The sequence below is a fragment of the Streptomyces sp. NPDC019224 genome (assembly GCF_040632605.1).
GTDB lineage: Bacteria > Actinomycetota > Actinomycetes > Streptomycetales > Streptomycetaceae > Streptomyces.
This window is the reverse complement of record NZ_JBEYCF010000014.1, coordinates 55355-112127: the sequence shown is the minus strand read 5'-3', so window position 1 is coordinate 112127 and position 56773 is coordinate 55355. Positions and strand designations below refer to the sequence as shown.

Genomic DNA, 56773 nt, shown 5'->3' with positions numbered 1-56773 from the left:
GACGGCGAACAGGGCTCCGGCGCGGACAAGCGGGGCGATTCGTCCGTCTCCGCAGACAGCGGCGGTACGGGAGGGGCAGGATGGGCCGTCGTTGCGGCCGCGGGCGCGGGGGCTGCCGCCATGGCCGTGGTCCTGGCCGTGTTCGTATATGTACGCGGCCGCCGCAGGGCAGCCGCACGGATGACGAGGGGAAGCGCGTGATGAGGCGGCGCAGCAGGATGCGGGGGGCGCTGGCAGCGGTGGCGGTGGTGTTCGCGGGGGCGGCGCTGTCCGGGCAGGCGTACGCGGCGGGTGGCGTCGGCACGTACACCTTCGATCCGGACGCGCAGTCGATCGCCGGTGAGGACATCAGCGCCGAGGCGGCGGAACTGAAGCCCGACGTGGTCTACAAGAGCGCGATCTCGGGCAAGCAGAAGCTCTACTACCGGCTGAACCTGGACGCGAAGGCGAACGCCTATGTCTCGGCCGTCGTCGTGCCGAAGGGCGGCGGCAAGGTGACGTACGGGGACGGCGTCACGGTCAGCATCCGGGACAGCTCGGACGACGAGTGCAGTTCGCAGAACGCCCTGTTCGGGTCCGCGCAGTACCCGCGTCCCATCGCCGCCTACGCCTCCCGGGTGGTGAGCGAGGACAGCCTCTGCCAGGAGGCCGGTACGTACTACCTGCTCGTCGAGCGGGAGAGCAAGGAGACGTCCGACCAGGGGGAGTGGGACCTGGAGCTGCGTTACGTCTCCGAGCCGGAGCTCGCGCACGCCTCCTCCGGGCCGACCGAGGCCCCGACGGTCTGGCCGTCCGCCTCGCCGCCGCCGCCCACCCGGGCCGAGGACAACACCAGGCACGGGGGCGCGGGTTACTACGACGCCACCAGCCTGGAGAGCGGCGAGTGGAAGGACCGGATCGAGCCCGGGCAGACTCTCTTCTACCGGATTCCGGTGGACTGGGGGCAGCAGATCTTCGCCACGGCCGGCCTGAGCAACAGCACCTCCGCGAAGAACCCGTACGTCAGCAGTGCGCTGGCGGTGTCACTGGACAATCCCGCGATGGGGCACGTCGACGAGGTGTCGCCGATGTCGTATGCGGGAAAGCCGTCCTCCGTCTCCTTCGATCCGCTGCCCCCGGTGGCGTACGAGAACCGGTACGACTCCAGCGACGACGTCAGCGCCATGAGGTTCGCCGGCTGGTACTACCTCTCCGTCTCGCTGAGCCCGGCGGTCGCGGAGGCGTACGGCGCGAAGCCGATCACGCTGACGCTCCAGATCAGCGTGAAGGGGGAGGCCGGCAAGACCCCGTACAAGGGTGACGCCGGGATCTTCGCCGTGACCCAGGGCGACAAGGACGCGGCGAGGGAAGGGCAGAGCGGCGCGCAGGCCGCGGCCGGTGCCGACAACGGCACGATGAAGCTGGTCGCGGCGGCCGGGATCGGCGCCGGCACCGTGCTGGTGCTCTGGATGGGCGTGTGGACGCTGACCGCGCGGCGTCGCGCGGCCGCCGTGCCCGCCGCGCCCACGGGCGGCGGGCAGTACCCGTACGGAGGCCCGCCCCAGGCCTGGTAGCCGGGCCGGCCGCCCTCAGACCTGGGTCAGCGCCCAGATGCCCACGGCGAAGCAGACCAGCGCCACCAGCAGGACCGGGACCGCCACCTTCGGGGGCGGTCCCGGACGCGTTCCCGGTGCGGACGCCGGTCCCTGGAAGGGGGCCCCTTGCTGCGGGGCGGTGTAGGGACGGGTGAACGCCTGGTCGTGCGTACCGGGAGCCGCCGGGGCGTGCGCCGGGTCCGGTACGGAGGCGGAGTAGGCCGCCTGCGCGGGGCCCGGGTACGGGGCGGCGCCGGGCGCGGCGGTTTGCGGAGCGTGGTGCGCGGGAACGGCCGGCTCGGGGGGCGGGAGGTGGAAGCTGCCCGTCTCCGACATGGGAGCGGGCGCGGAGGGGTACGCCTGCTGTCCGCCGGAGTGCGGGGCGAACGGCCCGCCGGGCTGCGGGCCGGTGACCTGGTGCGCCGGGACTTCCTGGGACGGGTGGGGTGCGGGCTGCTGCTCGGTCGTCCGAGGACCCGGTGGGGGCGGTGCGGTGCTCCGGCCGGACTGCAGGGGCCCGTCGGGGCCGAAGCCCTCGGGCAGCGGGCCGATCTGGTCGAAGACCTCCACCGGCTCCTCGCCGGCCGAGGGTTCGGGCAGCATCTCCACAGCGGCGTTCAGCGCCTTGCGCGCGCCCGTGGCGGTACGGAAACGGTCCTGCGGGTCCGGTTGCAACAGCCCCGCGATGACCTGCCACAACGGCTCCGGGACGCCGTCGGGGGCGCTCGGCGTGCCGTGCGCGGCGAAGTGCTCGATGAGCTCCTGGGAGTCGGGCTTGGTGCCCTGGAGCAGATACAGGGCCACCAGGCCGACCGCGAAGAGGTCCGCGGGGAAGTCCGGTTCCGCTCCCATCATCTGCTCGGGCGCGAAGTAACCCAGCGTCCCCACCACGTAGTTCGTCTCGGTGAGGCGGGGTTCGCCCTTGCGCATGGAGATGCCGAAGTCGGACAGCCGCAGATGCGGCCTGCCTCGACCGGTGGCCTCCATCAGGATGTTGGCCGGTTTGATGTCCCGGTGCACGACGCCTTCGGCGTGCACCGTCGAGAGGCCGGACAGCAGCTGGTCGAGCAGGGTGCAGACGAACCGAGGGGGCAACGGGCCGTAGTCGCCGATGACATGGGCCAGCGAGCCGCCGCTGACGAGGTCCATGGTGAACAGGACCTTGTCGTCGTCGGCGGCCCAACTGGCCGGCGCCAGAACATGGGGATGCTCGATACGCAGCGCCTGTTCGCGGACGAAGCGGAGCAACGTGTGCGCGTCGCTCTGCTGAAGGACCTTGGCCGCCACATAGCGGCGGCGGCGGTGGTCCCAGGCGCGCCAGACGGCGCCGACCCCACCACGGCCGATCGGATCGACCAGTTCGTACCGTCCGGCGAAGACCTCACCCATGGCGCTGCGCTCGCTCCCCGTTCCTGTTTCGGCCCGTTCCCCCGTACCGCGCGAGGGCCTAGCTCTGGTGGCTCTCGTAGTGCGCCACCGCTTCCGCGGTGCGCCCTGCGCCGTACACCCGGAGGAACTCTGCCAGTTCCGGGTGCGTCGGGGCGAGGGAGTCCGCCGCATCGATGATGTCACCGGCGGCCGCGACCGAGCGCAGCAGCGACTGGATCTCCCGGACCACCCGGCGCACCGTGGGCGCGCCGCCGCTCGACGTGGTCTGGCTGGTGCCCGAGAGCACCGAGCCGCCCTGGGACTTCTTGATCTCCTCCATGCGCTCCGTGGCCTCCCCGGCGCTGACGCTGCCGTCGGCGACCTGGCCGGCCAGTTCCTGGAGTGCCTGGACGCGCTGGACCACCGCCGGATTGCCGATCTTCGCGCGCTGACCGCTCATGAGCTGGGAGAGCATGGGAGCGGACAGTCCGAGCGCTGCGGCGAGCCGCGCCTGGTTGAGACCGAGATCGTCGATCAGACGGCGGAAGAGCGCCCCCAACGGCTCTCCGTACCAACTGCGCTGAAGGTCTCTGGCTCTGGCCGTCGCCTCTTGCTGCGCTGCATCCATTGCGTCTCCCCTTCGCATCGGCTTCGCTGCTGCGAACCTCGACCAGCATCTTACGGAGCGTGGTCGCCCACGGGGAGTCCCAGTATTTTTGCAGGATCACGGGGGTAAGCCGGTACTCTGTTCTGCGGTGGTGGCCGGAACGTCGAGGCGTTCGGGGCTGCTTACTGTCGGGGCCTTAGCTCAGTTGGTAGAGCGCTGCCTTTGCAAGGCAGATGTCAGGAGTTCGAATCTCCTAGGCTCCACACTTTTACGCCCCTCTGACCTGCGGAAACGCAGTCAGGGGGGCGTTTTTGTCCTGATTCTCCGTGCTGACGTGTCAGCACGGAGATGCTGACGTGAGGCTCGTGGGCCGACTGTTTCGGCGACGGCCGCCCCGGACGCGTACGAGGGGGCTGGGGTGCGGGTCTTCGACCTCAACCGCTGGCCGGGGTGGCGATGACGGTGCGCACCGAAGTCGAGCAGGTCTGCTGGGGCGGGTACGCGAGGCTTCAGGCGAGGGGGTAGCCCTGGGCGGCGGTGACCGCGCCCCGGGTGCGGGCGGCCTCTTCCAGGTGTGCGACTGCGGGTTCCGGTGATCTTTCAGCCGCGTGGCTGGGGCCATTTCTCCCGGAGCCAGGCCAGATCGGTTTCAGCTCGGGCGCGGGCCGTCCCCTCGCGGGTGAACACCGCGTCCGTCTTGGTCAGGACCAGGGTGTAGGGGCGTCCCTGGCGCCGGGTGGTGTGAGAAACGGGCAGGCCGGCCAGGTCGATACGGCTGTGGATGTGCCGGCGCTTGTCCTTCGCGAGCGGCCACTCCATGACCCGGCGGGTGCGGGAGGTGAGGAAGGCGTCCAGGTCGGGGCAGAGGTCGCAGCCGGAGCGGCAGGTACCGGCCGGGGCGAGGGACCAGTCGTCCGCAGCTCGTACGGGGAGGGCGACGGCTGCGGCCAGCCGGGCCTGACAGTGGTCGGCGAGCGACTGGAAGGCGCCGCCCGCGGGGGTGCCGCCGTGTACGGCGGCCGGGTGGCGCGCCGCGGCGCGCAGGGCCGGGAGCAGGCATTCAAGGGCGGTGTCCGGCAGCCCGCGCAGGGTGGTGGTGATCGTGTCGGCGGTCCGGGGGCCGGCCGCTTGCACGATGTGGGCGAGTGTGGTGCCGATTCGCTCCATGGCCGGGCGGCGTTCCGGCTCCCGGCCGACGTCCAGCCAGCCGGTGAGCTGCTGCTCGGTCGCTTGCCAGGCGCCTTCGGCCAGTGGTGTGGCCACCGCCTCCCCGTCACCGTCGGCGCTCCGCAGCGCGGCACAGAGATCGGGTAGGGATGCGAGCCATGCCGCGCGGTCGGCCCCGGTGTAGGCGCCGGTCGGGCCGAACAAGCTGGCGACGGTCTCGCGTGCCCACGTCGGTCCGTACCGTGCGGCCGCTTGTGCGAGGCCGGGGGCGTGGTCCTCGCTCAAGGTCTCCACCCCGAACGGCGCGAGGAGCATCACGGCGGTGTCCGCCTCCCCCACACCCGCCGCGACGCTCAGGGCGGCGGCGAAGAGCGGGGCGGCGGCCGGGCCCGAACCGTGGTGCTTCCAGATCGGGGCGAGCGACCGGGCAAGCGTACGTGCGAGCTCCAACTGGCCGGTGTCCAGGTGGCCCTGGAGCTCGCGCAGGGCTCCCTCGGAGCCCGCTTCGGCGCGTGCTTCGAACGAACGCTGCCGGGGCCAGAGCACCACTGCGGCCCGCCGGTACCAGCGGTCCAGGGTGTTGCCGTAGTTGCCCATGTAGCCCTCGTACTCGGACCGGTAGGGCGTGAGGTCCTTGTTCTCGGTGGTGGCGCACACCTCGGCGTACGGGACGGGCAGGGTGATCTGCTCGCCTCCGGTGCCGTCGGGGCGGGTCCACCAGCCGAGGGTGATCTCGTCGTCGATCAGGTCGTTCAGCTCGTAGTCGGAGAAGTCGCCGGTGCGGCGGCGCTCGGCTCCGGGCTCGCCGTCGGGGTCGAGGAGGCACTCGCCCTCGCACTCCTCGTCCTCGCAGTCGTCGTGGTGCTCGACCTCGCCGTAGTAGTCGTAGCGGTCGTGGGGCGGTACGGCGTCCCACGTCTCCTTCACCTCCGCCAGCGCGAGGACCGCCTCGCAGTCCGCCTGCCCGGCGGCCTGGCGGAGCAGGACGGCGCGGGTGGCGTCGGTGCCCTTGAGGCGGTCCCAGCCCAGGCCGCGCTGGGTGTACTCGTGGTCGAGGAGGTAGACGAGCCGGTTGGGCCGCGTGGCCTTGGTACGGCCGTAGCCGTAGCGGTCCTCGGCAGGCTGGGTGAAGTGCTCGCTCAGGCAGTGGGCCAGGTCGGCCACCGGCCCGCTGCCTGCCGCGTCGGCCGGCCGGACGGGCTCGGCGAGAAGGTTCATGGTGAGGGTGATGCGGTACCCGGAGGTGACGGGCTTGACCTCGTGACGGCAGTCCGCGTAGAAGGCGGCGAAGGCCAGCCGCTCCCGGGACGCCTGGTACGTGACGCTGCGGCCGGCGTGTTCGACAACGAGTTCGCCGCCCGTGTGGTGCGAGGGCAGCGAGACGACGAGGCTGCCCACCATGGAGTCGTCCTTCTCGGAGTCCTGGTGCGGCAGGAAGAACTGCCCCTTGCCGTAGACGAGCAGCGCGTGCGGTTCGGCGCGCAGGACGGTGGTGGGCGGCAGGCCGAGCGCGGTACGAACTCCATCGAGAACACCGCTCAGCGTGCGGTCCCAGTCGGGGCCGCTCAGGGTGAATTGGTCCGGGGTGATCTCCCAGGTGTCGCGCACGCCGGTGTCGGACAGGGTCTGCTCACCGCGGCCGAAGCGGGCTTGCCGGGCCTGGGCGATCAGCTTCTTGGTGACCGGGGCGCGCAACGGCAGGGGCAGCTCGCCGACACCGTCGACCTCGATGCGCAGCGCCCGAGCGGGCATCTCGATGCGAGTACTGAAGTCCCCGTGGCGCTCCGAGCCGTCGAGCAGCTCCGCGAGTTGCTTCCGCGCCCCTTGCCCCATGGTGCATCCGTCTCTCTGCTCGGCGGCGTGCCGGTCCGGCCGTCCCGAAAACCCTAGTGCTACAGGGCGGACCACACATGGTCGACAGGATGATCTCAACACTCGGGGAGTACGTGGGTAGGGGGAGAGACCGACGTCGTGGACCGCGTGACGGGGATGACGGCACCGCCTGTTCCCCCGGCACATTGCCTGCCCCCGGCAAGGTGTGGCGGCGGGCCGAGCGGCTTGACGGTCAGCGGACCCAGTTCTTGAGCGGTTCGGTGTCGAGGGCGAAGCCGAGCGGGGCGGGAAGTTCGACGGTGCGGCCGAAGGGGCGGCGCAGCAGGCTGGCGTAGGTGTCGCCGTCGGGTTCGCTGTAGACGAGGGTTTCGCAGGTGCCGCGGTCGATCAGCAGGTAGACGGGGATGCCGGTCTGGGCGTACGCGGCCGGCTTCTCCTCGCGGTCGCGTTTGTCGGTGTCGCTGTCGTACGAGGTGACCTCGACGACCATGACGACCTGCCCGGGGTCGGCCCACTCGCCTTCTCCGGCGAAGCTGCCTTCAGGGGCGAGAGCACCGTCCGGCTTGGCGTTGCCTTTGCGGTAGCGCTCGATGCGCAGGCCGCGTTCGGGGTAGAGCCACAGATCGGGCTGGTGCTGCATGCAGTGCTTCATCAGCCAGCGGATGATCTCGTCGTGGTCGCCGTCGGGTACCGCTTTGACTCCCAGCCTGCCGTGGATGAACTCCATCCGGACGCCTTCACGCTCGGCGGCGGCAGCGATGCGCTCGAACTCCTCGGTCAGCATCTGTGGCCGGTCCTCAGTGACGGTCACCACACACCTCCCGCGCCCAGTGCAGGCAGCGCGGGGGCGGCACGGGGCGGCGTCGGTGATCTGGCTTCGGCTCACCGTGTTCTTGGCGAGCCACACGGGCGGGTGGCTGTGGCGATTAAGAGGGCATGCAGAGCAAACTGCTCTTTGCTCTGCTTTGCACTGCCGTGAGCAGGTGCTTTCGTAGAAACCGTTCTCGAAATGCAAATCTCGTTGAGCCCGTGCTGGCATGTCAGCACGGCACCGGGATCGAGGGCGATCGAGCCGGACCGAGGAGGATGGAATCAGGCGTGTTTGTCGCGATTTCCCGGCGTTTTCGCAGGTCAGGGAGGTAACGCTTTCGGGTTCGAATCTCCTGGGCTCCACATCTTCAGAACTCCCCTGACCTGCAAAAACGCGGGTCGGGGGAGTTCTCTGCATGGGGCTGCGCCGGGCCGCGCGGCAGTCGGACACGCCCTCAAGGATTCTTCATCGCTCCGCTCCTGCGGTCGCCCTGCCCGCCGCGCTCGCGGCCGGGACCCACAGGGCGGGCGGAGGGCCGGGGCGGGAAGGCATCGCCCCGCTCGCGGCGGTACGGGGTGTGGCCGTCGTGCGTCCGGGTACGCGGACGGGCGCCGGGAGACCTCGGGGTCCTCCGGCGCCCGTCCCGGCACGCGTGCCGTCGAGCGGTGTCCGCCGCCGTGCCCGCCGGCCGCAGGGGCTCAGGGGCGGTCGTCCGGGTCCGTGCCGCCCACGGCGTCCGGGCCGTCCTCGCCCGCCGCCTCGGCGTCCGCCTGCTTGGCCTCGACCTCGGGGTCCAGGATCGCCGAGGCGTTCGGGCTGCCGTCGACGGAGGACAGCGGGGCGCGGTCGTCGACCTCGGTGGGGGCCGGGGGCTCCACCAGCCACTCGGGGTTGGCCTGCTTGTCCCACCAGCGCCACAGGGCGTATCCGACGCCTGCGAGGACACCGGTCACGAGCAGGCCCTTGAACGCCTTGCCGGCCCTGGCCCGCCGCTCGTGCTTCCGGGCCAGCTTGCGGATCTGCTTCGCCGTGACCTGCCCGCGCAGGGCGGCCACCGCGGCGGCGCTGCGGGCCGCGGCCTCCTCGGCCACCGGCTGGGCGGCGGCCCTGGCGCTCTCGATGCGCGGAACGGTGTAGTCCGCGGCGCTGCGGGCGGCCTGTCGGGTGCGGAGCGCGGCGCGCTGGGCGACCTCGTCGACCTTGGGGGGTACGTGTGTGCGGGCGAGTTCGATACGGGGGGCGACGTGCACGCCGTACTGGGCACGGGCCTGCTCGGCTGCCTTTGACACCTTCGGTGCGAGCAGCGTGCGGGCTTCGTGCGCATAGTGAACGGCTTGTTCCTTGGCCGAGTCGGCGTAGGGCGCCACCACGTCCGCGGCGTGCTGCACGCTGTCCCTCGCCGAGTCGGTTGCGGCACGCACGCTGTCGATGCGGGTCACGGGATCCTCCTCCTTGGTGGCGGGTTGGTACTCCGCCTTTCCACCCATTTCGAGATCATGCCCGCGCGGTGCCGGTGCGGCACGTGGGGCGGGCATCCGGGTCATGCGGTGCACAAAGGATGTCTCGGGTGATGTGGTGCAAGGGGAGCCTTCCGCCGACCATGCCACGCTTCGGCCCGCCGCGCGCCTGTTCGGCACGCACGTGGCGGCAGGTTCGGCACGCGCATGGCGGCATCGGTCGGACCGGGACGGCACGGGAAGGCGTCCGGCGCTCGCCTCGGACACTCTGTGTGCCGCCCGTGCGAGGATCGGAGCGTCGGGGCCGGACCGGTTGCCGGAAAGGGCCGATGCGCAGCGCGGCTGCGCAGAGCACACGTGCAGACTCACGGAAGGCAGATCGTGGCCGAGCAGCTTTACGCCACCTTGAAGACCAACCAGGGCGACATCGAGATCCGGCTCCTGCCGAACCATGCTCCCAAGACGGTCAAGAACTTCGTCGAGCTCGCCACCGGGGAGCGCGAGTGGACCCACCCGGCGACCGGGGCGAAGACCACGGACCGGCTGTACGACGGCACCGTATTCCACCGCGTGATCAGCGGTTTCATGATTCAGGGCGGCGACCCGCTGGGGAACGGCACCGGTGGTCCGGGCTACGAGTTCGCGGACGAGTTCCACCCCGACCTCGCCTTCACCAAGCCGTATCTGCTCGCCATGGCCAACGCGGGGCCGGCCACCAACGGCTCGCAGTTCTTCATCACGGTTTCGCCGACGGCCTGGCTGACCGGCAAGCACACCATCTTCGGTGAGGTGACGACCGACGCGGGCAAGAAGGTCGTCGACGCCATCGCGGGGACCGCGACCAACGCGCGGACCGACCGGCCGGTGCAGGACGTCGTCATCGAGTCGGTCGTCGTCGAGACACGCTGAGCGCTCTTCGTCATCGCTCGGTCACTCTCCGGTTTCACGTTCGGGAACCAACCGCCCCGCCCGTCCGTATCTCCTGACAGAACGGATGCGCGGGGCGGTGTCGTGCGCATCCCCGCGACACGAGGACCGAACGACGAGGACCGAGGGGACCGGGAAGCCATGGGACCGATGGACCAGCAGCCGCCGGGTGCGTCCGGACCGCCCCCGCCCGCGGAGGGCCCGGCCGTCTGCTACCGCCACCCGGACCGCGAGACGGCGGTCCGGTGCGTTCGCTGCGACCGCCCCATCTGCCCGGACTGCATGGTCAGCGCGTCGGTCGGCTTCCAGTGCCCGGACTGCGTCCGCCAGGGATCCGGTACGGGACACGGCGCGTCCGCGGCCCGGCCGCGCACGCTGGCCGGCGGTGTCGTCGCGGCCGACCCCCGGCTGATCACCAAGATCCTGCTGGGGATCAACATCGCGGTGTTCGTCGCGGTGGCGGTGAACACCGCGCTGATCGACGACCTGGAGCTCCTGGGCCGGGCCAGCTTCTCCTACGGCGGGCCGGTCGAGGGCGTCGCGGAGGGCCAGTGGTACCGGCTGGTGACGGCGATGTTCCTGCACCAGGCGGTGTTGCACATGGCCTTCAACATGCTGGGGCTGTGGTGGCTGGGCGGACCGCTCGAAGCGGTGCTGGGCCGGGTGCGCTACCTCGCGCTGTATCTGCTCTCCGGGCTGGCGGGCAGCGCCCTGACGTACTGGCTCGCGGAGCCGAACCAGCCCTCGCTGGGAGCCTCGGGCGCCGTCTTCGGTCTGCTGGGCGCGACCATCGTGCTGATGCGCCGGCTGAACTACGACATGCGCCCGGTCTTCATGATCCTCGCGCTCAACCTGGTCATCACGTTCAACCCGTGGGGCGGGATCGCCTGGCAGGCGCATGTCGGGGGACTGGTCGCCGGGATACTGATCGGGGTCGCCATGATGCACGCCCCGCGTGAGCGGCGTGATCTCGTGCAGTTCGGGACCTGCGCCGTGGTCCTGGTGGCCACCATCCTGATCGTGGTGGCCAGAACGGCCGCCCTGTCCTGAGGGTTGTCCCGTCATCCCCGGCGGGCGCGTTCCACAAGGCTGTTGCGGACCATTTGTGACCGAAGTTGTCCACAGGGTTCCGCAGAGTGATCCCGATCTTGTGCATAGTGCGGGCACAACTGTGCCCCTTGTCCCTGAGCTGGGTTTTTCCAGTCGGGACAAGGGGCTTCCTGCCCCCGAGAGGGATGGACGCAGTCACGCCGGCGTCAACGGCCGGTAAGTTATCCACAGATCTTCCGACCTTTTCCCCTGCCTGTGGATAACGCTGTGGGTAACTCAGGGCAGGGGTTGCGGGGCGGGGTCGACGTGTGGTCTACGCGGTCGCGCAGGCTACTTCCACTGGGTGGAGACGCCGAAGCCGCCGGCGATGAAGCCGAAGCCGACGACGATGTTCCAGTTCTGCAGTGACTCGACCGGCAGGTCGCCGTCGGTCACGTAGAAAACGACGATCCAGGCCAGACCGATCAGGAACAGCGCCAGCATCACGGGCGCGACCCAGCTGCGGTTGGTCAGCTTTATGTTGGTCGTCTGCTTCGCCGGGGGCGGCGTGAAGTCGGCCTTCTTGCGGATACGTGACTTCGGCACGAGGAACTCTCCTGTCGATGCGCTGCGTGACCGCGCAGGGAACTGTGGCTGGCGCCGGGGCGGGGCGCAAGGGGGAATGTGGCCTCCCCCGGGCGTCCGTTAGCGTAGTGCTTCCGTGGCACCGAAGGAGATAAGGGTACGTTGAGCAATTCTGCCGACTCTCCCCCCGGGCCGGTCCGGCGCACCTTCCGGCACCCGGTCAGAGTGCTCACGGCTGCCGTTTTCGCCCTTGCCGGCCTCATCTTCGTGACCAGCGCGAATACGGCGAAGGGCACCAATATCCGCACCGACGCCTCGCTGCTGAAACTCTCCGACCTCATCCAGCAGCGCAGCGAGAAGAACGCCGCCCTGGAGGAGTCCGCCGCCTCCGTGCGCGGGGACGTCGACAGCCTCGCCCAGCGCGACAACGGCAGCACCAAGGCGGAGGCCGCCAGGCTCAAGGCGCTGGAGCGGGCCGCCGGCACCACCCGGCTGTCCGGCCGGGCCGTGTCCGTCACGCTCGACGACGCCCCGCCGAACGCCACCGCGAGCCCCGGCTATCCCGATCCTCAGCCCAACGACCTGGTCATCCACCAGCAGGACCTCCAGGCGGTCGTCAACGCCCTGTGGCAGGGCGGCGCCCGGGGCATCAAGGTCATGGACCAGCGGCTGATCTCCACCAGCGCCGTGCGCTGCGTCGGCAACACCCTGATCCTCCAGGGCCGGGTCTACTCACCCCCGTACAAGATCACCGCCGTGGGCGACCCCGGTGCGCTGCGGCGGGCGCTGGACGCCTCGCCGGCGATCCAGAACTACCTGCTGTACGTGAAGGCGTACGGGCTCGGCTGGAAGGTCGACGAGGACGGGGCGGTGACGCTGCCCGGATACTCGGGCACGGTGGACCTGCACTACGCGGAGCCGGTGAAGTAGCTTCCCGCGCCGCGGGTGCACGGCTTTCCACAGCGGCCCCACGCCGGGGCCCCGGCCCTCTAGTCTGGTCCCGTACCGAATGGAGGGTCTGGATGTACAGCTGGCTCTGGCGGCATCTGCCGGGCAACGTGTGGGTGCGCGCGGCCCTTTCGCTCGTGCTCGCCCTGGCGGTCGTCTATGTGCTGTTCCAGTACGTCTTCCCCTGGGCGGAACCGCTGCTTCCGTTCGGTGACGTGACGGTCGACGGCGCGAGCGCGGCGACGGGGGCCGGTCGATGAGCGCCCGCATCCTGGTCGTCGACAACTACGACAGCTTCGTCTTCAACCTCGTCCAGTACCTCTACCAGCTGGGCGCCGAGTGCGAGGTACTGCGCAACGACGAGGTGACCACGGCGCACGCCCAGGACGGCTTCGACGGCGTCCTGCTCTCCCCCGGCCCCGGCACCCCGGAGCACGCGGGCGTCTGCATCGACATGGTGCGGCACTGCGCGGCGACCGGCGTCCCGGTCTTCGGGGTCTGCCTGGGCATGCAGTCCATGGCGGTGGCGTACGGCGGTGTCGTCGGCCGCGCCCCCGAGCTGCTGCACGGCAAGACCTCCCCGGTGCTCCACGAGGGCACGGGCGTGTTCGCCGGACTGCCCTCGCCGTTCACCGCGACCCGCTACCACTCGCTCGCCGCCGAGCCGGCCACGGTGCCCGACGAGCTGGAGGTCACCGCGCGGACCGCCGACGGCATCATCATGGGCCTGCGCCACCGGGAGCTGGCCGTCGAGGGCGTGCAGTTCCACCCGGAGTCGGTGCTCACCGAGCACGGCCATCTGATGCTGGCCAACTGGCTGGTGCGCTGCGGGGACACCGGAGCCGTCGAAAGGTCGGCGGGGCTCGCTCCGGTGGTGGGCAAGGCCGTCGCGTGACCCCACCCCGCCACGGAGCCGGGGCCGGGCAGGACGACCCGCACGATCCGCGGGCGTACGAGGACCCGGGCGCGTTCGAGGCGGCGGTCCACGGGCTGCCGGACCCGTTGAACGACCCGCTGCCGGGGCAGGGGCCCATGGCGCCGCAGCAGCACGCCCCGTACGTCCCCCAAGGCCCTCAGCAGGCCCCGCAGGAGTGGTACGACCCCGAGGGGTACCAACGCGACTGGTACGGCCGCCAGGGGCCCGTACAGCGGCCTTTCGCCGACCCGGTGCCTCTGGCCGCTCCCCCGCCCCCGGCCGGCCCGGCGCACCTGGCCGCTCCGCAGCCCCCGGCAGCCCCGTACCTCTCGACCGACCCGGAGCCCCCGGTCGCCCCGTACCTCTCGACCGACCCGGAGCCCCCGGTCGCTCCCCGCCCCCCGGGCGGCGAGGCCGTGGAGCCGGCCACCGAGGTCCTCGGGCGGATGGACCCGGCCGCGCCGGCGCCCCGCCCGGAGGCGGAGGGAGCCGCCGGGACCGGCCGGACCGACGACGTACACCACGTCGGCACGCCTGCGGAGGGTGTGCCCCCCACGCCGCCGCCCGGCGGCCGCGCCGAGCGCAGGCGCGCCGCCCAGGGCCGCGGACGGCGGCGCCAGGGGCCGCGGCCGGGCGCCGGGAACGCGGCGGACGGGACCCCGGCGAAGCCCATGACCCGCATGGAGGCGCGCCGGGCGGCCAAGGCCGCCAAGGACAGTCCTGCGGTCGTCATCAGCCGGGTCGTCGGCGAACTGTTCATCACGCTCGGCGTCCTGATGCTGTTGTTCGTCGCCTACCAGCTCTGGTGGACGAATGTGCGGGCCGACCAGATCGCCGGCCGGGAGACCCACAAGATCCAGGACGACTGGGCCAAGGGCAGCCCCGGACAAGAGGCGTTCGAACCGGGGCAGGGCTTCGCCATCATCCACATCCCCAAACTGGACGTGGTCACGCCGATCGCCGAGGGCATCAGCAAGGAGAAGGTCCTCGACCGGGGCATGGTCGGCCACTACAGCGAGGAACCGCTGCGCACCGCGATGCCCTCCGACAAGCAGGGCAACTTCGCGCTGGCCGGGCACCGCAACACGCACGGCGAGCCGTTCCGCTACATCAACCGGCTGCGCCCCGGCGACCCGATCGTGGTCGAGACCCGGGAGGCGTACTACACGTACGAGATGACGAGCGCCCTGCCGCAGACCTCGCCGTCCAACGTCTCCGTGATCGGGGCGGTGCCGCCGGAGTCCGGCTTCACCAAGCCCGGCCGGTACATCACGTTGACGACGTGTACACCCGAATTCACGAGTACGTACCGTTTGATCGTCTGGGGCAAGATGGTCGACGAACGGCCGCGCAGCAAGGGGAAGCCCGACGTGCTCGTGGACTGAACGGGCTGGACGTCATGACGACAGGGCGGTGCTATGACAGCGACGACCGAGGACCAGGAGCGGACCGACGAGTCCGCGCCCCCCGCGCGGAAGGGCGGCCGCCATCCCCTCGCGACCGCTGTCAGTGTCTTCGGTGAACTCCTCATCACCGCAGGTCTGGTGCTCGGGCTGTTCGTCGTCTACTCCCTGTGGTGGACGAACGTGCTCGCCGACCGCGAGGCGGACAAGCAGGGCGACACCGTCCGCGACCGCTGGGCCGACGGCCCCGGCGCGCTGGACACCAAGGACGGCATCGGCTTCCTCCACGTCCCGTCGATGAGGAACGGCGAGGTGCTCGTCAAGAAGGGCACCGACACCGAGACGCTCAACGACGGAGTCGCCGGCTACTACACCGATCCGGTGAAATCCGCGCTCCCCTCCGACAAGGAGGGCAACTTCACGCTGGCCGCCCACCGGGACGGACACGGGGCGAAGTTCCACAACATCGACAAGGTGCGCACCGGGGACGCGATCGTCTTCGAGACGAAGGACACCTGGTACGTCTACAAGGTCTTCAACGAGCTGCCGGAGACGTCCAAGTACAACGTCGAGGTGCTGAGCCCCGTCCCGAAGGGCTCCGGCGCGAAGAAGGCCGGCCGCTACATCACGCTCACGACCTGCACCCCGGTCTTCACGTCGAAGTACCGCTACATCGTGTGGGGCGAGCTGGTTCGTACGGAGAAGGTCGACCGCGACCGTACGAAGCCGGTGGAGCTGCGCTGAGACAGCGCTACGGCAGAGGGCCCCGGTCACCGCGAAGGTGACCGGGGCCCTCTGTGCGTACCTGGTACGGGTCAGTGACCCTGTCCGCCGTTCTGCCCGCCGAAGATGCCGCCGCCCTCGACGGTGGTCAGGGTGACCGTGCCGCCCTTGTCCACCGGCTGGTTGGGCAGCGGAGCGCTCATGACCACCTTGGCGTCCGGCTTGTCGACCGAACCGGGACCGAGTGCGACGACCAGGTCCATGGCTTCCAGCTGCGCCTTCGCCTCCTGGTACGTCTTGCCGACGATGTCACCCGGGACGTTCACCTTCTCGGGCTCGGCCGGGCCCTTGGAGACCTTGAGGATGATCGAGGTGTCCTTGCCGGCCTTCGTGTTCGGCTCGGGGTTCTGGCCGATCACCTCGTTCGCCGGCTTGTCGGAGTCCTCGTCGGACCTGCCGATGTTGGTGAAGCCGAGTCCCCTCAGCTGGTTCACCGCGTCGTCGTACGAGCGTCCTGTCAGCGGCGGCACGGTGAGCAGCTGCTCCGTGGCGACCGTGAGCTTGACCTCGGAGTTCTCCTCGGCCTTGGTGTTCCCCTTGGGGGACTGCTCCAGGACGGTGCCGGGCTCGGCCTGGTCGGACTCGACCGAGGTGACGGTGACCGTGAAGCCCTTCTTCTCCAGGGCCTCGCGGGCGCTGTCCTCGGACTTCTCGGTGACGTCCGGGACCTCGATCTTCGGGGGGCCGCTGGAGACGAAGACCGTGACGGTCTCCTGCTCCTGCATCTGCTCCTCAGCCGTCGGCGTCTGACGGCAGATCTTGTTCCTGGGCTGTTCCTTGCACTCTTCCTTCGGGCCGACCTTGAGCACGATGTTCGTGTTGTCGGCGAGTTTCTGAGCGTCCTTGAGGGTGCTGCCGACCATGTTGGGCACGTCGATCGCGCCCTTGTCGCCGCCGTCGCCGCCGAAGACAGCCTTGCCGATGAGGATCGCGCCGATCAGGACCAGGATGCCCGCGACGACCAGGAGGATCGTCGAGGTGTGGTTCTTCTTCTGCCTGCGGCGGTCGGGGCGGTCGTCGTAGCCGTAGCCGCCGTCGTCCGGGTTGACCGGCGGCAGCATCGACGTGCGCTCGCCGCTCTGGTCGGCGGCGCGCAGGGCGGTGGTGGGCTGGTCGTTGTCGTATCCGCCGCCGTAGCCCCCGTAACCAGCCGCGCCCATCGCGGCGGTCGCGGCGACCGGCTGGCCGTCGAGGCACGCCTCGATGTCGGCGCGCATCTCGTCGGCCGACTGGTAGCGGTAGTCGGGGTCCTTGGTGAGGGCCTTCAGCACGATCGCGTCCATGGCGGGCGTGATCTCGGGGTCGAAGTTGCTCGGCGGCTGCGGCTCTTCCCGTACATGCTGGTAGGCGACCGCGACGGGCGAGTCCCCGACGAACGGCGGCCGGACCGTCAGCAGCTCGTAGAGCAGGCAGCCGGTCGAGTACAGGTCGGACCGCGCGTCGACCTGCTCGCCCTTGGCCTGCTCGGGGGAGAGGTACTGGGCGGTGCCGATGACGGCCGCGGTCTGGGTCATCGTCATGCCGGAGTCGCCCATGGCGCGGGCGATGCCGAAGTCCATGACCTTGACCTGTCCGGTCCGGGTCAGCATGACGTTGGCCGGCTTGATGTCCCGGTGGACGATGCCCGCGCGGTGCGAGTACTCCAGCGCCTGCAGGATGCCCACGGTCATCTCGAGCGTGCGCTCGGGCAGCAGTCTGCGCCCCGAGTGCAGCAGCTCCCGGAGCGTCGAGCCGTCGACGTACTCCATGACGATGTACGGGATGGAGACCCCGTCGACGTAGTCCTCACCGGTGTCGTACACCGCGACGATCGCCGGATGGTTGAGCGAGGCTGCGGACTGGGCCTCACGGCGGAACCGGGCCTGGAAGGACGGGTCGCGGGCGAGGTCCGCCCGGAGCGTCTTCACAGCCACGGTGCGGCCGAGCCGGGTGTCGTGGGCGAGGTAGACCTCGGCCATGCCACCACGGCCGAGCACCGAGCCCAGCTCGTACCGGCCGCCGAGGCGACGCGGCTCTTCCATAACTGTTCCAGCCCTCTCCGTCAGTCCTGACCGCACCGGTGCGCGGTCCGGCGGTGTGCTGTTCGCGCATACGCTACCGGCCGCGCATCAGCTGATCGGCCCGCAGGCGATACCTGATATCCGACCGGTATCCGCGGGAGCGCATTCGCGGCCGGGTGCGAGCGGTGTCACTTCTCGCTGTCGATGACCGCCTTCATGACCGCCTTCGCGATCGGGGCGGCCAGGCCGCCGCCGGAGATGTTGTCGCGGGTGGCGTCGCTGTCCTCCACGACGACGGCCACGGCAACCGGCGAACCGTTGTCGGTCTGCGCGTACGAGATGAACCACGCGTACGGGTTCCCCTTGTTGTTCAGACCGTTCTGGGCGGTACCGGTCTTGCCGCCGACCGTGACGCCGGGGATCCGGGCGTTCGTGCCCGTGCCCTTCTCGACGACGGTCTTCATCATTTCCTGGAGCTTCTGGGCGTTCTCCGCCGAGAGGGGTTGGCTGAGCTCCTCCTTCTCGTGCGTGTAGATCACGTCCAGGTTGGGCGCCTTGCGCTCGGCGACCATGTACGGCTGCATCAGCTTGCCGTCGTTGGCGACGGCGGAGGCGACCATCGCCATCTGGAGCGGGGTGGCGCGGTTGGACGCCTGGCCGATGCCCGCCATGGCGTTCTGCGGCCGGTTGTCCTCGGGGTACACGCTGGCGTTCGAGCGGACGGGCGTGAAGATCTCCTTGTTGAAGCCGAACTTGTTGGCCTCGTCGATCATCTTCTGGTTGCCCAGGTCATCGCTGATCTTGCCGAAGACGGTGTTGCAGGAGTAGCGCAGCGCATCGCGGAGCGAGGCGTTCTCGCACGGGATGTTGCCCTCGTTGTCCAGGTTGTCGGTCGACTGCGGCAGGCGCCAGGGCAGCGGCGACTCGGTGTCCTCGTCGATGTCGGTGTAGAGCCCGTTCTCCAGGGCGGCGGCCGCGGTGACGACCTTGAACGTCGAGCCCGGCGGGTAGGTCTCGCGCAGCGCCCGGTTGAGCATCGGCTTGTCCTTGTCCTTCAGCAGGGACTGCCACGCCTTGGTGTCGGAGTCGCTGTTGCCCGCGAAGGTCGAGGGGTCGTACGAGGGGGTGCTGGCGAGGGCCAGGATGGCGCCGGTCCGCGGGTCGAGGGCGGCGACGGCGCCCTTCTTCTTGCCGAGGCCCTCGAAGGCGGCCTTCTGGGCGGCGCCGTTGAGCGTGGTGACGATGTTGCCGCCCTGCTTCTCCTCACCGGTGAACATCGACAGGGTGCGGTTGAAGAAGAGCTGGTCGTCGTTGCCGGTGAGTATGCCGTCCTCGATGCTCTCCAGCTGGGTGGCGCCGAATGCCTGCGAGGAGTAACCGGTGACGGGCGCCCACATGGGGCCGTCCTTCCAGACCCGCTTGTACTTGAAGTCGCTGTCCTTGGTCTCGGTGGACCCGGTGACGGCCTTTCCGTCGACGATGATGTTGCCGCGCTCGTGCGCGTACCGCTCGATGCGGACACGGCGGTTCTCGTCGCGGGTGGTGAGGGCGTCGGCCTTCACGTACTGCAGGTAGTTGGTCCGCGCGAGCAGGGCGAAGATCAGGACGCCGCAGAAGATGGCGATCCGGCGCAGGGGCTTGTTCACGGGCGGACCACCTGGGTCATCTCGGCGTCGGTCGAGGGCGCGGGGGCGGGGGCGGGGCGCCGGGCGGTGTCGCTGATGCGGATGAGGATGCCGATGAGGGCCCAGTTGGCGAGAACGGACGAGCCACCGTAGGCGAGGAACGGCATCGTCATACCACTCAGCGGAATCAGGCCCATGACGCCGCCGGCCACCACGAAGACCTGGATGGCGAACGCGCCGGAGAGGCCCGCGGCCAGGAGCTTGCCGAAGGGGTCGCGGGCGGCGAGGGCGGTACGGATGCCGCGCTCGACGATCAGACCGTAGATCAGCAGGACGGCCATCATCCCGGCGAGGCCGAGCTCTTCACCGACAGTGGAGAGGATGAAGTCCGCGTTGGCGGCGAACATGATCAGGTCGGAGTTGCCCTGCCCCAGTCCGGTGCCGATCGTGCCGCCGGAGCCGAAGGCCATGAGGGACTGCGCGATCTGGTCGCTCTGTTCCATCGTCGCCTTGGCGAACGGGTCGAGCCAGGCGTTCACACGTTCCTGTACGTGATGCTCGAACGACGCCACCCCCACCGCGCCGGCCGCCGACATCAGCAGACCGAAGACGATCCAGCTGGTCCGCTCCGTGGCGACGTACAGCATGATCACGAAGAGGCCGAAGAACAGCAGGGACGTACCGAGGTCGGTCTCGAAGACGAGGATCAGGATCGACAGGGCCCAGATGGTGATGATCGGCCCGAGGTCACGGCCACGCGGCAGATACATGCCCATGAAACGGCGGCTGGCGAGGGCCAGTGCGTCCCTTTTGACCATCAGGTAGCCGGAGAAGAAGATCGCGATGAGGATCTTGGCGAACTCACCCGGCTGGATCGAGAACGGGCCGAGGCTGATCCAGATCTTCGCGCCGTTCACCGCGGGGAAGAACATCGGGATGACCAGCAGAACCAGAGCCGCGGCCATCGAGATGTACGTGTAGCGTTGCAGGATGCGGTGGTCCTTGAGGATCATCAGGACCGCGACGAAGAATGCGACACCGATCGCCGAGTAGAGCAGCTGCTTGGGGGCGTCGGGGCTGTACGCCCCGTACAGGTACTCCGCACGCCTGATCAGCCTCGGCGACTGGTCGAGCCGCCAGATCAGCACCAGGCCCAGACCGTTCAGCAGCGTCGCCAGCGGCAGCAGCAGCGGGTCCGCGTACGGGGCGAACTTCCGCACCACGAGATGGGCGACCCCGCCGAGCAGGATGAGCCCCGCTCCGTAGCCGAACATGCCGGACGGGAGCTTGCCGTCCATGGCCAGGCCCACGTTGGCGTAGGCGAACACCGAGATGGCGATGGCGAAGACCATCATCATCAGTTCGGTGTTGCGCCGGCTCGGCGCGTTGATCGCGCCGATCGTGGTCGTGTTGGTGACAACGCTCATGGTGCTGAAGGCCCCCTACGGCTCTACTTCTTACCGCACTGCGGGACCAGCTTCTTCTCTTCCTCCGAGAGGCTGGGCCCAGGAGTGGGAGTCGTGGAAGTCTGCTCGGACTTGGTGTCGCCACCGGATGTCTTGGCGGACTTCGACGCCTTGGTGGCGTCGCCGTCCGTGCCCTGCGCCTGGCCCTCGTCGCCGTGCGCCTTCTCCGCCGCGCGGCGCTGCTCGTCCTTCTTGCAGGCGGACGCCTGGGTGGAGAGCTCACTGATCTTCTGGCGGGCGTCGGCGAGGCTGCCCTCGGCGATCGTCGCCTCGACCTTCTTGCGCTGGTAGGCGGGGAGGTACTTGAGTTCGATCTCGGGATGGTCCGTCTCGACCTTCGAGAGCGAGAGCCAGCCGAGGTCCTGGCTGACGCCCCGGTACAGCGCGACGTTGTCGTTCTTCGCGCCGACGTAGAACTGGGTCTGGGTCCAGCGGTAACCGCCGTACAGGCCGCCGCCGACCACGGCCAGCGCGAGCACGGTGTACAGGGACCGCTTGAGCCACTTGCGGCCGCCGCGCTTGACGAAGTCGTCGTCCGTGTAGGACGAGAAGGACCCCTCGGGCATCCCGCCGTAGTCGCCGTCGTCACCGCTGCCGGGAGGGCCGAAGCTCCCCGCGGGCGGCGGTACGGGACGGCCGAGGCCGGCCGCGCGCCCCGCGGGCGTCTGCATCGCGCCGTCGTCGTTCAGCTGGGCCGCCTGGTTCTCGGCGACCGCGCCGACGACGACCGGGGTGTCATTGAGCTGCCCGGCCAGGGTGTCGTTGCTGTCGACGTCGAAGACATCAGCGACGATGCAGGTGATGTTGTCCGGTCCGCCGCCGCGCAGGGCGAGCTGGATCAGGTCCTGGATGGTCTCCTGGGGGCCCTGGTAGCTGGCGAGCGTCTCCTCCATCGTCTGGTGGGAGACGACGCCGGAGAGCCCGTCGGAGCAGATCAGATAGCGGTCGCCGGCCCGGACCTCACGGATGGAGAGGTCGGGTTCGACGTGGTCGCCACTGCCCAGCGCGCGCATCAGCAGGGAGCGCTGCGGGTGGGTGGTGGCCTCCTCCTCGGTGATCCGGCCCTCGTCGACCAGACGCTGGACCCAGGTGTGGTCCTGCGTGATCTGGGTGAGCACGCCGTCGCGCAGCAGGTACGCGCGCGAGTCGCCGACGTGGACCAGGCCGAGGCGCTGGCCGGTCCAGAGCAGGGCGGTGAGCGTGGTGCCCATGCCCTCCAGCTGAGGGTCCTCCTCGACCATCATCCGGAGCTGGTCGTTGGCCCGCTGGACCGCCGTGCCGAGCGAGGTGAGGATGTCGGAGCCGGGCACGTCGTCGTCGAGCTGGACGAGGGTGGAGATCACTTCGGAGCTGGCGACCTCGCCGGCCGCCTGGCCGCCCATGCCGTCGGCGATCGCGAGAAGGCGGGGACCGGCGTAGCCGGAGTCCTCGTTGCCCTCCCGGATCATGCCCTTGTGCGATCCGGCGGCGAAGCGCAGGGACAGACTCATGCGCACCTCACCCGTCGATTCGGGGTACAGCCGGTCTCGAGCCACACTGCCCACCCTCCGGTCGGGAGCCTGGCCGGGTCCGGTGCCCGGACCCCCGCGGCTCGCTCGCTCCGCTCGCTCATTGTCGTACTACTTCCGCAGCTCGATGACGGTCTTGCCGATCCGGATCGGCGCGCCCAGCGGAACAGGCGTCGGGGTGGTGAGACGGGTCCGGTCCAGGTACGTGCCGTTGGTGGACCCGAGATCCTCGACGATCCACTGGCCGTCACGGTCGGGGTAGATCCTGGCATGCCTGCTGGACGCGTAGTCGTCGTCCAGCACGATCGTTGAATCATGGGCCCGGCCCAGCGTGATCGTCTGACCCTGGAGCGCCACCGTGGTGCCGGTGAGCGTGCCCTCGGAGACGACCAGCTTGGTCGGGGCTCCCCGGCGCTGGCGGCCGGGCTGCTGGCGCTGCTGCGGCGGCGCCGGGTTCTGGCGCGCCTGTGGCGGACGTGCGTCGGGCGTGGTGCGGCGCGAGCCGCGCTGCGTGACGCGCGTTCCGAACAGGTCGCTGCGAATGACCTGGACGGCCACGATGACGAACAGCCACAGAACAGCCAGGAAACCTAGCCGCATGACCGTAAGGGTCAGCTCTGACATTGCCCCCGCTTCACCCTTCGGCTTGCCGGTAAACGATGGTGGTGCTGCCCACGACGATCCGCGAGCCGTCGCGGAGCGTAGCGCGGGTGGTGTGCTGCCCGTCTACCACGATGCCGTTGGTAGACCCGAGATCCTGGATCGTCGAGGGCGTTCCGGTCCTGATCTCACAGTGCCGGCGGGAGACGCCGGGGTCGTCGATCCGCACGTCGGCGTCGGTGCTGCGGCCCATGACCAGCGTCGGGCGGGAGATCTGGTGGCGGGTGCCGTTGATCTCGATCCAGCGTCGCACCTGCGCGCTCGGCAGGGAGGTGGGGGTGGCCGGCGGACGCCGGTCGGGGCCGCCGTGACGCCCGGCGCCCGGAGGCGGGGCCGTGGGCATGGGCGGGGCGGAGGACGGCGGGTAGCCGTAGCCGCCGGGGGCCTGGGGGGCGGGACGCCCGGGGTGGTTCGGGTAGCCCTGCTGGGGGGACCGGCCGCCGTAGCTCTGATCCTGTCCCTGTGACGAACTCGACGCCAGCGTGCGGCTGCGGACCCGGTAGAGACCGGTGTCGAGGTCCTCGGCCTTCTCCAGGTGGACCTTGATCGGGCCCATGAAGGTGTACCGCTGCTGCTTGGCGTAGTCCCGGACCAGGCCGGAGAGCTCGTCGCCCAGCTGGCCGGAGTACGGGCTCAGACGCTCGTAGTCGGGGGCGCTGAGCTCGACGATGAAGTCATTGGGGACGACGGTGCGCTCACGGTTCCAGATGGTGGCGTTGTTGTCGCACTCCCGCTGGAGGGCACCCGCGATCTCGACCGGCTGGACCTCGGACTTGAAGACCTTGGCGAAAGTGCCGTTGACCAGACCTTCGAGACGCTGCTCGAAACGCTTCATCACTCCCATGGGGCACCTCCTCCGGTGTCATCGTCCCTGTACTGCTTACTGATCGTATCCACGCGTCGGGAAATCAGCTGGTTCCCCTTGTCTGCCCTGGGGATGAGTGTCCCCCCTCACACGGATCGTAGAGGCGGCCTCCTCACAGTGTCCCGCACGTTGGACGCACTCAGGAGGAGTGGGGGCGACCGCTCCGGGTTCCCGGTTCCTTCGGACGTTCCTCGGACGCCGGCCGCAGACGTTCCTCGGGCGCCGACCGGGCGGGTGCGAGTGCCCGTCGAGCGGGCGGCGAAACAACGGATGTGAATCCACCCTGTCCAGCGTGCTAATCTTCCGGATGTCGCCAGGAGCTCGCACCGAAAAGTGAGAGAGTCTGGAAACACCACTCATGCGCGAGTGGCGGAACGGCAGACGCGCTGGCTTCAGGTGCCAGTGTCCTTAGGGACGTGGGGGTTCAAATCCCCCCTCGCGCACAAGAAGGAAGCCCCTCAGGCCTTGGCCTGGGGGGCTTCTTCGGTTTTGACCGTCTGCCCTCGTGCGTGTGCTTGGTTTCACGTGAAACACCCCATTCAAGACTGTGGCCGGCCCCGCCGACGCTCTGGTTCGCCGGGGCCTGGTGACGAGGGCCTCGCCGGCCTGGCCGAGAGGAAGCGTCGGACGGTTGCCGCGCTTTCGGTCCGTTCTCCCGCCGTCTCTCCGGCTGACGCGGCTTCGCGGTCGTGGCCGGGCCTGATGCCGACGCGTCGGCATGGAGGGAAGAGGGGGACGGAGGGGCGGTGGGATCTGTGGGATCTGAGGGGGCGGTGGCCGCAGAGGCGGTGAGGACCGCAGAGGCGGTGGGGCCGAGGGCCTGACCAGCGGGGAAGGTTCCGGGCGGAGTCGTCCACAGGGGCAGACGGTGGCTGGTGTACGGCGGTACCGTCGGCGGCAGTTGATGTGGGGTGGAACCCGGCGTTCGCGCCGGAGGGGGAGGCTGCGCGCCATGGACGGAACCGAAGGGGCACTGCCGCCGACAGGAGGGGCCGAGCTCGGCGGTGTGGAGGCGGGGGCGCGGGGTCCGCTTCCGGCCGGCGCGGATGGGCCGGCGGCGGGAGCCTCGCTGCTTGCCGGGGCGGGTGGGCCGCGGATACCGGCCGTGCCGGGGTTCGCACGCCGTACGGACAGGGCTTGCGCAAAGGGCGCGGGGGCACCGGAGGTCCCGAAGCAGAGGGGTAAGGCGCTGCGCGCGCGAGTGCCCCGGTCCGCGCACGCGACGCTGGCCCTGCCGTCAGGGCGGCCCGACGCGGTGCGCGCGGTCGAGGAGTCGAACCGGGGCCGGGTGCCGGGGCTGACGCCGATACGGGTGGGCCGGATGGCGGCCACCCCTTTCGCCTTCCTGCGCGGCTCGGCCGGGCTGATGGCCCACGACCTGGTGGGCACCCCTGTCACCGGGGTGGCCGCCCAGCTCTGTGGCGACGCGCACGCGGCCAACTTCGGGCTGTACGGCGATGCGCGGGGCAACCTCGTCATCGACCTGAACGACTTCGACGAGACCGTGGTCGGGCCCTGGGAGTGGGACCTCAAGCGCCTCGCCACCTCCCTGGTGCTCGCGGGCCGCGGGGCCGGCGCCGACGAGGACACCTGCCGCAAGGCCGCGTACGGCGCCGTGGGCGCCTACCGGCGGACGATGCGGCTGCTGGCCAGGATGCCCGCGCTCGACGCGTGGAACGCCATCGCGGACGAGGAACTCGTCTCCCACGCCGACGCGCGGGACCTGCTCGGCACTCTGGAGCGGGTCGCCGAGAAGGCCCGCAACAACACCAGCGCCCGCTTCGCGGCGAAGTCCACGGAGGACTGCGAGGACGGCGGCCGACGTTTCGTCGACGCGCCGCCGGTGCTGCGCCGGGTGCCGGACGCCGAGGCCGCGGCCGTGGCGGTGGGGCTCGGGGACTATCTGGGCACCGTCTCCGAGGACCGGCTGCCGCTGCTGGCCCGCTACGCGATCCATGACGTGGCGTTCCGGGTGGTCGGGACGGGCAGCGTGGGTACCCGCTCCTACGTGGTGCTGCTGCTGGACCACCGGGGGGAGCCGCTGGTGCTCCAGGTGAAGGAGGCCAGGCCCTCCGTCCTGGCGCCGCACCTGGCCGCCGTGGGGTTCGAGGTGCCGGAGGTCGCGCACGAAGGGCGCCGCGTGGTGCTCGGGCAGAAGCGGATGCAGGTCGTCAGTGACCATTTGCTGGGGTGGACGACGGTGGACGGCCGGCCCTTCCAGGTGCGGCAGTTCCGGAACCGCAAGGGCAGCGTCGATCCCGCCGCCCTGGCCGCCGATCAGGTCGACGACTACGGGCGGATGACCGGGGCGCTGCTGGCGCGGGCCCACGCGCACAGTGCGGACCCGAGGCTCCTCGCGGGCTACTGCGGCAAGAACGACGAGCTGGACGAGGCGGTGGCGGCCTTCGCGGTGACGTACGCGGACCGCACGGAGGCGGACCACGCGGAGCTGGTGCGGGCGATCGGGGCAGGGCGGATAGCCGCGGAGCACGGGGTGTGAGGGGCTGCTGGGGAGCGGGTGCGGCTGTTGGGCAGGGGGCGGCTGCGGGTCAGTGGATCCGGCCGTGGGGCAGTGGGGCCGGCCGTGGGGCAGTGGGGCCGGCCGTTGTGCACGGGTGTGACCGGCCGCCGGGCAGGAGCGCGATGTCTTCCGGGCCGACCGCGGGTCCCCGGCGAGCGGGCAGGGGCCATACGCTGGACGGGTGACCCACGAAGCCGCCGGGGTGCCGACCTCCCGGAACGACGATGACCTGCAGGACGAGGCACGGCTGGACGCCGGCCGCGAGGCGGAGGCCGGGGGGCAGGAGCGGCCCGAGGCTCGGCTTGCGCGCGCTGTGCGGGCGGCGGAACAGGCACTGATCGAGTTCGAGATCGCGGTGGAGACGTTCCGGGTCGAGGTGGAGAACTTCTCCAGGCTGCACCACCAGCGGCTGGGCCCGATGTACGCGCGGCTCGACGAACTCGACGCGCAGATCGCCGAGGCGCGGGCGGCCAGGACCGGTGACCCCGAGGACCTGCGCAGGGCGGAGGAGGCGCGGGCGGTCGTGATGCCCATGCCGGGCGTGGACGAGCTGTTCCACGACTGGATGGACTCCGACGGGCTGTCCCCGGAGGCGGCGGCCATGCTGACCGATCAGCCGGTCCGGCCGCCCAAGCGGGTCCGGCCAACCGAGGAGGCGCGCAAGCTGTACCGCGACCTGGCCCGCAGAGCTCACCCGGATCTGGCGCAGGACGAGGCGGAGCGGGCCAGGCGGGACGAGTTCATCGCCCGCGTCAACGCCGCCTACGGGCGCGGGGACGAGGCCCTGCTCAAGGAACTTGCCGAGGAGTGGTCGGCCGGGCCGGTCGCGCCGCAGCCGGAACTGAGCGAGACCGACGAGCTCTACGCCCGGCTGAACTGGCTGACCCAGCGCAAGGAACTGCTGACCGAGGTGGCCCAGGACCTGGAGGAGAGCGCGATCGGCGCCATGCTGCGGATGGCCCCGGACGACCCGGACCACCTGCTGGAGGAGATCGCCGAACAGTTGCTGGGCGAGGTCTCACAGCGTGAGGCGGAACTCGCGGCTCTGGTGCAGTAGCGTTTTCGGTGACTCCGGAGCGCACTGACGAGAGAGCGCACTGACGAGAGAAGGCATGCCCCATGAATTTCGGCCCGCTTCCCACGGTCGATGTCGCATCCGTACCGGCGGACGGCCTGGTGCTGGACGTCCGGGAGAACGACGAGTGGGCGGCCGGCCACGTCGACGGTGCCCTGCACATTCCGATGAGCGACTTCGTGGGCCGCTTCGGTGAGGTGACCGAGGCGGTGGAGGACGGCCGGCGCGTGCATGTGATGTGCCGGGTCGGCGGCCGGTCCGCCCAGGTCACCCAGTACCTGGTACAGCAGGGCATCGACGCCGTGAACATCGAGGGCGGCATGCTCGCCTGGGACGGCGCGGGCCGCCCGATGGTCACCGACAACGGCGCCCCGGCCTTCGTCGCCTGACGCAGCGGGACGCCGACAGGGCTCGGCGGCCGTCGGGGCGGCGTCGGCCGCCCCGCTGCCTGTCACCGCCCGCCGCTCGTCAGCGGCGGCCGGGCGGGTGGGGAACCGGGCAGGCGGGCGGCGGCCTTGGCCGGAGCCCGACCTCAGCGGTCGAAGTCGAGTTCCACCTCCTGGGTCACCGGACGGGACTGGCAGGCCAGCACATAACCCGCGTCCGTCTCCTCCGGCTCCAGGGCGTAGTTGCGGTCCATCCGCACCTCGCCCGACACCAGGAACGCCCGGCATGTCCCGCAGACGCCGCCCTTGCACGCGTACGGGGCGTCCGAACGGCTGCGCAGGACCGTCTCCAGCAGCGATTCGCCTTCTTCCACCGGCCACTTGCCGGACCGGCCGCCGAGGGTTGCCGTCAGCGTGCTGCCGACGGGCGTCTCGATCCGGGGCCCGGCAGGGGCGGCCGGCCCGTCCTCGACGTGGAAGATCTCCTGGTGGATGCGGGACCGGTCCACCCCCAGACCGCGCAACGCGACCTCGGCGGCGCGGACCAGGCCCAGCGGCCCACACAGGTACCAGCCGTCGATCTCGGCCACCGGCAGCAGCGCGGGCAGCAGTCCGGAGAGCCGCTCGCGGTCCAGCCGGCCCGCGGGCAGACCGGCCTGCCGCTCCTCCCGCGACAGGGCGGTGACCAGCTGGAACCGGTCCGGGTAGCGGTCCTTCAGGTCGGCGACCTCGTCCAGGAACATGGTCGAGGCGGCGGTCCGGTCGCTGCGGACCAGGCAGAACGTGGCATCCGGCTCGCGGGCGAGCAGGGTGGCCGCTATGGACAGCACCGGGGTGATTCCGCTGCCCCCGACGATCGCCGCGAACCGGCCGGCACGGGGCTCCAGGACGAAGCGGCCCATCGGGGGCATCGCCTCGATCGTGTCCCCGACCAGCAGTTCCTTGAGGGCGTACGTGGAGAACGCGCCGCCGTCCACGAGGCGGATGCCCACGCGCAGCGCCGGACCGGCCGGGAACTCGGGGGCGGGTGCGCAGATCGAGTACGAGCGGCGGACTTCCTTGCCGTCCACGGTGTAGCGCACATTGAGATGCTGGCCCGGCTTGTGCCGGAAGGTCTCATGCAGGTCCGGCGGGACGGCGAGGGTGACGGCCACCGAATCGTCCGTGAGCCGCTCGATCCCGCTGACCCGGAGCGGATGGAACATCTACAACTCCTTGAAGTGGTCGAACGGCTCCTGGCACGCCACGCAGCGCCGGAGCGCCTTGCAGGCAGTGGAGGAGAACCGGCTCAGCAGCTCCGTCTCGGTGGAGCCGCAGTGGGGGCAGCGCACGGCCAGGGCGAGCGGCACCGGTCCGTCGGAGGCGGCGCCGTGGGGCCGGGGCGGTGCTATGCCGAACTCCGCGAGCTTGCGGCGTCCTTCGGCGCTGATGTCGTTTGTCGACCAGGCCGGGGACAGGACCGTCTCCACGGAAACCTCCGCCACCCCGTGGACGTGCAGCACGCGCTCGATGTCCGCGGACATGGCCTCTATCGCCGGGCAACCGGTGTAGGTCGGCGTGAGACGGACCGTGACCCGGCCCCGATCGCTCACGTCCACGCCCCGGACCACGCCCAGCTCCTCCAGCGTCAGCACCGGCAGCTCCGGGTCGGGGACCGAGCCTGCGAGGCTGAGCAGTTCCTTCTCGAGGGAGGTCCGGGTCACCATGACGCCCCCGGGTGGCTGCGGTGCAGATGCTGCATCTCGGCGAGCATCCGCCCGAAGGATTCGGTGTGGATGCCCTGGCGGCCCGCCCCCGCCGTCCAGGCACCGGACTGCGGGCCCGTCGGCACGGTCAGGGTCGCCCGGCCGAGGACGTCGGTGACGGATTCCAGCCAGCGGCTGTGCAGCGCCTGCCAGTCCACGTCCACGCCTTCGACCGGCTGGAACAGTTCCCCGGTGAAGCGCCACAGCGCGTCCACCGCCCGCTGCATCCGCTGGTGGCTCTCGTCCGTTCCGTCGCCGAGGCGCAGCGTCCACTGCTCGGCGTGATCCCGGTGGTAGGCCACCTCCTTGACCGCCTTGGCCGCTACTCCCGCGAACGGGCCGTCTCCGGTGGCCAGCTGCTCGTACAGCCCCTGCTGATGGGTCGAGAAGTAGAGCTGCCTGGCGATGGTGTGGGCGAAGTCGCCGTTCGGCTGCTCGACCAGCTGGACGTTGCGGAAGGCGCGTTCCTCGCGGAGGTAGGCCAGCTCGTCCTCGTCGCCCACGAGCGAGAGCAGCAGCCGGGCCTGGCCCAGCAGGTCGAGGGCGATGTTGGCGAGGGCCACCTCCTCCTCCAGCACCGGGGCGTGGCCCGCCCACTCCCCCAGCCGGTGCGAGAGCACCAGCGCGTCGTCGCCCAGGGCGAGGGCCGCGGTCACAGGTGCTTCACCCCGTCCGGGATCTCGTAGAACGTCGGGTGGCGGTAGGGCTTGTCGCCGGCCGGCTCGAAGAACGAGTCCTTCTCGTCCGGCGAGGACGCGGTGATCTGGTCGGAGGGCACGACCCACAGGGAGACGCCCTCGGACCGGCGGGTGTAGAGGTCGCGCGCGTTGCGCAGAGCCATTTCGGCGTCCGGCGCGTGCAGGCTGCCGGCGTGGGTGTGGGAGAGCCCGCGCCGCGAGCGGACGAACACCTCCCACAGCGGCCAGTCCGTCGTGCTGCTCATGCTGTGGCCTTTCCATTCGGTACGGCAGGGTCCGCGCCGGACGTGTGCTTGCGGGCGTATGCGGCGGCGGCCTCGCGGACCCAGGCGCCTTCCTCGTGTGCGCGGCGGCGCTGGGTGAGGCGTTCCTCGTTGCACGGCCCGTTGCCCTTCAGGACCTCCTGGAACTCCGCCCAGTCGATCGCGCCGAAGTCGTGCCGGCCGCGTTCCTCGTTCCACCGGATGTCCGGGTCGGGGAGAGACAGGCCGAGCGCTTCGGCCTGGGGGACGCAGATGTCCACGAAGCGCTGCCGCAGTTCGTCGTTGGAATGCCGCTTGATCTTCCAGGCCATCGACTGCGCCGAGTGGGCCGAGGCTTCGTCCGGCGGGCCGAACATCATCAGGGAGGGCCACCACCAGCGGTTCACCGCGTCCTGGGCCATCTCGTGCTGTGCGGAGGTGCCGTTGCTCAGCGCGAGGAGCAGTTCGTAGCCCTGGCGCTGGTGGAACGACTCCTCTTTGCAGATGCGGACCATCGCGCGGGCGTAGGGGCCGTAGGAGCAACGGCAGAGAGGGACCTGGTTGGTGATCGCGGCGCCGTCCACGAGCCAGCCGATCGCGCCCACGTCCGCCCAGGTCAGCGTCGGGTAGTTGAAGATCGACGAATACCGCTGGCGTCCCGCGTGGAGCTTGTCGAGCAGCTCGTCGCGGCCGGTGCCCAGGGTCTCGGCCGCGCTGTACAGATACAGCCCGTGGCCCGCCTCGTCCTGCACCTTGGCCATGAGGATGGCCTTGCGGCGCAGCGAGGGGGCACGGGTGATCCAGTTGGCCTCCGGCTGCATGCCGATGATTTCCGAGTGGGCGTGCTGGGCCATTTGCCTGACCAGCGAGGCGCGGTACGCGTCGGGCATCCAGTCGCGCGGCTCGATGCGCTCGTCGGCCGCCACCGCGGCGTCGAAAGCCGCCTGCAGAGCGGCGTCCGCCCCCTCGGCACCGCCCGCTGCCGCCTGCGCTGTCTGGCTCGCAGTCACTGCTGCCATCCCGGACTCCCTACCGACCGATCGTTCGGTTCATTGTCTTCAATGGTGAGTCCGGGGCCCGTAGGGTGTCAACCCTGTGGATAACTGACGTGATCGGGGCGGGATGGATTCGGACGACGACAGGGGCGTCGGCGGTCAGGGCGGGCCCGTTCCCGCCGAGGAAGCCCCCGAGGGCGGTCCAGGACCCGTCGGCGAGGCTCCCGGGGCCGGAGCGGCCCCGGCGGTCGAGGCGCCCGCGGCGGCCGGCGGGATGGCCGGGCTCTCGTTTCGGTACCAGCTCGTCGCCGCTGTGGCGCTCGCGGGCTTCGGCGTGCTCGCCTGCGTCCAGCTGGCCATGGTGTTCCTGCACGTCGCGCCCTCCAACACGCTGACCAAGCAGCACGGCGCGGCCGTCGACGACTGGATCTACCCCGAGTTCGAACAGAACTGGAAGCTCTTCGCCCCCAATCCGCTCCAGCAGAACGTCGCGGTGCAGGTACGCACGGAGACAGCCGCTCCCGACGGCCCCCGCACCACGGCCTGGCGGGACCTCTCCGCCGAGGACGGTCGTGCCATACGCGGCAATCTGCTGCCCAGCCACGTCCAGCAGAACGAACTCCGCCGGGCCTGGGACTTCTACGTCGGATCGCACGACGACAAGAACCGGGCCGACGGCCTGCGCGGCACCCTCTCTGAGAAGTACGTCCGCCGCCTGGTGATGCTGCGCCTCGGCGCGCACGACGACGGCGGCACCATCCTCAGGATCCAGGTCAGATCCGAGGTACGGGCCGTCGCGGCACCCGAGTGGAGCGACGAGAAGATCAGCACCGGCCCGTCCTACCGGGTCCTGCCCTGGTGGAAGATCACCGCGGACGACCTGCCCGAGGGCGCCGCCGGCTTCGGGGAGGCGGAACAGTGAGCATGCCCCACCAGGACCGCGTGCTCGCCCGCGCCATCCAGCGCGTCACCGCCTCGGCCCTGGGCCCGTACCAGAGTGCCGTCATCCGGATCGGCTTCTCCGGCACCTTCCTGCTGTTCCTGCTCCGCGAGCTGCCCCACCGGCACGAGATGTACGGGCCCGACGCGCCCTGGCGCTGGGATCTGGCGCAGCAGCTGATATCCGGAAACCAGGCCTTCACGGCCCTCATGTGGTCGGACGGCGCCCTCTGGTTCGAGATCGTCTACGCGCTGGCGCTGCTCTCGTCCCTGCTGCTGATGCTCGGCTGGCACACCCGCGCTGCCTCCGTCCTCTTCATGGCCGGAGTCCTCTCGCTGCAGAACCGCAGCATCTTCATGGGCGACGGCGGCGACAACGTCATCCATCTGATGGCCATCTACCTGGTGCTGACCCGCTGCGGGCAGGTCTGGTCACTGGATGCCCGGCGGGCGGGGAACCGCGAGTCCGCCGCGGGGGAGGGCGAGGACGGCGGGCGGTGGGCGCCCGGGGGCCCGGCCGGGGTCATGCTGTGGGGGGTGCTGGGGGCCGTTCTCGTCGGTGCCACGGTGGCGGGCGGCCTGGGCGGAACCGTATGGCTGCCGGTCCTCCTGTGGGCCCTGTGGATCGGCCAGGGTGCCTGGTGGGCCGTGAACCGTTACGCGCCGCGCAGCGAGCTCCGCACCCTCCTCGACGTCATCGCCAACCTCGCCCACAACGCCACTCTCGTCGTGATCATGGCCGAGGTCTGTCTGATCTACGCGACGGCCGGCTGGTACAAGGTCCAGGGCTCGCGCTGGCAGGACGGCACCGCGCTGTACTACCCGCTCAAGCTCGAGTACTTCACCCCGTGGCCCGCTCTGTCGGACCTGCTCGCCTCCAGCGGTGTCATGGTGATGGTGCTCTCGTACGCCACGGTCATCGTGCAGGTGGCCTTCCCCTTCACTCTCTTCAACCGGCGCGTCAAGAACTTCCTGCTCGGCGCGATGATCTGCGAGCACGCGGGGATCGCGCTGCTGCTGGGGCTGCCGTTCTTCTCGATGGCCATGATCACCGCGGACGCGGTCTTCCTGCCGACCGCCTTCCTGGTGTGGCTGGGCGGCCGGGTGTCGGTCGGGCGTCAGCGGTTGTTCCGGCGGCGCGGCCGGGTGCCGGCGCCGCGCGCCGCCGCCGACGGCGTGGAGGCGGCGGAGCCCGGCGACGACGGGACCCCTACCCTCGTCGGGTGAGCAGTGAGACCGGCAGCACCGGTACCAGCAGGAGCGGGGAGCCTTTCGGCGAGCCCGGTGAGGCCGTCGGCGGGCCGCCCGTCCATGACGAGCCCGCGCAGTACGACGAGGGGCTCGGGCCGCAGGTCGGGGTCGGGCCGCATCCGCTGCCCTGGCCCGATGACGAGCGGTACGATCCCGAACTGCTGGCCGGGGGAGACCGGCGCAACGTGGGCGACCAGTACCGCTACTGGACCCGCGAGGCGATCGTCGCCGACCTCGATCTGCGGCGGCACGACTTCCACGTCGCCGTGGAGAACTGGGGCCACGACTTCAACATCGGGTCCGTCGTGCGGACCGCGAACGCCTTCCTCGCCAAGGAAGTGCACATCGTCGGGCGGCGGCGCTGGAACCGGCGCGGGGCGATGGTCACCGATCGCTACCAGCACGTCCGGCACCACCCCGACACCGCGAGCCTGACCGCCTGGGCGGGGGCCGAGGGCCTGCCGATCATCGGGATCGACAACCTGCCCGGAGCGGTGCCGCTGGAGCGGACCGAGCTGCCTCGACGGTGTGTGCTCCTGTTCGGGCAGGAGGGGCCGGGGCTGACGGAGGAGGCGCGCCAGCACGCGGCGATGGTGTGCTCGATCGCCCAGTTCGGGTCCACCCGGTCGATCAACGCGGGGGCGGCCGCGGCGATCGCGATGCATTCCTGGGTGGCGCGGTACGCGGTGATCCCTGGGGAGTGAGGGCGTCGGTGCCGGTGTGGGGCGGGGCGGGTGGGGGCGCTTGCGGCATGCCTTTCCCCTACCCGCCCCTTCCCGTGACCAGGGGCTTGCCTCCGGGCCTCCGGGCCTCAAGCGCCGGACGGGCTGGGTGGGCCGGGGCGCCCGGGTTCCGTCGGCGCCGGTGGCCGGGGGCGATTGACGGGTCAGCGCTGGCGGCGGACCTCGATGGTGCGGAAGCGGTTGGAGACGAAGGCGCCGTCGCAGAGGGCCGCGTTGGCTGCGGGGTTGCCGCCGGAGCCGTGGTAGTCGGAGAACGCTGCCGTCTGGTTGACGTAGACGCCGCCGGTGAGGTTCAGGGAGAGCTGGGCGGACTCGTCCAGGCAGACCTCCTCCACCGCCCGCTCCACCTCCGGGGACGTGGTGTACGCGCCGACCGTCATCGCGCCCTTCTCGCGGATCGTACGGCGCAGCAGCTCCAGGGCGTCCGCCGTCGAGTCGACCGCGACCGCGAAGGAGACGGGGCCGAAGCACTCCGAGAGGTAGGGGGGCTCGTCCTCCGGCTTGGCGGCGTCGAGCTTCACGATCACGGGGGTGCGGACGACGGCGTCCGGGAAGTCGGGGTTCGTCACCTCGCGTGAGGCCAGGGCCACTTCGCCCAGCTGGGGCGCCGCCTCCAGGCGGGCCTGCACACCCGGGTTGACCAGGGCGCCGAGCAGGCCGTTCGCCCGGGCGTCGTCGCCCAGGAGGCCGGTGACCGCGGCGGCGATGTCGTCGACCACGTCGTCGTACGTCTTGTCGCCCGCGTCCGTGGTGATGCCGGCCCGGGGGATGAGCACGTTCTGCGGGGTGGTGCACATCTGGCCGCTGTACAGGGAGAACGAGAACGCCAGATTGGCGAGCATGCCGCGGTAGTCGTGGGTGGAGTCCACGACGACGGTGTTGACGCCGGCCTTCTCCGTGTAGACCTGGGCCTGGCGGGCGTTGGCCTCCAGCCAGTCCCCGAACTCCGTGGAGCCCGTGTAGTCGATGATCTTGATCTCGGGGCGGACCGCCAGGGTCCTGGCGATGCCCTCGCCCGGGCGTTCGGCGGCCAGGGCGACGAGATCGGGGTCGAAGCCCGCCTCGGTGAGCACCTCGCGCGCCAGCTGGACGGTGAGAGCCAGCGGGAGCACCGCCCGGGGGTGGGGCTTGACCAGGACCGGGTTGCCCGTGGCGAGGGAGGCGAAGAGGCCCGGGTAGCCGTTCCACGTGGGGAAGGTGTTGCAGCCGATCAGCAGCGAGATGCCGCGGCCCGCCGGGATGAACGTCTTGTGCAGCGCGAGCGGGTCGCGTTTGCCCTGCGGCTTGGACCAGTCGGCGGTCCGGGGGGCGCGGAGCTGTTCCTCGTAGGCGTAGGCGACGGCCTCCAGGCCGCGGTCCTGGGCGTGCGGGCCGCCGGCCTGGAACGCCATCATGAAGGCCTGGCCGCTGGTGTGCATCACGGCGTGGGCGAACTCATGGGTGCGGGCGCTGATCCGCGCCAGGATCTCCAGGCAGACCAGGGCCCTGGTCTCGGGGCCCGCGTCCCGCCAGGCGGGCATGCCGGCGCGCATCGCCGGGAGCAGCACGTCCAGGTCCGCGTGCGGATACTCGACGGCGAGCTCGGGGCCGTAGGGAGAGACCTCCCCGCCCGTCCAGCCGTCGGTACCCGGCTGTCCCAGGTCGAGGCGGGTGTGCAGCACGGCGTCGAAGGCGGCCTTGCCCTCGGCGGCGCCGAGGCTCCCCGGAGCGCCGCCCTCGCCGTACGCCTTCGGGTGCTCGGGGTGCGGGGACCAGTAGTCCCGCGTGCGGATCGCTGCGAGGGCCCGGTCCAGCGTGGGGCGGTGCTTCTCGGACAGCAGGTGCGGGGAGAGCTCGGCGGCCATGGCGGACCAACTCCTCATCGAGCTGGGCAGGGACGGGCGGACAGAGTTAGAGTAACCGAACGATCGGTCGGGACAAGGGGGCCCACGAAACCTGTGGACAACTCGTAGGGGAGGATCGCGGGCATGACCACGGCCAAGCGGGACACGTACACACCGGAGACTCTGCTGACCGTCGCCGTCCGTGTCTTCAACGAGCGCGGCTACGACGGCACGTCCATGGAGCACCTGTCGAAGGCGGCCGGCATCTCCAAGTCGTCCATCTACCACCATGTCGCGGGCAAGGAGGAGCTGCTGCGGCGCGCGGTCAGCCGGGCCCTCGACGGGTTGTTCGAGATCCTTGACGAGCCGGGGGCGACGCGGGGCCGCGCGATCGAGCGGGTCGAGTACGTCACGCGTCGTACCGTCGAGGTGCTGATAGCCGAACTCCCCTACGTCACCCTGTTGCTGCGGGTGCGGGGCAACACGAAGGCCGAGCGCTGGGCCCTGGAGCGGCGTCGCGAGTTCGACCAGCGGGTCGCCGGACTGCTCAAGGCGGCCGTCGCGGACGGCGATCTCCGCTCCGACGTGGACATACGGCTCGCCACCCGGCTGCTGTTCGGGATGGTCAACTCCCTGGTGGAGTGGTATCGGCCGCAGCCCGACGGGGGCGCGGAGGGTGAACGGCTCGCCGACACCGTGGTGCAGCTGGCCTTCGACGGTATGAAGTCCGGCCCCGCGGACCGTTGATCGTCGCATCCCCCTTCTTCCCGTGACCGCTCAGCCGAGTTCCGCGGGGCGCGCCGGGCCGGGGGTCAGATCCGTTTCCTCGAACACCAGCAGCGTGCGGGTGGAGAGCACTTCCGGAATGGCCTGAATGCGGGTCAGTACCAGTTCGCGCAGTGTCCGGTTGTCCGGTGTGTGCACCAGGAGCAGCACATCGAAGTCGCCACTGACCAGGGCGATGTGTGTGGCTCCCGGCAGTGCCTGGAGCTGTTCGCGGACGGTGCGCCAGGAGTTCTGGACGATCTTGAGCGTGATGTACGCGGAGGCGCCCTGCCCCGCCCGCTCGTGGTTCACGCGTGCGCTGAAGCCCCGGATCACGCCGTCTTCGATGAGCCGGTTGATCCGGGCGTAGGCGTTGGCGCGCGAGACGTGGACGCGGTCGGCCACCGACCGTATCGAGGCGCGGCCGTCCGTCTGGAGCAGTCGCAGGATGGCGCGGTCGATGGAATCCAGCGGCCGCGGCGGAGGGATCCGGCCCGTTTCCTCGCCCCCGTCGGCCATTTGTTCATCTGCCATGTTCCCGCGCCTCCCCGTCCTGGACGACCTGTTCCCATCCCAGGCTGTGGAGAACCGTTTGTCCACAGGCTGGTGGTGCCTGTAGCCAAAATGCGCTCGCGACCGAACAATCGGTAGGTGAGGCACGCCACACCTGCGCCTCGCGCTGTTTTCGATATATCACCATATGTCGACACCCCTCGATGCTCGGAGGTGCCTGTCATGACGGTCCAAGAGCTGCCCGGTGCGGCCGCCTACCGGCCCACGCCGCCCCCGGCCTGGAAGCCGCTCACCGATCCCGCGCCGCTGCTCCCGGACGCCGAGCCGTACCGGGTGCTCGGGACGGACGCCGTGGCCGACGCGGACCCCGAGCTGCTGCTGCGGCTCTACGCCGAGCTGGTGCGCGGGCGGCGTTACAACGCCCAGGCGACGGCCCTGACCAAGCAGGGCAGGCTGGCGGTCTATCCGTCGAGCACGGGTCAGGAGGCCTGCGAGGTCGCGGCTGCTCTGGTCCTCGAGGAGCGGGACTGGCTCTTCCCCAGCTACCGCGACACGCTCGCGGCCGTGGCACGGGGTCTGGACCCGGTCGAGGCGCTGACGCTGCTGCGTGGCGACCGGCACACCGGCTACGACCCGCGGACGCACCGCATCGCCCCGCTCTGCACCCCGCTCGCCACCCAGTTGCCGCATGCGGTGGGCCTGGCCCACGCGGCGCGGCTCAAGGGCGACGACGTGGTGGCGCTGGCCATGGTCGGCGACGGCGGCACCAGTGAGGGCGATTTCCACGAGGCGCTGAACTTCGCGGCCGTCTGGCGGGCCCCGGTGGTCTTCCTCGTGCAGAACAACGGCTTCGCCATCTCCGTGCCCCTGGCCAAGCAGACGGCGGCGCCGTCCCTGGCGCACAAGGCCGTCGGGTACGGCATGCCCGGCCGGCTGGTCGACGGCAACGACGCGGCGGCGGTGCACCAGGTGCTCTCCGAGGCGGTCGGGCGGGCCAGGAGCGGTGGCGGCCCGACGCTCGTCGAGGCGGTCACGTACCGGATGGACGCCCATACGAACGCCGACGACGCGACCCGTTACCGCGGGGACAGCGAGGTCGAGGCATGGCGGGACCACGACCCGATCCAGCTCATGGAGCGCGAGCTGACCGGGCGCGGGCTGCTCGACGACGACGGAGTGGAGGAGGCGCGGGCGGCCGCCGAGCGGATGGCGGCGGGGCTGCGGGAGCGGATGAACGCCGACCCGGTGCTCGACCCGATGGACCTCTTCGCCCATGTGTACGCGGAGCAGACGGCGCAGCTGCGGGAACAGGCGGCACGCCTGCGCGAGGAACTGGCTGCGGAGAACGACCAGCACGGCACGGACGACGGGGGAGCAGCGCGATGACCACGGCAGCGGCGACGGCCGGGGAGCGGGCGGCGAAGGCCAAACCCGCCACCATGGCGCAGGCCCTGGGGCGCGCCCTGCGCGACTCGATGGCCGATGACCCCTCGGTGCACGTCCTCGGTGAGGACGTCGGGACGCTCGGCGGGGTCTTCAGGATCACCGACGGCCTGGCGAAGGAGTTCGGCGACGAGCGCTGCACGGACACCCCGCTCGCCGAGGCGGGCATCCTCGGGGCGGCGGTCGGCATGGCGATGTACGGGCTGCGGCCCGTCGTCGAGATGCAGTTCGACGCCTTCGCCTATCCGGCATTCGAGCAGCTCATCAGCCATGTCGCCAAGATGCGGAACCGGACCGGGGGCGCCATGCCGCTGCCGATCACCGTCCGGGTGCCCTACGGCGGCGGCATCGGGGGCGTCGAGCACCACAGCGACTCCTCGGAGGCGTACTACATGGCGACCCCCGGTCTCCACGTCGTCACGCCGGCCACGGTCGAGGACGCCTACGGGCTGCTGCGGGCCTCGATCGCCTCGGACGACCCGGTGGTCTTCCTGGAACCGAAGCGGCTGTACTGGTCGAAGGCGGACTGGTCGCCGGAGCACCCCACCGCCGTGGAGCCCATCGGCCGGGCCGCCGTACGCCGTCCCGGCCGCAGCGCCACCCTGATCACATACGGTCCGTCCCTGCCCGTCTGCATGGAAGCGGCGCAGGCCGCGGTCGAGGAGGGCTGGGACCTCGAAGTCGTCGACCTGCGCTCGCTGGTGCCGTTCGACGACGAGACCGTCGTCGCGTCGGTCCGCCGTACCGGGCGCGCGGTCGTCGTCCACGAGTCCACCGGCTTCGGGGGGCCCGGCGGCGAGATCGCGGCCCGGATCACCGAGCGGTGCTTCCACTACCTGGAGGCGCCGGTGCTGCGGGTCGCCGGGTTCGACATCCCCTACCCGCCGCCGATGCAGGAGCGTCACCACCTTCCCGGTGTGGACCGGGTCCTCGACGCCGTCGCCCGGCTCCAGTGGGAGGCGGACAACTGATGCCCCAGGTTCTTGAGTTCAAGCTGCCGGACCTCGGCGAGGGCCTGACCGAGGCCGAGATCGTGCGCTGGCTGGTGGAGGTCGGGGACGTCGTCGCCATCGACCAGCCGGTCGTCGAGGTCGAGACGGCCAAGGCGATGGTGGAGGTGCCCTGCCCGTACGGGGGTGTGGTGACCGCCCGCTTCGGCGACGAGGGGACGGAGCTGCCGGTCGGGGCGCCGCTGCTGACCGTGGCCGTCGGCTCCTCCGTGGAACCCGGCGGGGACGGCTCGGTCGCGGAGTCCGCTACGGAAAGTTCCGGGTCCGGGAACGTGCTGGTGGGGTACGGGACCGGGGCGCCGCCCGTGCGGCGCCGGCGGGTACGGCCGGAAGGGCTGAAGGCGGCCGTCACCGCGCCCGCCGCGCCGGTGGTTCCCGAGACCGCGGCCCCCGAGACCGCGGCCCCCGAGACCGCGGCCCCCGAGACCGAGCCCGCCTCCGTGCCGGGACCGGTCGCGGTCGTCTCTCCGCTCGTACGCAGGCTTGCGCGGCAGCACGATCTGGATCTGCGCCGGCTCGCCGGATCGGGGCCCGACGGGCTGATCCTGCGGGCCGACGTCGAGTCCGCGATCCGGTCGGCGGCCGAGGCGACCGCCCCGGAGGCCGTGGCGGCAAGGACCGCCGTGTCCTCCGCCGGTGAGCGGGTCGCGCTGCGCGGGGTGCGGGGTGCGGTCGCGGACAAGCTGGCCCGCAGCCGGCGGGAGATCCCCGACGCCACCTGCTGGGTCGACGCCGATGCGACCGAGCTGATGGCCGCGCGGGCCGCGATGAACAGCGTCGCCGGGTCCGGGACGCCCAAGGTGTCCGTCCTCGCGCTCCTCGCCCGTATCTGCACGGCGGCCCTTGCCCGCCACCCGGAGCTGAACTCCACGGTGGACCAGGAGGCGCGCGAGATCGTACGGCTGCCGCAGGTCCACCTCGGGTTCGCGGCGCAGACCGACCGGGGCCTGGTCGTCCCGGTCGTCCGCGACGCCCACGCGCGCACCACGGAGTCGATCGGCGCGGAGATCGCCCGGCTGACCGAGGCGGCCAGGACGGGCACCCTGACGCCGGCCGAGCTGACCGGCGGCACGTTCACGCTCAACAACTACGGGGTGTTCGGGGTCGACGGGTCGACGCCGATCATCAACCATCCCGAGGCCGCGATGCTGGGTGTCGGCCGCATCGTCCCCAAGCCGTGGGTGTACGAGGGTCAGCTCGCCGTGCGCCAGGTCGTCCAGCTCTCCCTGACCTTCGACCACCGGGTCTGCGACGGCGGGACCGCCGGGGGCTTCCTGCGGTATGTGGCGGACTGCGTGGAGCGGCCGGCGCTGCTGCTGCGGAGTCTGTAGGGGCGGGGCCCACCGGGCGGGACCACCGCCCGGTGGGCCCCGCATACTCGGGGCATGACCGCGTACGACGCCATCGTTCTCGCCGGAGGGGCCGCCAAGCGGCTCGGCGGTGCCGACAAGCCCGGGTTGCGGGTGGGCGGCCGGGCGTTGCTCGACCGGGTGCTCGCCGCATGCGCCGGCGCGGGGACCACCGTGGTGGTGGGGGACCGGCGGCCCACCGTGCGCGCGGTGACCTGGGCACGCGAAGTGCCTCGCGGTGGCGGGCCGTTGGCGGCGCTCGACGCCGGGGCGCGGCTCATCTCGGCGGAGTGCGTGCTCGTGCTCTCCGCCGATCTGCCGTTCCTCGGTGCCGACACGGTCCGGGCCCTGCTGGCGGCCTCGGGGCGGGGGGAGGGCGTCGACGGCGCCCTGTGCTCCGACGAGGACGGGCGCGACCAGCCGCTGGTCGCCGTCTACCGGGCCGAGCCGCTCCGCCGTGAACTGGCGCTTCTCGCCGCGGAGCACGACGGTCTGGCCGGGCTGCCGTTGCGGCTGCTCACGCGGGAACTGACGCTGCGCCGGGTACCGGCCGGTCCGCTCGCCTCGTTCGACTGCGACACCTGGGAGGACCTCGCTTCCGCCCGGGCCCGGATCAGAGAACATGGGACGGTGCTGGATGAATGGATCACCGCAGTCAAGGAAGAACTCGGCATCGAACTCGACGTCGACACCGGCCTCCTGCTCGACCTCGCCCGTGACGCCGCCCACGGCGTCGCCCGGCCCGCCGCGCCCCTGACGACCTTCCTGGTCGGGTACGCGGCGGCGAAGGCGAGCGGCGACGGGCCCGAGGCGGTGGCCGAGGCCACCCGCAAGGCCGCGGCGCTCGCGCTCCGCTGGGCGAACGAGAACGAGACGTCGTGACGACGCGCCGGAGTGCGGGGGGCGCCGGAGGCGCCGGTGCTCCCGGGGGACCTCGCGGGGCGGGGGGTGCCGGGGGCGCCGGTGCTCCCGGGGAACCTTGCGGCGCCGGGTGTCCTGGTGCGGCCGGGGGCTCCAGCGGCCCGGGGGGTTCCTGGGACTCCGGGGGCTTCGGCGGCGATGGGGGCTCCTGGGAGGCCGGGGGCTTCGGCGGCGATGGGGGCTCCTGGGAGGCCGGGGGCTTCGGAAGCGACCCGGTTTCGGGTGCGCGCCCGGCTGCCGCTGGTGCGCACCCGGCCGCTGCCGGCGAGGGGCACACTGCCGCGGATGAGCGTCGCGCCGTTGACGAGCGCCACCCTGCGGATGAGCGTCGGGCCGCCGATGAGCGCCACCCTGCGGATGAGCGTCGCGCCGTCGACGAGCGCCGCGCCGCCGCGGAGAGGCGTGCCGCGGCCGAGGCGGAGGCTCGGGCCGATGAGGAGCGGGCCATCGCCCAGGCCCTGGCCCTAGTGAGCGGGCAGGCTCCCCGGAACGCGGAGAGCCCGTCCACGGGCGCGCCGTCGGGCAGGTCCACCGCGTCGCAGGGGGACCCGGCCTCCCCCTCGCCGAGCGACTGGCTCACCGGTTTGCAGAACGACTGGTCGGACACCCCCTCCCCCGTCGAGTCGGGCCACCGCTCCGCCGCCTCGTCGAGCGGCCGTCCTTCCGCCCTGCTGAGCGACGTCGGCTCCGCGGGCCGGCCGGGACACCACAGTCACGCCGTCCCCTCGGCCCAGGCGGGTGGAATCCCCCATCGCTCAGGTGAGTCGGGCGGCCGCTTCACCGATCCGTCGGGCGAATGGCCCTCCGATCTGCCGGACGGCACCCGCGCCGCCGGCGAGCCGTCCCATGGACCTGCCGAGTCGCCCGAGGACCGGCCCGCCGAGCCGGCCCACGACCGGCCCCCCTCCGACGAGCCGCGGGCCCGCCCTGCCGCCGAGCCGGCCCACGGACCCGCCGCGTCGCTCAACGACCGGCCCGCCGAGCCGGCCCACGACCGGCCCCCCTCCGACGAGCCGCGGGCCCGCGGCTCCGGCGAGCCCGGTCGCCGGCCCGTCGGTGAGACGCCCGCCCGCCGAGCCGTGGATCAGGGCGTCCCCACTGCTCAAGGTGCCTCCCGGCACGCGGCCGTCCCCCCCGTTAAAGGCGCCCCCCGGCACGCGGCCGTCTCCACTGCTCAAGGCGCCCCCCGGCACACGGCCGTCCCCTGGCGGGTGGCTCGGAGCATCGCCGAGCGGGCGGGGCGGACGGGTTCCGTGCGTAGGGAGCAGGTGGGGCTCGGGGGAGCGCTCGGGCGGGTGCTGGGTGAGCCGCTTGCCGCGCTCACCGATCTGCCGTCCTTCGACACCTCGGCCATGGACGGCTGGGCCGTCGCCGGGCCAGGACCCTGGAGCATCCGGGAGGACGACGGCATCCTCGCCGGACACGGCATCCCCGCCGCGCTGTCCGACGGTGAGGCCGTCCGTATCGCCACGGGCGCCCGCATCCCGGCGGAGGTCACCGCCGTCATCCGCAGCGAACATGCGCACGCCGACGAGACCAAGGGGCTGCTCCACGCACAACGGTCCGTGAGCCAGGGGCAGGACATCCGGCCGCGCGGCCAGGAATGCCGGTCGGGGGAGCGTCTGCTTCCCGCCGGAACGGTCGTGACCCCCGCCGTGCTCGGGCTGGCCGCGGCCGCCGGGTACGACGAGCTGCCCGTATGTGTCCGGCCGCGCGTCGACGTCCTGGTGCTGGGCGACGAGTTGCTGACCGCCGGACTGCCGCACGACGGGCTGATCCGCGACGCTCTGGGGCCCATGATCGGCCCCTGGGCACACGCGCTGGGCGCCGAGGTCTCTCCACCGCGCCGCCTCGGCGACGACGCGGAGGCCCTGTGGAAGGCGCTCACCGGTTCCGAAGCCGACCTGATCATCACGACCGGTGGCACCGCCGCCGGGCCCGTCGACCATGTCCACCGGGTCCTCGCCCGGATCGGGGCGGAGCTGCTGGTCGACGGGGTCGCCGTGCGCCCCGGCCATCCGATGCTGCTGGCCCGGCTCCCCTCCGCCGGGCCCTGTCTCGTCGGGCTGCCCGGCAACCCCCTGGCCGCCGTCTCCGGACTGCTCACGCTGGCCGGGCCGCTCCTCGGCGGACTGGCCGGCCGCACCCCCGGCGGCCCCCGCCGGGTGGCCGTACGCGACGATGTGCACGGGCATCCGCATGACACCCGGCTGGTGCCCGTGGTCCATCGGGCGGCCGGAGAACACGGAACCGCGGGCGGGGCACAGCACGTCGTACCACTGCATTACAACGGTCCCGCCATGTTGCGTGGGATCGCCGCCGCGGACGGACTGGCCGTAGTGGAGCCGGGCGGGGTACGGTCCGGCACCGAGGTGGAGATCCTCGATCTACCGTGGGCCCCGGCGACGCCGTGGACTGAAGGGTGTTTCACGTGAAACTTCCCGGCCATGACGCGATGGCCAGGCGGGCCGACGAACAGGTCGTTCCCACCCGGGTGATGCTTCCGCGCCGGGTCGTGGACGGACCGGCGCGCCAGGTGGCCAAGCGGCTGATGATGGCTCTGATGGTGCTGGCCGTCACCGTGTTCATCGTCTGGATCGACCGGGCCGGCTACCACGACGCGGCCGACGGCAAGGTCGACCTGCTGGACTCCGTGTACTACGCGACGGTCACCCTCTCCACCACCGGCTACGGCGACATCACCCCGTACAGCGACAGTGCCCGTCTCATCAATGTGGTGCTCGTGACACCGCTGCGCGTGCTCTTTCTCATCATCCTGGTCGGCACCACCCTTGAGGTCCTCACGGAGCGGACCCGGGAGGACTTCCGGCTGAAGCGTTGGAGAACCAACTTGCGTGACCACACCGTCGTCGTCGGCTTCGGCACGAAGGGCCGCTCGGCCATCCAGACCCTGCGCGCCACCGGGCTGAGCAAGGACCAGATCGTCATCGTCGACCCGGCGTCCAAGGTGATCGAGATCGCCAACGCCGAGGGGTTCACCGGGGTCGTCGGGGACGCCACGCGCAGCGATGTGCTGCTGCGGGCCGAACTGCAGAAGGCCCGCCAGGTCATCATCGCCACCCAGCGCGACGACACCGCGGTGCTGGTCACGCTGACCGCCCGCCAGCTCAACCGGGGCGCCAAGATCGTGGCCGCGGTGCGCGAGGAGGAGAACGCCCCGCTGCTGCGGCAGTCCGGTGCGGACGCCGTGATCACCAGTGCCAGTGCGGCGGGCCGGCTGCTCGGCCTCTCGGTGCTCAGCCCCAGCGCGGGCACGGTCATGGAGGACCTCATCCAGCAGGGCAGCGGCCTCGACCTCGTCGAACGGCCGGTGATAAAGAGCGAGGTCGGCAAGAACGTACGGGAGACCGATGATCTCGTGGTCAACGTCCTGCGTGGGCACCGGCTCCTCGGTTACGACGATCCGGCGGCGAGCCCCTTGCAGCTGACGGACCGCCTGATCACCATCGTCCGTGCCTCGAACGAACCGCCCGCCCACCCCCCGCACCAGGGCGTTCCCCGCTCGTAAGCCCGTCGCGCCACTCCGCCCGGCCACCGTCGTCGGCTCCGCCCCACGGAGTAGCCTCGCGGCCATGCATGCGATCACGATCCCCGAACCCGGTGGCCCCGAGGCGCTCGTGTGGGCCGAGGTGCCCGATCCCGTACCCGGCGAGGGCGAGGTCCTCGTCGACGTCGTGTCCAGCGCGGTCAACCGGGCCGATGTGCTTCAGCGGCAGGGCTTCTACAACCCGCCGCCCGGCGCCTCCCCCTACCCGGGCCTGGAGTGCTCGGGCCGGATCTCGGCGCTCGGACCCGGCGTCACCGGCTGGGCCGTGGGCGACGAGGTGTGCGCCCTCCTCGCCGGCGGCGGTTACGCGGAGAAGGTCGCCGTCCCGGTGGGCCAACTGCTCCCCGTACCCGAGGGGCTGGACCTGACGCAGGCCGCGGCGCTGCCCGAGGTGACGGCCACGGTCTGGTCCAACGTGTTCATGGTGGCCCATCTGCGGCCCGCCGAGACCCTGTTGGTGCACGGCGGCTCCAGCGGCATCGGCACGATGGCGATCCAGCTCGCCAAGGCGGTCGGGGCGCGGGTCGCCGTGACGGCCGGCAGCCCCGACAAGCTGGCCCGCTGCGCCGAGCTGGGCGCGGACATCCTGATCGACTACCACGAGCAGGACTTCGTGGAGGAGATCCGCGAGACCACGGCCGGGGCGGGCGCGGACGTCATCCTCGACATCATGGGCGCGAAGTACCTCGACCGGAACGTGCAGGCGCTCGCCGTCAACGGCCGGCTCGCGATCATCGGGCTCCAGGGCGGCGCCAAGGGCGAACTGAACCTCGGCGCGCTGCTGAACAAGCGGGCGGCCGTCACGGCGACCTCGCTGCGCGGCCGCCCGCTCGCCGAGAAGGCGGCGATCGTCGCGGCCGTCCGCGAGCACGTCTGGCCGCTCATCGCGGAGGGTGTCGTGAAGCCGATCGTCGACCGCACGGTCCCCATGCAGGACGCGGCGGAGGGCCACCGCGTCATGGAGTCCAGCACTCACATCGGCAAGGTGCTGCTCCAGCCGCCCGCCTCCGCCTGATCCGGGAAGCCGCAGGGGCCCGGCACACCGCGACGGTGTGCCGGGCCCCTCGGGCGTGGTCGATCGGGCAGTGCAACGGTTACAGGTACGGCCCCGAGCGGATCGGGCCGTGCGGGTCGATCCCGCCGTCCTCCTCCTGGCCGCTGCCGGGCGGCAGCGCGCGGCGCATCTGCTCCAGCTGGGCGCGGGCCGCCATCTGCTGGGCGAACAGAGCGGTCTGGATGCCGTGGAAGAGGCCCTCCAGCCAGCCCACGAGCTGCGCCTGCGCGATCCGCAGCTCCGCCTCGGAGGGGACCGAGTCCTCGGTGAACGGCAGGGACAGCCGCTCCAGCTCCTCCACCAGCTCCGGTGCGAGGCCGTCCTCCAGCTCCTTGACCGAACCGGCGTGGATCTCCTTGAGACGCACCCGGCTCGCCTCGTCGAGAGGAGCGGCCCTGACCTCCTCCAGGAGCTGCTTGATCATGCTGCCGATGCGCATGACCTTCGCCGGCTGCTCGACCATCTCCGTCACCGGGACCTCCCGCGACTCGTCGTCAGTGTCACCGCCGCCGATCGCCATTCCGTCCTGTCCCACTACGAGGACCTGGGGGTGCTCCTGCGACCGTTCATTCCTCGGCATCTCCATGCCGCCATTGTCTCGCACACACGGCGTTCATCACTGTGGTGCCCCCGGGAACGGTTGATCCACCGTCCCGGGGGCACCGAACAGCTCAGCCGCTCAGCCGGCCCGCCGCGCCAGGGTCAGCCGCGAGCGGGTGAACACCGCCGCGAGGACACCCGCCAGCAGCGGAACCGCCACGGCCAGCAGCCCGATGGCCGCCCAGGGCAGCACGATCGGCGTGTAGGCGGACTCCATGGGCTGGATCCGCATCTGCTCCATCGCGCGGCGCAGGTCGACCAGGCGCAGCGCCACCGCGGGCACCAGACCCGCCGCCGTCCCCAGCAGCACCCCGGTCAGCGCCACCACCAGGCACTGGAAGCCGGAGAGCGACCGCCGCACGCGCGGGGGCGCGCCCACCGCGCTGAGGGTGGTGAGGTCGGCTTCCGCGTCGGCCTTGGCCAGGCCCGTCGTGATCGCGGCGGCGCCCACGGTCACCACCCCGGCGAACAGGGTGAGGATCAGCAGGATGGTGCTGCCCCGGTCATTGGGGCCGGAGTTGGTCTGCACCCAGAGACCGCCGCCGGCCTGGTCGATGGCGGCCGAGGCCCGTTGGTTCTCCGCGTCCGTGGGCTGGTGGGCGACGGTGTACACACTGCCGAGCGGCTGCGTGTGCAGGCCGAGGCGTTCGGCGGTGCCCTGCGGGAGGATCATGCGGATTCCGGGCGTGGTGGCGTACTCGGGCTTCGCGACGTACACCTTCAGCCGGTCCGTGGTCTTCCGGGCCGGGCCGGGGTGCAGCTTGCGGTTCTTCGTGTCCTTGGGGCTGTACATGTGGACGGCCTTGAGGGTGACCTCACCGTTTCGCGCGTACGCCTCGTTGAGCAGGACGGGGGTGCCGGCCTTCAGGGCCGCGGCCGCCGCCGGGTCGTCCAGCTTCACGTACGTGTCGAGCAGGGCCGCGTCGCCGACGACGATGTTGTTGGAGTCCGAGCTGAAGGTCCCGGTGGAGGTGCGCACGTCCACACAGGCGGGGGTCCGCATCATCGTGCGGTGCTCCTCGGCGGACAGCCGCGCGGCCAGCTCCTGGGCGCCCTTGGTGTCGAGCGGGCAGGTGTGGCCCTTGCCGGCCGGCTTGACCAGCTCCATGGTGCCGCAGCTGTTCTCCTCCTCGTAGTAGACGTTGCAGTCGCTGCCGGCCCAGGCCCGGGAGATGTCGGCCCGGCCGCCGGTGACCGCCATGTTGTGCTCGACGGCGGCCCGGGCCGCCGGAAGCCGCTCGGCGGCCTCGGAGTCGCCGGCCGTCAGCGCGATCGTGCCCTCGGTCAGCATGGGCGTGTAGGCGTAGTCGGACTCGGCCAGGCTGCTGGACATGTACGTGGCGATGGCCACCGAGCCCGCGACCGCCGCCATGACGGCGGCCACCGCCGGAGCGGTACGGCCACGGTTCCGTGCCGCGTCCCGCAGCGCCATCCGGGGCGAGAGCGGGAGCCTGCGGCCGAGCCGGCCCAGCAGGCCGACGATCACCGGGATACAGGCCAGCAGGCCCACTTCGGCGACGACCGATCCGCCGGCGACCAGGGTGGAATTGCCGCTGGTGCCCCCGTAGACGGCGACGACGACGCCGAGGGTGAGCACGCAGGCGCCCGTGACGGGCAGCACCCGCGAGCTGCGGCGCACCCCGCGCCGGCCGGTGAGCGACTCCAGCACGGACTGCCGGCCGGCCACGATCGCCGGGGCGAGCGCCGCCAGCAGGCCGGTGACCAGACCGAGCGCGGCGATGACCAGGAACTCGACGGGGTGCAGCACCAGGGAGCCGAAGCGGTGACCGGCCCAGTCCTCGATCATCGGCCGGAACACCACCGTCAGCAGCATTCCGACCGCGACCCCGGTGACCGCCCCGACGCCGCCGAGGACGAGACCACCGCCGAGGACGACGGCACGGACCTGGCCGCGGTCGCCGCCGCAGGTGCCGAGCAGGCCCAGCTGACGCCGGGAGCGGCGGGCGCCGACGGCGAACGCCGGTCCGGCCAGCAGCACGATCTCCAGGACCGCCATCGCGACGACGGTGATGAGGGCGGCACTGGTCTCGCCGGAGTGGGGGTCGCCGGAGCGGTACTGCGGGTTCGTCCGGAGCAGCGGGACCTCGGAGTCCGGCGGCGGGTTCTCGAGGACCTGCCGGGAGGCGACGAGCGCGCCGGCCTTGTTGGCCGCCAGCACGTCCTTCCACCCGATCCCGGCCTGCCCGGCGCCTTCGACCAGCCACTGCGACTGGCCCGGCTGGGGCGCCGGCACCTTCTTGTCGCGGTCGGCCATCGCCTTCCAGGGGGCGATCACCGCGCCCGGGTCGGCGTACAGCTGCTTCGCCTCCAGATCGGCGGGCAGTTCGACCGCGCCGGTGATCGTGTACTTCTTGCCGGAGGTCGTCACCGTGACGCCGGAGCCGACGCGCAGGCCCGCCGACTTCAGGAACGGCTCGGTGGCCACCATCTCGCCCGTGCCTCGCGGGAACGAGCCCTCGACGAGGTCGATCCTTCCCCGGGCCATCCGGTCCGAGGTCCTGAGCTCGATGATCTCGGTGCTCGCGATCCCGTACCCGGTTGTCACGGTCGCGGACACGGACTGCTCGCTGATCGCCCGCGCACCCTCGGGCAGCACGGCCCGCATGTCGATCGGTGGCGGCTCCTCGTCGGGCACCTCGCCGTTCGCGGGGTTGTACATGTCGCCGTCGGGCATCTGCTGGATCGGCCCCATGCCCGCGTCTCCGTACAGCGCGTCGGCCGATCCGATCCTGGCCGTCAGCTGCTCCGCCGGGCTCAGATCCGCGCTGCGGTACGTGATGTCGGCGGCCGTCACCCCGAGCACCGGCAGGGCGATCATCGCGACCACCAGGGCGCTGCGGCCCTTGGCCCGCAGGGCGTCGCGGCGGGCTATGCGCAGGGCGGCACGCCACCCGGTGAAGAGGCTCACTCGGCTCCCCCGGCGGCCAGCAGCGAATCGGCACCGGCCGTCAGCGTCTGGTCGACGATCGAACCGTCCCGGAGGAAGACGACCCGGTCCGCCCAGGCCGCGTAACGCGGTTCGTGCGTGACCATCACGCCGGCCGCGCCCTGGTCGCAGCGGTTGCGCAGGAGCGCGAGGACGGCCTCGCCGGTCTCGGAGTCGAGGGCCCCGGTCGGTTCGTCGGCGAGGACCAGGCGCCGGTCCCCCACCAGCGCGCGGGCGATGGCGACGCGCTGCTGCTGGCCGCCGGACATCTCGTCCGGGAAGCGGTCCGCGATCTCCAGGAGGTTCATCTCCTCCAATGCGGCGCGGGCCTCCTTGCGGGCCTTGCGGACCGAGACGCCGTCGAGTTCGCGCGGCAGGGCGATGTTCTCGGCGGCGGTCAGGGCGGGTATCAGGTTGTAGTCCTGGAAGACGTAGCCGACGCTGCGGCGGCGCAGGGCGGCGAGGCCCTTGCGACCGAGCGCCGAGATGTCCTGGCCCTCGATGATCACCTGGCCACCGCTCGCGGTGTCGAGACCGCCGGCGAGGGTGAGCAGGGTGGACTTGCCGGAGCCGGACGGGCCCATCACGGCGACGAGCTCACCGGCGTGCACCGACAGGCTGATACCGCGCAGCGCCTGGACCTCGGCGATGCCGGTGCCGTGGGTGCGGGTGAGCGAGCGGAGTTCGAGCACCGGTGCGTCCACCGTCAGGGGCGGTGCGGATGGGGACGGGACGTGCAGGGACATGGTTCCCTCTCGGAACGGTGGAGGTACGGGAGCGGCCGGGCGTACGGGCGCGGTGCGCGTCGCGGCCGGGCGCCACGGGGCGGCCTCGGCGACGGTGTGTAGGCCTCGGCGGCGGGAGGTCGGTCTCAGCGGCGGTGTATCGGCCTCGGCGACGGTGCGTAGGCCTCGGCGACGGGGCGCCGGTCTCAGCGACGGGGGCGGGCACGGCCTGCGGTGCGGGCGGTGGCGCCCTGGGACGGGGGCTGCGCCGGTTCCGTGGCGGCGGCCTCGGCGAGGCGGATCAGCCGGGCCTCGCAGTGGTCCAGCCAGCGGGCCTCGGCCTCGGCCTGGAAGATCAGCTGCTCCACGACGAGCAGCCAGGCCACCTCGTCGCGGTCGGCGGGGGTCCGGGCCAGGGACCGCGCCTTGAGGCGGGTGTAGTCCTGCATGGCCTTCACCGTGTGGTGGCGCTGGGCCTGGATGACGGCCCTGATGTCGACCCCGGGCGCCCCGACCGCCATGGCGAGCTTGATGGCCAGCTCGTCACGGGGCGGGTTGCTGCGGTCGACCGGCGTCTCGAACCAGGCACGCAGCTCCGCGCGCCCGGCGTCGCTGATCGAGTACAGGGCGTGGCCCTGGTCGTCCTCGCCGTCCTGGACGACCAGGCCGTCGCGCTCCAGCCTGCTCAGCGTCGTGTACACCTGCCCGACGTTGAGCGGCCAGGTGGAGCCGGTGCGCGACTCGAATTCGGTGCGGAGCTGGGAGCCGTAGCGCGGCCCGCGCTCCAGGAGGGCGAGAAGCCCGTGACGGATCGACATACTGAGTATGTATACCGAGTATGTTGATCACCGCAAGTCTTCGAGGAGGTGGTACCGGGAGGGTGCCGCACGGTCAGCGGGCGCGGCGCATCCGCAGCGCGAGGAAGCCGAGACCCAGCCCGACCAGGGCGATTCCCGCGCCGAGCGACACCTGCTGCACCCGCTCGACGGTCGCTCCGTCCAGCGCCTGCCGCCCCGCGGGCAGCGGATCGGGGAAGTCGTCCGGGTCGGGTGTGAAGGCCGGCACGGCGGCCTGCTCCGACGCCGGGGGCCGCTGCTCGCGCTCCTCCAGCGCGTCCTGCCGGGCCAGCTCCGCGGGCGACCGCCCGGGCCGCTCCCGCCCGGCTCCGGCCGGCCACCCGGCGAGCGGCGACCGCATGCCCGCGGGGTGGGGCGCGCCCGGCGACGGGGACCCGCTCGGTGACGGGGACGTGTCCGGCGACGGGGACCCGCTCACGGAAGAGGGCGGCCCGGAGGCGTCCGGCGCCGCCGCCCCCAGGGTCGCGGCCGCCGTCAGCGCCAGGCAGGCCACGCCCCGTGAGGAACGCGCGGAGAGCTGTCCTGAAGCCATGCGGTCACCGTCACACGCGACGGCACGACCGGCATCTCAGATGAGGCGTACGGATGGATCCCGCCCGCACGAGGGAATGACTACGCGGGGTCGCCCGTCGCGATCTCCAGCTCGAAGTGGGCGCCGGTCTCCGAAACCGCGGCTCCGGATGACGGGAACTGATTGATGACCTGGTCCTCCGCGTACGCGTTGCCCGGGACCTTCTTCACCTTGAGCGTCCAGCCCGCCGCGTCCGCGCACGCGCGCACCGAGAGGATGTCCTTGTACATGAAGTTCGGGGCGTCGACCTTGTTCGGATCGTCGGTGTCCTCCGGCGCGTCCGTGCACTCCTCGGTGTCCATCGTCCGGTTGCGCTCCGGATCGCGGTGTTCGCCGGCCGGGGACTCGCTGGCCTTGGCCTCCGCGCCGCCCTTGTCGTCGCCGTTGAGCGTGAGGACCGTGATCAGGCCGCCGATCGCGACCAGCGCGACGACGATCGAGCCGATGATCACCGGCATGTTCCGCTTGGAACCGCCGCCCGAGGCGGGGGCGGGCGCCGTCTGCGGGGAGATCGTGTAGGGCGTCGGCGTCTGGTGCTGCAGGGGCGCCGGGCTCGCGTAGGCCGACGCCGCGGTCTGCGGGTAGCCGTACGACGGGTTCGTGGCGGGGGCCGGGGTGGCGGGGCCGTACGGGCCGTGCTGCGGCTGGTACGGGCCCGGCTGGTACGGCGTCTGGACGCTCTGCGGGGCGGGCGCGGACTGGTCGACCGGCGGGAAGACCGCCGAGCCGACTCCGGACCCGCTGTTCGCCGGAGCGCCGCCGTTCCCGACGATCACCGGGGCGCCGGTCTGCCCGCCCGCGCTCAGCACGCGCGCGATCTCGTCCTGCATGGCCGCCGCGCTCGGGAAACGCTCGTTCGGGTTCTTCTTGAGCGCGCGTGCGACGAGGGCGTCCATCGCCGGGGTCAGCGAGCGGTTGATCGTGGACGGGGCGACGGGCTCCTCCTGCACATGCGCGTACGCGATGGCGAGCGGGGAGTCCGCGTCGAAGGGGAGGCGGCCGGTCAGCAGCTGGAAGAGCATGATGCCGACCGAGTAGAGGTCGGAGCGCGCGTCCACCCCGCGGCCCAGGGCCTGCTCGGGGGAGAGGTACTGCGGGGTGCCGACGACCATGCCGGTCTGCGTCATCGACGTGACGCCCGACTGCATGGCGCGGGCGATGCCGAAGTCCATGACCTTGACGACGCCGCGCTTGGTCACCATCACGTTGCCCGGCTTGATGTCGCGGTGCACCAGGCCCATCTCGTGACTGGTGTCCAGCGCGGCCAGTACGTCCGAGGTGACCTTGAGCGCCTTGCCGGCCGGCATCGCGCCGTGGGCGCGGATGTCCGCCGCCAGGACCGAACCGAGCGGTTGCCCCTCGACGTACTCCATGACGATGTACGGCATCAGCGCGCCGCCGAGCTCGTCCTCGCCCGTGTCGAACACCGAGACGATGTTGGTGTGCTGGAGCTTGGCGACGGCCTGCGCCTCGCGGCGGAAGCGCTCACGGAAGGACTGCTCGCGGCCCAGCTCGGTGTGGAGGGTCTTGATCGCGACCTGCCGGTCGAGCGCGGAGTCGTACGCCAGGTATACGGACGCCATCCCGCCTTCGCCGAGCAGATCACGCAGCTGGTAGCGGCCGCCGGCCACCGAACCGCCCGCGTAGCGACCCTGCGTACCGTGTCCGCCGTCCTGGCTCATGACTTGCTTCCCCCTCGGCGCGCGACTCACGCGAAACTCGGCGCGCGGCTCACGCGATGATCCGTATTACTGGCCAAGTCTGCCCGAGGGGTACGACACGTCAAGCCAGGTGCCCGTTCCGTGACCGTACGCGCTGGAAGCGTCTCGGAAGCGTTACAGGATCAGCATGGAATTTGCGCGGCGACGCGCCAGCCGATTGGATGGCCGGTCCGGCGCCGGATCGGCCTGTCCGACAGAGGCTGTAGCGTGACGGGGCAATGCGACCGGCAGCGAAGCCGGTACCGCAGCAAGGCACCGTGAGACCCCGCGGGCGCGCAGACGCGCGGACCGAGCGGACAGATACGACGGCGAGGACTGATGGCACCCGAACCCGAAGCAAACGGCGGCGGCGTTCCGGATGGCACCGAATCCTGGGGCATCGGCGGGGTCGTCGGCGACGGACGGTACCGGCTGACCCACCGCCTCGGCCGGGGCGGCATGGCCGAGGTGTTCGCGGCGGAGGACGTCCGGCTGGGCCGCACGGTCGCGGTGAAGCTGCTGCGCTCCGACCTCGCCGAGGATCCGGTCTCCAAGGCCCGCTTCACGCGCGAGGCGCAGTCGGTCGCCGGCCTCAACCACCACGCGGTCGTGGCGGTCTACGACTCCGGCGAGGACACCGTCGCCGGCCAGACCGTCCCGTACATCGTGATGGAGCTGGTCGAGGGCCGCACGATCCGCGACCTGCTGATCAACGCCGAGGCCCCGCCGCCGGAGCAGGCGCTGATCATCGTCTCCGGGGTGCTGGAGGCGCTGGCCTACTCGCACCAGCACGGCATCGTGCACCGGGACATCAAGCCCGCCAACGTGATCATCACCCACTCCGGCGCGGTCAAGGTGATGGACTTCGGCATCGCCCGCGCGCTGCACGGCGCGCAGTCCACGATGACGCAGACCGGCATGGTCATGGGCACGCCGCAGTACCTCTCCCCCGAGCAGGCGCTGGGCAAGGCCGTCGACCACCGCTCCGACCTGTACGCCACCGGCTGCCTGCTGTACGAACTGCTGGCGCTTCGGCCCCCGTTCACGGGCGAGACGCCGCTCTCCGTGGTCTACCAGCACGTGCAGGACACCCCCGTCCCGCCGTCACGCATCCTGGACTCGGTGCCGCCGGAGCTGGACGGGCTCGTCATGCGCTCGCTGGCGAAGGACCCGGACGACCGCTTCCAGAGCGCCGAGGAGATGCGCGGCCTGGTCCAGTACGGCCTGCAGATGCTCCAGGTGCAGGGCGGCCACACCGGTACGTGGAACACCGGCCCGGTCTTCCTGGACGAGGGCACCGGCACCCCGCCCCGGGGCATGACCGGTGCCACCCGCGCCTACCCGCAGCACGGGGACACCTCGCAGGCCCCGATCCTGCCGCCGATGAACCCGGACGACGGGGGCTACGACGGCGGCAGCACCCGGCAGGGCGGCGGCGGGCGCGGCAAGCTGTGGCTGTTCGTGGTGCTCGCCCTGATCGCGATCGGGGCGGGCGTGGCCCTCGCGCTCAACGCGGGGGACAGCGGCGGCGAGACGCCCGAGAAGCAGCCGACGAAGACCTCCAGTTCGCCGACGCCCACCAAGGAGTCCCCGACGCCGACCCCGGAGGAGACCGAGGACGACACCCAGCAGCCGGGCGGCGACAGCGGCGGCGGGTGGGACGACAACACCTGGCAGCCGTCGACCACGCCGAGCCGGACGTTCCAGTCCCCCTCCGCCCCCACCACCCAGCCGGGCACCGGCGGTACGGACGCCGGTGGCACGGACACCGGCGGCAACAGCAGCAGCGGCACGGAGAGCGGCGGGAACGGCAGCACCGGTTCCGACGAGGGCACTACGGGGGACACCGGCGACACCGGTGCCACCGAGGGCGACACCGGCGCCGGCAGCGGGGACACCGGTGCCGCCGAGGGCACCACGGGCACCAGCGAGGGTGCCGCCGAGGGCGCGGACGGGGCCGCCGGAGGCACCGCCGAGAGCGCCGCCGGCGGAACCACCACGGGCACCGTCGGCTCGGCCACCGGCGAGTAGGGGCGCCGCGCCGGCCGTCACCCCGTGAACGCCGCGCGCACCGCCTCGTACTCACGGGTCCACCAGACCGCCAGGGCCGACACCGCGGGGAACTGCGGGTCGGCCCTCCGGTCGTTCAGGCAGTAGCGCCAGCGCAGTATCCAGAAGTCGTTGAGCCGCTCCCACCAGACCCGGTGCACCGCGGCCGCCAGTTCGGCGGCGTCCGCCCCGGCCGCCCGCCGGTAGGCCCGGGCGTAGACGCGTACCTTCGCCAGGTCCAGCGCACCGGCCGGCTGGACGAAGAAGATCGCCGCCGCCCGTACCGCCTCCTCCGCCCGGGGCTGGACGGCCAGCCGGTCCCAGTCCAGGATCGCGACCGGTTCGGTGCCCCGGTAGAGCACGTTCAGCGGGTGGAAGTCGCCGTGCACCCAGCCGGTGGCGGGCGCCCCGGGGTCGGGCGGCCGGCGGTCGGCGTACCGTTCCAGCAGGGCGCGCCGCTCCCGCAGCCGGTGCTCGGCCAGTTCGTCGAAGGCGTCCCGGCTGCCGCGCCCCCGCGCGGCGGCGAGCAGGTCGCCGATCAGGGCGAAGGTGTCGGCCGCCTCCGGACTCGCGTAGCCGGGCGGGCGCCCGCCGCCCGCCTGCGGGTCGCGCTCGGCCCCCATGACCTGCTCAAGACCCGTGTGTACGGCTCCGAGGAGCGTCCCGAGACGCATCGACTGGGCGAGGGTGAGCTGGGCGCCGCCCCGGTGCAGGCCGTCGACCCAGGGGTGGAGGGCGTAGCGGCGGCCGG

The 56773-nt window shown here is 71.5% G+C and carries 50 protein-coding genes and 2 tRNA genes (2 of these 52 cut by a window edge); 26 read left to right on the top strand and 26 right to left on the bottom strand.

Annotated elements, in window-relative coordinates; genetic code table 11:
- Both ABZ564_RS12220 and ABZ564_RS12215 read left to right on the top strand, forming a co-directional pair.
- Positions 1-201 carry the 3' end of a VWA domain-containing protein gene (locus ABZ564_RS12220; RefSeq protein WP_360853764.1) on the top strand. Its footprint begins 1764 nt before the window's first position, so the window shows 201 of its 1965 coding nt (coding positions 1765-1965); its start codon lies off the left edge, out of view; its stop codon occupies positions 199-201.
- Between the two features lie 17 nt (positions 202-218).
- Complete coding sequence (locus ABZ564_RS12215; RefSeq protein WP_360853862.1) at positions 219-1553, top strand: hypothetical protein; 1335 nt, start codon at positions 219-221, stop codon at positions 1551-1553.
- A gap of 15 nt (positions 1554-1568) precedes the next feature.
- On the opposite strand, the gene ABZ564_RS12210 is transcribed toward ABZ564_RS12215, so the two are convergent.
- Both ABZ564_RS12210 and ABZ564_RS12205 read right to left on the bottom strand, forming a co-directional pair.
- Positions 1569-2963 carry a protein kinase gene (locus tag ABZ564_RS12210; protein WP_360853761.1) on the bottom strand — a complete coding sequence of 465 codons (1395 nt, stop codon included), beginning with the start codon at positions 2961-2963 and terminating at the stop codon, positions 1569-1571.
- 58 nt (positions 2964-3021) lie between these two features.
- Positions 3022-3570: a helix-turn-helix transcriptional regulator gene (locus ABZ564_RS12205; protein ID WP_360853758.1), complete on the bottom strand. Its 549-nt coding sequence runs from the start codon at positions 3568-3570 to the stop codon at positions 3022-3024.
- 169 nt (positions 3571-3739) lie between these two features.
- Here ABZ564_RS12205 and ABZ564_RS12200 point away from each other — a divergent pair.
- Positions 3740-3812: transfer RNA gene (locus ABZ564_RS12200), tRNA-Ala, on the top strand.
- Positions 3813-4149: 337 nt separating this feature from the next.
- Here the strand turns inward: ABZ564_RS12200 and ABZ564_RS12195 are convergent.
- From ABZ564_RS12195 to ABZ564_RS12185, 3 genes are all read right to left on the bottom strand, one after another.
- Entirely contained in the window at positions 4150-6549 is a 2400-nt protein-coding gene (locus ABZ564_RS12195; protein WP_360853755.1) for a 2OG-Fe(II) oxygenase, read from the bottom strand.
- 232 nt (positions 6550-6781) lie between these two features.
- A complete protein-coding gene (locus ABZ564_RS12190; RefSeq protein ID WP_360853752.1) occupies positions 6782-7360 on the bottom strand; it encodes a Uma2 family endonuclease in 579 nt (192 codons plus the stop codon).
- A 698-nt stretch (positions 7361-8058) separates the two neighbouring features.
- Positions 8059-8799, bottom strand: a complete 741-nt coding sequence (locus tag ABZ564_RS12185; RefSeq protein WP_360853749.1) for a DUF5324 family protein — start codon at positions 8797-8799, stop codon at positions 8059-8061.
- 399 nt (positions 8800-9198) lie between these two features.
- On the opposite strand from ABZ564_RS12185, the gene ABZ564_RS12180 reads away from it, so the two are divergent.
- Entirely contained in the window at positions 9199-9726 is a 528-nt protein-coding gene (locus ABZ564_RS12180; RefSeq protein ID WP_360853746.1) for a peptidylprolyl isomerase, read from the top strand.
- Between the two features lie 168 nt (positions 9727-9894).
- Complete coding sequence (locus ABZ564_RS12175) at positions 9895-10794, top strand: rhomboid family intramembrane serine protease (protein WP_360853859.1); 900 nt, start codon at positions 9895-9897, stop codon at positions 10792-10794.
- A 330-nt stretch (positions 10795-11124) separates the two neighbouring features.
- Here the strand turns inward: ABZ564_RS12175 and crgA are convergent, their stop codons facing one another.
- A complete protein-coding gene (gene crgA / locus ABZ564_RS12170; protein ID WP_360853743.1) occupies positions 11125-11379 on the bottom strand; it encodes a cell division protein CrgA in 255 nt (84 codons plus the stop codon).
- A gap of 141 nt (positions 11380-11520) precedes the next feature.
- Between crgA and ABZ564_RS12165 the strand changes: the two genes are divergently transcribed.
- The 5 genes from ABZ564_RS12165 (at position 11521) to ABZ564_RS12145 (ending at position 15369) form a co-directional block, all read left to right on the top strand.
- Entirely contained in the window at positions 11521-12288 is a 768-nt protein-coding gene (locus tag ABZ564_RS12165) for a DUF881 domain-containing protein (RefSeq protein ID WP_360853740.1), read from the top strand.
- A 92-nt stretch (positions 12289-12380) separates the two neighbouring features.
- A complete protein-coding gene (locus ABZ564_RS12160) occupies positions 12381-12566 on the top strand; it encodes a hypothetical protein (protein WP_360853737.1) in 186 nt (61 codons plus the stop codon).
- The gene (locus ABZ564_RS12155; protein ID WP_360853734.1) at positions 12563-13201 is read left to right on the top strand and encodes an aminodeoxychorismate/anthranilate synthase component II; all 639 of its coding nucleotides are present in this window, start codon (positions 12563-12565) and stop codon (positions 13199-13201) included. The genes ABZ564_RS12160 and ABZ564_RS12155 overlap by 4 nt, the downstream gene beginning before the upstream one ends.
- Positions 13198-14607, top strand: a complete 1410-nt coding sequence (locus ABZ564_RS12150) for a class E sortase (protein WP_360853731.1) — start codon at positions 13198-13200, stop codon at positions 14605-14607. The genes ABZ564_RS12155 and ABZ564_RS12150 overlap by 4 nt, the downstream gene beginning before the upstream one ends.
- A gap of 33 nt (positions 14608-14640) precedes the next feature.
- Positions 14641-15369: a class E sortase gene (locus ABZ564_RS12145; RefSeq protein ID WP_360853728.1), complete on the top strand. Its 729-nt coding sequence runs from the start codon at positions 14641-14643 to the stop codon at positions 15367-15369.
- Positions 15370-15440: 71 nt separating this feature from the next.
- Here the strand turns inward: ABZ564_RS12145 and pknB are convergent, their stop codons facing one another.
- The 6 genes from pknB to ABZ564_RS12115 all read right to left on the bottom strand — a co-directional run bounded on the left by pknB (position 15441) and on the right by ABZ564_RS12115 (position 23511).
- On the bottom strand, positions 15441-17429 hold the full coding sequence (gene pknB, locus ABZ564_RS12140; RefSeq protein WP_360853725.1) for a Stk1 family PASTA domain-containing Ser/Thr kinase: 1989 nt from the start codon (positions 17427-17429) through the stop codon (positions 15441-15443).
- Positions 17430-17596: 167 nt separating this feature from the next.
- Positions 17597-19054 carry a penicillin-binding transpeptidase domain-containing protein gene (locus tag ABZ564_RS12135; RefSeq protein ID WP_360853722.1) on the bottom strand — a complete coding sequence of 486 codons (1458 nt, stop codon included), beginning with the start codon at positions 19052-19054 and terminating at the stop codon, positions 17597-17599.
- A complete protein-coding gene (locus tag ABZ564_RS12130; protein ID WP_360853719.1) occupies positions 19051-20460 on the bottom strand; it encodes an FtsW/RodA/SpoVE family cell cycle protein in 1410 nt (469 codons plus the stop codon). The genes ABZ564_RS12135 and ABZ564_RS12130 overlap by 4 nt, the downstream gene beginning before the upstream one ends.
- A gap of 23 nt (positions 20461-20483) precedes the next feature.
- Positions 20484-21989, bottom strand: a complete 1506-nt coding sequence (locus ABZ564_RS12125) for a Stp1/IreP family PP2C-type Ser/Thr phosphatase (protein ID WP_360853716.1) — start codon at positions 21987-21989, stop codon at positions 20484-20486.
- Positions 21990-22118: 129 nt separating this feature from the next.
- Complete coding sequence (locus tag ABZ564_RS12120; RefSeq protein ID WP_360853713.1) at positions 22119-22631, bottom strand: FHA domain-containing protein; 513 nt, start codon at positions 22629-22631, stop codon at positions 22119-22121.
- 10 nt (positions 22632-22641) lie between these two features.
- Entirely contained in the window at positions 22642-23511 is an 870-nt protein-coding gene (locus tag ABZ564_RS12115) for a DUF3662 and FHA domain-containing protein (protein ID WP_360853710.1), read from the bottom strand.
- Between the two features lie 381 nt (positions 23512-23892).
- On the opposite strand from ABZ564_RS12115, the gene ABZ564_RS12110 reads away from it, so the two are divergent.
- The 4 genes from ABZ564_RS12110 to ABZ564_RS12095 all read left to right on the top strand — a co-directional run bounded on the left by ABZ564_RS12110 (position 23893) and on the right by ABZ564_RS12095 (position 27517).
- Positions 23893-23975: transfer RNA gene (locus ABZ564_RS12110), tRNA-Leu, on the top strand.
- Between the two features lie 509 nt (positions 23976-24484).
- Positions 24485-26032 carry a DUF2252 domain-containing protein gene (locus ABZ564_RS12105; RefSeq protein WP_360853707.1) on the top strand — a complete coding sequence of 516 codons (1548 nt, stop codon included), beginning with the start codon at positions 24485-24487 and terminating at the stop codon, positions 26030-26032.
- Between the two features lie 202 nt (positions 26033-26234).
- A complete protein-coding gene (locus tag ABZ564_RS12100) occupies positions 26235-27110 on the top strand; it encodes a J domain-containing protein (protein ID WP_360853704.1) in 876 nt (291 codons plus the stop codon).
- Between the two features lie 62 nt (positions 27111-27172).
- Positions 27173-27517 (top strand): rhodanese-like domain-containing protein, encoded by a 345-nt coding sequence (locus ABZ564_RS12095; protein WP_018522123.1) that lies wholly within the window; start codon positions 27173-27175, stop codon positions 27515-27517.
- Between the two features lie 143 nt (positions 27518-27660).
- On the opposite strand, the gene ABZ564_RS12090 is transcribed toward ABZ564_RS12095, so the two are convergent.
- From ABZ564_RS12090 to paaA, 5 genes are read right to left on the bottom strand one after another with little or no spacing between them, the layout of a single operon-like run.
- On the bottom strand, positions 27661-28719 hold the full coding sequence (locus ABZ564_RS12090; RefSeq protein ID WP_360853700.1) for a 2Fe-2S iron-sulfur cluster-binding protein: 1059 nt from the start codon (positions 28717-28719) through the stop codon (positions 27661-27663).
- On the bottom strand, positions 28720-29220 hold the full coding sequence (gene paaD / locus ABZ564_RS12085; protein WP_360853698.1) for a 1,2-phenylacetyl-CoA epoxidase subunit PaaD: 501 nt from the start codon (positions 29218-29220) through the stop codon (positions 28720-28722).
- Positions 29214-29915 carry a 1,2-phenylacetyl-CoA epoxidase subunit PaaC gene (gene paaC, locus ABZ564_RS12080; RefSeq protein WP_360853695.1) on the bottom strand — a complete coding sequence of 234 codons (702 nt, stop codon included), beginning with the start codon at positions 29913-29915 and terminating at the stop codon, positions 29214-29216. Before paaC ends, paaD begins: the two co-directional genes overlap by 7 nt.
- Positions 29912-30202: a 1,2-phenylacetyl-CoA epoxidase subunit PaaB gene (gene paaB / locus ABZ564_RS12075; protein WP_360853692.1), complete on the bottom strand. Its 291-nt coding sequence runs from the start codon at positions 30200-30202 to the stop codon at positions 29912-29914. The genes paaC and paaB overlap by 4 nt, the downstream gene beginning before the upstream one ends.
- A complete protein-coding gene (gene paaA / locus ABZ564_RS12070) occupies positions 30199-31218 on the bottom strand; it encodes a 1,2-phenylacetyl-CoA epoxidase subunit PaaA (RefSeq protein ID WP_360853689.1) in 1020 nt (339 codons plus the stop codon). Before paaA ends, paaB begins: the two co-directional genes overlap by 4 nt.
- 103 nt (positions 31219-31321) lie before the next feature.
- On the opposite strand from paaA, the gene ABZ564_RS12065 reads away from it, so the two are divergent.
- Genes ABZ564_RS12065 through ABZ564_RS12055 form a run of 3 tightly spaced genes read left to right on the top strand, consistent with a single transcriptional unit; the run spans position 31322 to position 34088 of the window.
- Positions 31322-32116, top strand: coding sequence for a DUF5819 family protein (locus ABZ564_RS12065; protein ID WP_360853687.1), 795 nt, complete (start codon positions 31322-31324; stop codon positions 32114-32116).
- 2 nt (positions 32117-32118) lie between these two features.
- The gene (locus ABZ564_RS12060; RefSeq protein ID WP_360853856.1) at positions 32119-33360 is read left to right on the top strand and encodes an HTTM domain-containing protein; all 1242 of its coding nucleotides are present in this window, start codon (positions 32119-32121) and stop codon (positions 33358-33360) included.
- The gene (locus tag ABZ564_RS12055; protein WP_360853684.1) at positions 33357-34088 is read left to right on the top strand and encodes a TrmH family RNA methyltransferase; all 732 of its coding nucleotides are present in this window, start codon (positions 33357-33359) and stop codon (positions 34086-34088) included. Before ABZ564_RS12060 ends, ABZ564_RS12055 begins: the two co-directional genes overlap by 4 nt.
- Positions 34089-34270: 182 nt before the next feature.
- On the opposite strand, the gene paaN is transcribed toward ABZ564_RS12055, so the two are convergent.
- Positions 34271-35971 (bottom strand): phenylacetic acid degradation protein PaaN, encoded by a 1701-nt coding sequence (gene paaN / locus ABZ564_RS12050; protein WP_360853681.1) that lies wholly within the window; start codon positions 35969-35971, stop codon positions 34271-34273.
- 123 nt (positions 35972-36094) lie between these two features.
- Between paaN and ABZ564_RS12045 the strand changes: the two genes are divergently transcribed.
- A complete protein-coding gene (locus tag ABZ564_RS12045) occupies positions 36095-36697 on the top strand; it encodes a TetR/AcrR family transcriptional regulator (RefSeq protein WP_360853678.1) in 603 nt (200 codons plus the stop codon).
- A 30-nt stretch (positions 36698-36727) separates the two neighbouring features.
- Here ABZ564_RS12045 and ABZ564_RS12040 read toward each other — a convergent pair whose 3' ends face one another.
- Positions 36728-37234 carry an Lrp/AsnC family transcriptional regulator gene (locus ABZ564_RS12040; RefSeq protein WP_360853853.1) on the bottom strand — a complete coding sequence of 169 codons (507 nt, stop codon included), beginning with the start codon at positions 37232-37234 and terminating at the stop codon, positions 36728-36730.
- A gap of 216 nt (positions 37235-37450) precedes the next feature.
- Here ABZ564_RS12040 and pdhA point away from each other — a divergent pair, with 216 nt between their 5' ends.
- The 7 genes from pdhA (at position 37451) to ABZ564_RS12005 (ending at position 46534) form a co-directional block, all read left to right on the top strand.
- Positions 37451-38614 (top strand): pyruvate dehydrogenase (acetyl-transferring) E1 component subunit alpha, encoded by a 1164-nt coding sequence (gene pdhA / locus ABZ564_RS12035; RefSeq protein ID WP_360853675.1) that lies wholly within the window; start codon positions 37451-37453, stop codon positions 38612-38614.
- Complete coding sequence (locus ABZ564_RS12030) at positions 38611-39642, top strand: alpha-ketoacid dehydrogenase subunit beta (protein WP_360853672.1); 1032 nt, start codon at positions 38611-38613, stop codon at positions 39640-39642. The genes pdhA and ABZ564_RS12030 overlap by 4 nt, the downstream gene beginning before the upstream one ends.
- A complete protein-coding gene (locus ABZ564_RS12025) occupies positions 39642-41012 on the top strand; it encodes a dihydrolipoamide acetyltransferase family protein (protein ID WP_360853669.1) in 1371 nt (456 codons plus the stop codon). Before ABZ564_RS12030 ends, ABZ564_RS12025 begins: the two co-directional genes overlap by 1 nt.
- A 54-nt stretch (positions 41013-41066) precedes the next feature.
- On the top strand, positions 41067-41912 hold the full coding sequence (locus ABZ564_RS12020) for a DUF6457 domain-containing protein (RefSeq protein ID WP_360853666.1): 846 nt from the start codon (positions 41067-41069) through the stop codon (positions 41910-41912).
- Between the two features lie 848 nt (positions 41913-42760).
- Positions 42761-44386: a molybdopterin-binding protein gene (locus ABZ564_RS12015; RefSeq protein ID WP_360853850.1), complete on the top strand. Its 1626-nt coding sequence runs from the start codon at positions 42761-42763 to the stop codon at positions 44384-44386.
- A gap of 20 nt (positions 44387-44406) precedes the next feature.
- On the top strand, positions 44407-45480 hold the full coding sequence (locus ABZ564_RS12010) for a potassium channel family protein (RefSeq protein WP_360853847.1): 1074 nt from the start codon (positions 44407-44409) through the stop codon (positions 45478-45480).
- Between the two features lie 64 nt (positions 45481-45544).
- Positions 45545-46534, top strand: a complete 990-nt coding sequence (locus tag ABZ564_RS12005; protein ID WP_360853663.1) for an NAD(P)H-quinone oxidoreductase — start codon at positions 45545-45547, stop codon at positions 46532-46534.
- Between the two features lie 79 nt (positions 46535-46613).
- On the opposite strand, the gene ABZ564_RS12000 is transcribed toward ABZ564_RS12005, so the two are convergent.
- From ABZ564_RS12000 to ABZ564_RS11975, 6 genes are all read right to left on the bottom strand, one after another.
- Entirely contained in the window at positions 46614-47159 is a 546-nt protein-coding gene (locus tag ABZ564_RS12000) for a bacterial proteasome activator family protein (RefSeq protein ID WP_360853660.1), read from the bottom strand.
- A gap of 93 nt (positions 47160-47252) precedes the next feature.
- Entirely contained in the window at positions 47253-50102 is a 2850-nt protein-coding gene (locus ABZ564_RS11995; RefSeq protein ID WP_360853657.1) for an FtsX-like permease family protein, read from the bottom strand.
- Positions 50099-50866, bottom strand: a complete 768-nt coding sequence (locus ABZ564_RS11990) for an ABC transporter ATP-binding protein (protein WP_360853655.1) — start codon at positions 50864-50866, stop codon at positions 50099-50101. The genes ABZ564_RS11995 and ABZ564_RS11990 overlap by 4 nt, the downstream gene beginning before the upstream one ends.
- 185 nt (positions 50867-51051) lie before the next feature.
- A complete protein-coding gene (locus ABZ564_RS11985) occupies positions 51052-51663 on the bottom strand; it encodes a PadR family transcriptional regulator (protein WP_360853653.1) in 612 nt (203 codons plus the stop codon).
- A 73-nt stretch (positions 51664-51736) separates the two neighbouring features.
- Positions 51737-52234 carry a hypothetical protein gene (locus tag ABZ564_RS11980; protein WP_360853650.1) on the bottom strand — a complete coding sequence of 166 codons (498 nt, stop codon included), beginning with the start codon at positions 52232-52234 and terminating at the stop codon, positions 51737-51739.
- Between the two features lie 80 nt (positions 52235-52314).
- Entirely contained in the window at positions 52315-53955 is a 1641-nt protein-coding gene (locus ABZ564_RS11975) for a protein kinase (RefSeq protein WP_360853647.1), read from the bottom strand.
- 357 nt (positions 53956-54312) lie between these two features.
- Here ABZ564_RS11975 and ABZ564_RS11970 point away from each other — a divergent pair, with 357 nt between their 5' ends.
- Positions 54313-56004 (top strand): protein kinase, encoded by a 1692-nt coding sequence (locus tag ABZ564_RS11970; RefSeq protein WP_360853644.1) that lies wholly within the window; start codon positions 54313-54315, stop codon positions 56002-56004.
- 17 nt (positions 56005-56021) lie between these two features.
- On the opposite strand, the gene ABZ564_RS11965 is transcribed toward ABZ564_RS11970, so the two are convergent.
- Positions 56022-56773: the 3' portion of a phosphotransferase gene (locus tag ABZ564_RS11965; protein ID WP_360853844.1), read on the bottom strand. It continues 250 nt past the right edge of the window; only the last 752 of its 1002 coding nucleotides appear in the window; its start codon lies beyond the right edge, outside the window; its stop codon occupies positions 56022-56024.

Bases quoted from the DNA above. Each gene is read 5' to 3' on its own strand.
- paaA (WP_360853689.1), bottom strand. From the start codon at position 31,218: ATGGCAGCAGTGACTGCGAGCCAGACAGCGCAGGCGGCAGCGGGCGGT.
- ABZ564_RS12095 (WP_018522123.1), top strand. From the start codon at position 27,173: ATGAATTTCGGCCCGCTTCCCACGGTCGATGTCGCATCCGTACCGGCG.
- ABZ564_RS11980 (WP_360853650.1), bottom strand. From the start codon at position 52,234: ATGGCTTCAGGACAGCTCTCCGCGCGTTCCTCACGGGGCGTGGCCTGC.
- ABZ564_RS12130 (WP_360853719.1), bottom strand. From the start codon at position 20,460: ATGAGCGTTGTCACCAACACGACCACGATCGGCGCGATCAACGCGCCG.
- pknB (WP_360853725.1), bottom strand. From the start codon at position 17,429: ATGGAAGAGCCGCGTCGCCTCGGCGGCCGGTACGAGCTGGGCTCGGTG.
- ABZ564_RS12010 (WP_360853847.1), top strand. From the start codon at position 44,407: ATGGCCAGGCGGGCCGACGAACAGGTCGTTCCCACCCGGGTGATGCTT.
- ABZ564_RS12105 (WP_360853707.1), top strand. From the start codon at position 24,485: ATGGACGGAACCGAAGGGGCACTGCCGCCGACAGGAGGGGCCGAGCTC.
- ABZ564_RS12045 (WP_360853678.1), top strand. From the start codon at position 36,095: ATGACCACGGCCAAGCGGGACACGTACACACCGGAGACTCTGCTGACC.
- ABZ564_RS12005 (WP_360853663.1), top strand. From the start codon at position 45,545: ATGCATGCGATCACGATCCCCGAACCCGGTGGCCCCGAGGCGCTCGTG.
- paaB (WP_360853692.1), bottom strand. From the start codon at position 30,202: ATGAGCAGCACGACGGACTGGCCGCTGTGGGAGGTGTTCGTCCGCTCG.
- paaN (WP_360853681.1), bottom strand. From the start codon at position 35,971: ATGGCCGCCGAGCTCTCCCCGCACCTGCTGTCCGAGAAGCACCGCCCC.
- ABZ564_RS12160 (WP_360853737.1), top strand. From the start codon at position 12,381: ATGTACAGCTGGCTCTGGCGGCATCTGCCGGGCAACGTGTGGGTGCGC.
- ABZ564_RS11970 (WP_360853644.1), top strand. From the start codon at position 54,313: ATGGCACCCGAACCCGAAGCAAACGGCGGCGGCGTTCCGGATGGCACC.
- ABZ564_RS12000 (WP_360853660.1), bottom strand. From the start codon at position 47,159: ATGGAGATGCCGAGGAATGAACGGTCGCAGGAGCACCCCCAGGTCCTC.
- ABZ564_RS12155 (WP_360853734.1), top strand. From the start codon at position 12,563: ATGAGCGCCCGCATCCTGGTCGTCGACAACTACGACAGCTTCGTCTTC.
- ABZ564_RS12115 (WP_360853710.1), bottom strand. From the start codon at position 23,511: ATGGGAGTGATGAAGCGTTTCGAGCAGCGTCTCGAAGGTCTGGTCAAC.
- ABZ564_RS12120 (WP_360853713.1), bottom strand. From the start codon at position 22,631: ATGTCAGAGCTGACCCTTACGGTCATGCGGCTAGGTTTCCTGGCTGTT.
- ABZ564_RS12025 (WP_360853669.1), top strand. From the start codon at position 39,642: ATGCCCCAGGTTCTTGAGTTCAAGCTGCCGGACCTCGGCGAGGGCCTG.
- ABZ564_RS12040 (WP_360853853.1), bottom strand. From the start codon at position 37,234: ATGGCCGACGGGGGCGAGGAAACGGGCCGGATCCCTCCGCCGCGGCCG.
- ABZ564_RS12210 (WP_360853761.1), bottom strand. From the start codon at position 2,963: ATGGGTGAGGTCTTCGCCGGACGGTACGAACTGGTCGATCCGATCGGC.
- ABZ564_RS12215 (WP_360853862.1), top strand. From the start codon at position 219: ATGCGGGGGGCGCTGGCAGCGGTGGCGGTGGTGTTCGCGGGGGCGGCG.
- pdhA (WP_360853675.1), top strand. From the start codon at position 37,451: ATGACGGTCCAAGAGCTGCCCGGTGCGGCCGCCTACCGGCCCACGCCG.
- paaD (WP_360853698.1), bottom strand. From the start codon at position 29,220: ATGGTGACCCGGACCTCCCTCGAGAAGGAACTGCTCAGCCTCGCAGGC.
- ABZ564_RS11990 (WP_360853655.1), bottom strand. From the start codon at position 50,866: ATGTCCCTGCACGTCCCGTCCCCATCCGCACCGCCCCTGACGGTGGAC.
- ABZ564_RS12205 (WP_360853758.1), bottom strand. From the start codon at position 3,570: ATGGATGCAGCGCAGCAAGAGGCGACGGCCAGAGCCAGAGACCTTCAG.
- ABZ564_RS11975 (WP_360853647.1), bottom strand. From the start codon at position 53,955: ATGAGCCAGGACGGCGGACACGGTACGCAGGGTCGCTACGCGGGCGGT.
- ABZ564_RS12030 (WP_360853672.1), top strand. From the start codon at position 38,611: ATGACCACGGCAGCGGCGACGGCCGGGGAGCGGGCGGCGAAGGCCAAA.
- ABZ564_RS12060 (WP_360853856.1), top strand. From the start codon at position 32,119: ATGCCCCACCAGGACCGCGTGCTCGCCCGCGCCATCCAGCGCGTCACC.
- ABZ564_RS12090 (WP_360853700.1), bottom strand. From the start codon at position 28,719: ATGTTCCATCCGCTCCGGGTCAGCGGGATCGAGCGGCTCACGGACGAT.
- ABZ564_RS12195 (WP_360853755.1), bottom strand. From the start codon at position 6,549: ATGGGGCAAGGGGCGCGGAAGCAACTCGCGGAGCTGCTCGACGGCTCG.
- ABZ564_RS12020 (WP_360853666.1), top strand. From the start codon at position 41,067: ATGACCGCGTACGACGCCATCGTTCTCGCCGGAGGGGCCGCCAAGCGG.
- ABZ564_RS11985 (WP_360853653.1), bottom strand. From the start codon at position 51,663: ATGTCGATCCGTCACGGGCTTCTCGCCCTCCTGGAGCGCGGGCCGCGC.
- ABZ564_RS12125 (WP_360853716.1), bottom strand. From the start codon at position 21,989: ATGAGTCTGTCCCTGCGCTTCGCCGCCGGATCGCACAAGGGCATGATC.
- ABZ564_RS12175 (WP_360853859.1), top strand. From the start codon at position 9,895: ATGGACCAGCAGCCGCCGGGTGCGTCCGGACCGCCCCCGCCCGCGGAG.
- ABZ564_RS12065 (WP_360853687.1), top strand. From the start codon at position 31,322: ATGGATTCGGACGACGACAGGGGCGTCGGCGGTCAGGGCGGGCCCGTT.
- ABZ564_RS12145 (WP_360853728.1), top strand. From the start codon at position 14,641: ATGACAGCGACGACCGAGGACCAGGAGCGGACCGACGAGTCCGCGCCC.